The following is a 57,671-nucleotide window of genomic DNA, read 5'->3' as shown; positions in this document are numbered from 1 at the left end:
GTTTGTTCATAAAAGTTTAGTTCATCGTCTAATAATTTTTTTATCTCACTAATCAAATAGGAACAATTTGAAAATTTTTCCATATCTATGCTAAGAATGAAACAATTTATAGCTAGCTGAGTAACGATTCGCTTATTGGTTTTATTTAATGAAGAATAGATGTAATTATGTAGCATTTCTTTTGTTAATAGGAAGTAGGAGTCGTAATTAATTGTTCGCACACAGTTACCTAATAAAATGATTTCATAGTAACCCCAGTTTTCAATTTTAAAGAGATAGTCTGTTAGTTGAAGCAACTCTTCATCTGATGGAACAATGTTACTGTCTAGTGTATGTAGAATGGACTTTACCATAGTTCTCACATACGGATTTAAATTATATTTTGAAGAGTTTGAAAGTAATGAGGCTATATTATCTATATTTTGCGATGAATATTGTTTACGAATATACTGAATTAATTTAGCAAATGATTCTGTGTTGGTATAATCACTATCATGAAGAATAAGAAATTCATCTAGAGAAATGTTTAATTTGTCTAAAATATTGATAAGTCGAACACAAGATATTTCTGACTCTCCACGTTCAAAACGAGATATTTGTGATTTAGAAAGATGCTCATCTGCTAGAGAACATAGACTGATTTGTTTTCCTTGTCTTACTTTTCTCAAAGTTTTTCCAAGATGTAATTTCATCTGATTTCCCACTTTCCCAACAAAAAATTGAACTAGTTTTATTTATTGTACAATAAATAAAAACGGAAAGGAAGTCCAAGTATGAAGAAAATATCAAAACTTATCCCGATTTTGGTATTGATTATGGACATCATTATCATTGTTGGTGGGTAAATCGATTAGGTGTACACCTAATTCTTTAGGCATATGCCTAAAGAATTGTTGCCTATTAGGTAATAAGGAGACGTGTACTTATCTTATCCAATAAATAGTGAGGAGGTGATACAAATGTACAAGTAATAAATGGAGTAGAAAGCTGAAAGAGAATTATAGTAGTAACACTTTAATTTTTCTATATTAAATTAAATAAAGGGCAGTTGTTAGATTATAAATAAAAAATAGTATAATAGGCCCATAGATTATAGGATTTTTTATAGCTCAAGTCTTTATTATTATTATTGCAGGAATATTGCTAGACAGGGTTTAAATAATCTTTAGTTTTATTGTAGAATCTTTTATAGATAATTTACTAAAAAATATTATTTAACAGAAAAAATAGCTTGACAAAATCTATCAAGTATGACGCTATGTATGCGAAAAAATTTAAAGGAGGATTGGCTAATGGTTAAAGTATCGTTGATAAAAAATGACAAATTGTCAAATGTACAAAATATAACAGGTTTTGCACCTGTTATTGGGTATGAGCCATGGGCTTTAAGGACGATAGAGAGTGTTAAGCAATCATTAGTAGATGGACAACCTATTTTAATCCGTATTCATTCTGCACTATCTTATCCTACAGATAGTGATAGAAATACAGCTAAGTTAGATATGGAATCTCATGCGGTATTAATTATTGGATATGATGATTTTAAGCAAGAATTCGATATTCTAGACCCTTGGAGAGTTGATTGGAACGGTTCAAAAGGGGGACTTTCAACCATTAAATACGAAGCACTTCCTATAGTATGTGTTAATGCGACGGCTGAAAAGAGTACTCGTTGTTCACTAATTCAGAAGAAAGTAGCTGTGTATACAGATAAGTTTTATAATACCAGCGTTAGTATTGATTTTGGATTTTATGTCCCCAAAGGATACATAATAGATCAAAAACAATCTAAATTTACTGAGTTTGATGTAACTGCATCTTACACTTTAAACGGATCAGTATTCACTTATCATAATATTATTCGTGGTGAATGGTGGGTAGGGCAGACTGCAAAAATGGAAATTCCGATTGGTAAGGATATTTCTGAGGAAGTAGATGTGCATTTTGCTGTATCATCTAAATTAGTGGGAGAGAGACCATACCACTATGAAGATATTATAAAATTTGAGTTTAATGAAATGGTTGATGTGACTAGTAGCTCTCAGCACAAATATAAGCAGGAATTTGACCTTAATAAGGTTGTAGTTTAAGTAATTAAAGATATCATATTTGTATATGATATCTTTAACTGTATAGAGGTGAAGATATGTTTAGAAAAAAATTAATAGAAGATATTGAAAATACTAATTTGCTATTTTCTAATTTAAAATGGGCTTTACCTATTGATGGATTAGTTAGAACTCCGTTTTTTGATCCTGAAAATCCACAAGATGGATATGTAGTATTTTATTCAGAAGTTAAGCAAGAATATGGTATTATAAAGTTCAATATTTTTACTGGTGAAGTTTTATGGACACAGAGTGTAGTCAACGGAGGATATGGGACACCCTTAGTATATAAAAATTTAGTTATTGTATTGAAGGAATTTGATTCTATTGCAGCATTTTCGAAAGAAGACGGAAAATTTATTTGGGAATATAGAGGGTGTGGGCGAGTACGAAGTTCACTTAATATTATTGATGATAAAATAGTATTTTCTTCAAGCAATATAATTTATTTTATAACCGAAGATGGAAAATTAGATTTTAAAATAGAAAAAGAAAATTCTTTCTTTTTTGGAACAATATCTTTATTTAATGGATATTTATTGACAATGTACACTAAGAATGACGCATTAACGCAAACATCTCATATTGTCATAGGTGGTCTCAATCTTGATGGAGGAGCTCTTTTTGAAGTTGATTTGGGCGAGAGCTATATTATTAGTGCAGACACATCTGGTTTTTTCTTATCGGATGATAGTATATTTGTTTCCTGTGGAGAAATCGTATTCAATATCAATGCTAATTCAGGAAGTATACTTTGGGAACAACGAATATCAGGTATAGCAGGGAGACATTTACCCGTAGTAGATAGTAACAACGTTTATACTACAACTCTGTCAGGGAATATATATTGTATAAATAAAAAATCTGGGGAAATAGATTGGATAATAGAAACAAAAGAAGGTTCAATTGTGGCTCCTCCTAGTATTTTTAGAAAAACTCTTTTGGTTTTAGCTGATTGTTCAATGTACTTTATTGATAAGGTAACAGGTAGAATATATGATCGAAAGGTGATAGGACACTCTCCTTATAGTGCGATTACAATACAAAGTAATTGCATAATTGTGGGCGGTGGCGAACCACCAGCACATGGTTTATTACAAGGATATCAAGTATCTGCAGATTACCCTGATGAATTGCTCATAAATCATTTTGAAATAGGAGATATTGTAGAAAATAATGAGTTACAGGTACTGATAAAGGTAGATAGTGATGATATAGAGAATATCAAGATGTTTCCATCAGTAATATCTCAGAAAGAAATTCTTATAGGTGATAGGATAGGAGAAAGTAAAATATTTTCATTTTTAGTCCCTCTCAAAAATAATAATGTAAAGGGAATGTATTGTGTACCACTTAAGGTTACTTTTAAATCAGGACTAGAGAAAATAGAGCCTATAATTATTGGGTTAAGTTCTAATAATTTATTACCAAGTTCTTTTAAGTTAAATCATTTATATCGGAATATACAGCAATCGGATTATTATAATAGTGGAGCGGCAATTGCTGAATTTTTATTTAGTATTTATGGAAAAGATATGAAACAAGATGAGTTTAGGAAAATCATTGATTATATAAAAGAAAGAAGTAAGTGGAAAGATGCAGATTTTCAAACTTGGAGATTAGTTTTAAAAAGAGCATTGAGTTCGCCAGCAACAACTTTAGAAGAATTTATTATAAATGAAGAGGGGATAGAATGAATAAAAAGCGAACAATAAGTTTTTTTAGACAATTAATTAAAAGTATAGGAATTACTCAAGTTTGTATCTATGTAGGCATCATAGTCATTTTATTCTTATTGATAGGAATCCAGCCTTTTTTAATATCTGAACTTTTTTCATTTACTAAATCAACTATAGATTATACTTATCTATTCTTACTTTTATTATCATTTTTATCTGTATCATTTGTAGCGTTTCCGAAAAATTATATGTTGCAAAAAGTCAGAAAAGTTTCGAAATCTATTGTTTTTAAGGACATATCAGATAAAAGTTATTCTAAGTTCGTTGATATGAATTTAGGAGAAGTTCAAAATTTAGCATCTGAAATTTCATACTCAGCTAGATCGCTACAGTATGAAAGTATTAGTTTTATTTTAAATGTTATATTGATTATCTCTTTGTACGCATTTTCGCTTATAACCTATGATATTTTTATTGGTGGCGTTTATATATTATTTTGTAGTCTTTATCTATGGCTATCTATTGTATTTTCAAAAGATAATGTTCGCCTGATTCAAGATGCGTTGGATTCAACTAGTGAGACCAATTCCTTTTTTGTTGATTATTTTCAAAATGTAGAGGTAATTATTTCTACATTTAGACAATTTTTTGAAACTAAGAAATACGATACAATTTTAAGCAAAGAGCAAAAAACATATTTTAATCTACAAAAAAGGATAGATAGTCATCAGTTATTGTTACAGTTAATTCTATCAGTTATGACTGTTGTCATGATTGTATTAGTATTAAATAAAAGTAGTGATGGTAGTATGGCTTATATCCTAGTCTTAGTTTACTCATCTATTCATATGAACGGATTTGGCAAACAATTTTTATCTGTTTTAGAATCCCTAGATCGATTAGATTTAGCTTTAGATAAAATTGATTTTGGTAGATTAAATAAGGTATCTATATCACATGAGAATACAGATACAGATAGTTTGATTTCTTTAAAAAATGTTCAATTTTCCCATGGTGATAAGAAAATTTTTGATAATTTAACATTCAGCATTCGAAGAGGAAAATTTATTTTAATTAGAGGAAAAAATGGAACGGGAAAGTCAACTTTATTAAAGTTAGTAAAAGGGATGATTACTCCTGATTCTGGAAGCGTTACGCATTATTTATCTTCAGAACAAATAGGGTATTTATCACAAAAGATGACTTTATTTGATCGTACTTTGAAAGAGAACATGATATACCCTTTGGATAAGGTTGATGATGCCTTGTTAATGAACCTAATCGCAGAATTAAAAATGACAACTCTTATTCAAGATGTACATGGATGGTCTGAAAGAAAACCAGGTGATTTTGGGGATAAGTTGTCAGGTGGGGAAAAGCAAAAGATATTGATTGCCAGAGGTATAATCAATCAATATGAAGTTTTATTATTGGATGAAATAGATTCTGCTTTAGATTTAGAAATGCAGACTCAATTAATGACTATTTTAAAAAAATATTACCAAAATAAAACCGTCGTTATGGTAAGTCATAGGAAAATAGAAGAGTCGTTCTTTGATGATATAATTGATATTGAAACGATTAATTGAAATTAGAATAAACATTAGTTGTTCGAGTCAATTTTTTAGTGACTATAAGATTATTCATAGTGGTAATAAAATTATTCGATTGCATTGGTGAAGTTAATTCTCAATACTCACAGGTATGTCCCAAAAGAATAGTTAGATTTTATTGGGGTAGTGATATAGACCACGGAGTAACTTTGGATGAACTAAAAAATTTATTGATAACTAAAGATATTAAGAAATGTCGAAAAAATACACTTTACATTCTTCGGTAGCATTAAAAAGCCTCTCTTAATTTTTGGGGATTATGTTTCATGCTAACTGTGTGGTATAATAAAAGAAATTATACTAGGATTTAAGATGCACACCCTACATGGTTTTTGCACCCCCTTGAAAGGGAAAAGGTTAGATTGTATGATAAAGTTGATTGCAACAGACATGGATGGGACGTTTTTGGACGGAGAAGGGAGCTTTGATCGGCAGCGGTTTGCGGCTATTTTGGCCCAGCTGGCTGAGCGGAAGATTCCCTTTGTCATCGCGAGTGGCAATGGAATTGGGCGATTGCTACAATTATGCCAAGGATTTGAGCAACGACTGATTTTTGTGGCTGATAATGGCGCCCATATCTATCATCAGGGAAAAACACTCGTTCGTCGGGCTATTCAGCAAGAGGAAACCACAGCTATAGTAGATTTTTTTAGAGGACGTTGGGCGGATATATGTTTGATGTTGTCGAATGAAGAAAACATTTATATGCAGGCTGGGGCAGGTATGCCATTTGCAGGGACGGATTTGCCAATAGAACCAGCTCAAATGGCTGCCTTCCAAAATCGTGTGACCTATTTAGACGACCTCAGTGCCTATCCTAATTTAGAGCCTATTTATAAGGTTGGTCTCTGGGTTCCTGAAGCGCGTGTGGAGTCGATAACGGAAGAGTTTAACCAGGCTTTTCAAGGTCAGCTGGTTGCAGTAACTAGTGGCTATGGCTCCATCGATATCTTGCCGCAAGGGATTCATAAGGCGTGGGGCTTGGAACAGGTTTTGACCAGTTTGGATATCGAACCTGAACAGGTAATGGCCTTCGGTGATTCGGATAATGATATTGAGTTATTGTCCTATGTTGGCTATTCCTATGCTATGGAAAATGCGACAGACAAGGTCAAGATGGTTGCCAAATACATGGCTCCAAGCCATTTGGAAGCTGGTGTGCTTCAGGTCATTGAAGAATATATAGTCATTTAGTTTATCTTTGATTACTTCGACGAGCGAGGAAACGTCGTTTCCTTATTTCCAACTTCAAACACTCCACAGGAGTGATTTGAACTCGCTTTGCCGTACTCCAGTACAGCCTGCGACTTTTTGATGCGAACCTTGTTCGCTTTATTTCCAGCCTCCAAAGGTTCCCCGAACCTTTGAAGCTAGTACTAAAAGCAAACTAAATAACTATATTTTATAAGTATATAGAAAAAAGCTAGTGTTCTCAATCCAGAGAATGCTAGCTTTTTTTTAATTTCCAACGCTGGTGAACTTGGTCATACCATGGCGGAAGAGTTTGTAATTGATGGTAAATAAGACCAGGACAACCAGTGGCAGAGCCAGTCCCCACATAGACAGGTCTAAGAAGTAGAGGGCTGGGAAATAGGCTGTAAAAGCATAAGGGAAGACAAAAATCAGTAGGATTTGAATGATTTTTGGATAGATATTGAGTGGGTATTGAGCCATCTGATTGAGGGCGAAAATTCCCATAGTCAAAGGGAATGATTCTACAATCCAAAATGCTAGAGCAGTTGGACCGAGTTGAATGGCTGCATAGAGTAGGCCGATACAAATGGCAATAAAGATTAGTAGAGCTAGTTTTCCAAGACTCCATTCCATACCCAGTTCCTTGGAAGCTTGGGCTAGTGCAAGGGAACCGATGAGGGTTGTTCCGATTCCTTGTGGCTGGATTCGTTCACAGATAAGCTGAAAAAGAGGATTGACAGGCATGAGGAGGAGGCGTTCAAATTCGCCTTGTCGGATGTAGCGACTGCCAAACATCCAGAGATTATCAAAGAAAATCAAGTGAATGGAGCGTCCGACGGTGGCTATTCCATAGATGAAAAGCATTTGACCGTAGTTGAAACCAGCGATTTCCTTAATATTTCCAAAGAGGATGTTGAGGAAAATCAGGTAGACAATTTGTTCAATCAAAGAGGAGAAAAGCCCGATGAAGAAGTCCATCCGAAAGGACATCTGGGCCATCATGTAGACCTTGATGTTATATAGATAGAGGCTGATATATTTCTTCATGTTAACCTCCAAAAATGACAATACGACGCTTGGCTTGGGACCAAAGAGCGGCGATGAAGCAGGCTAGAATGGGTATCCATATAACTTGCAGTCCCAAAGCTCTTAGATCGCTTTCCTGTCCCAATAAAATGGAAACTGGAACGTTAACCGCATAATTATAGGGAAGGAGTTTCAAAAAGTTTTCCACAGCCTGTGGATAGAAGCTGAGTGGCAAAAGTGCCCCAGAGGCTAGATTGAAAAGTCCCATTCTCAGAAGCATGACTCCCCAGGCATTGACTGTAAAAAATGCTAAGAAGCCAAAAGCCATATCCAGTAATTGAACGATAAACATCCCTAAAATCGAACTGACCAGAAAGAGCAAAATGGTCTGGCCGTCAGGCAGGTAGAAATCTTGATGAACAAGTAGAATACCGATAAATACGATGGCAAATTTTATCAGTTCCAAGAGTTTATTTCCAAGGTCTTTGAAAAAGAGGGCTAGGATAAAGGAATAGGGTCTGAGAAATTCTCCCGCAATGCTTCCTTTCAAAATGCTGTAGGATAAATCTTCTCCGAGTGAGAAAGAATTTAAACTGGCTAGTAGATTAGCAAAGATGATGTATGTAGTAAAGGTTTGCAGGGTAAAGCCATTGACTTCTGATTGAGTGAAGAAAATGGTTTTCCAGACATAGAGAGCTACCAAAATTTTCACTGCCAGTGAAACGAAGGTCGCTAGAAAGAAAGCCTTGTACTGCATGGCATTCATCATGGTCAGGCGGGTCATGTAGAGATATTTACGCATGGATACCCTCCTCATAAATTTGGCGGACCATGGTTTCAATTTCCAATTCCTTCATGGTGACATCGTCAATTGAATAATGATTGAAAACTTGCTCAATCACCTGGGCACTGGTCCAGACCTTGCTTTGGTAGTGGATTTCAAAGTGAAAATCATCTTTACGAACAAATTCCAAGCCTTCCAATTGTAAGTCCTGTTCAATTGGTTTTTCTGTGGAGAAGAGAATGGTCTTGACTGTGGAAAAGCGTTCTTTGAGGACGGTCAGAGAACCATCGTAGACCTTCTTACCCTTATCAATGATAAAAATCCGCTCACAGAGGCTCTCGATGTCCTTCATATCATGGGAAGTAATCAAAAAAGTAGTCTGGTATTCTTGATTCATATAGCGGATGAAGGAGCGAATGATCTCCTTGACGCTGGCATCCAAGCCGATGGTTGGTTCGTCCAAAAAAACAACGGCAGGTTGGTGGATAAAGATAGCTGCAAATTCACAGCGAACCCGTTGGCCGAGTGACAGATTACGGATTGGTTGCTTCATAATATCAGCCAAGTCCAACAGATCAATCAAGACAGCTAATCGCTCTTTGAATACCTTATCTGGAACATCATAAATTTTTGCGTGAAGGATAAAAGATTCCTGGACAGGCAAGTTCCAATCCAAGTGAGATTTTTGTCCAAAGAGAACTCCGATTTGTTTATTGACTTCTTTACGGTATTCTTGCGGATTGAGTCCGTTGATACGAACCTGTCCTTGGTCTGGATAGAGGACTCCCGTCAGCATTTTGATGGTGGTGGATTTACCAGAACCGTTGGAGCCGATATAGCCGATGATTTCACCTTTTTCTACCTGCAAGGAAATGTCTTGAACAGCAGGGATTGACTTTTTCTTTGGCTTGAAAAAGGCCTTAATAGAACCTTTTAAACCGACTTCCTTATCAATGATTGAATAGGTTTTTGAAAGATGTTCTGCCTGAATCATATCATAATCTCCTGTTTGAAAACGTTTGCGTAAGATAAGGATATTATAACATATTCCCCAGAAAGTGGCGGTAAAAAGTCACATTTAAGGTAACATTTTTATTAGAAAATCGGTCATATATTGAGGAGATTCTTGCTTACCATTTTTAATCCATACCTGCATGATACCGAAGAAGGCATGTGAAAAATAGATGCTGCTGTATTCTTTTTCCAGTTGTGATAAATTCTCTTTTCCTAAGCGCTCCGCTAAATCATTGGCAACAAGAAGTCGGACTTTATTGATAAGAAAATTTTGGATTTCTTGAGTTCCGTTATGGGTCAGTAGGGCAGAAAGCAATTTTTCACGATAGAGCAACTCGAAAATTTCTAAAAATGATGATTGGCGATTGCCATCATAGCGATCAAATATAGCCTCTAATTTGTGAAAAAGTCCTTGTTGGTAGGAGTCGATTAATTCGTACTTATCCTTATAGTGGGTATAAAAACTGGAACGACTGATACCAGCAGTCTGGGCTAGGTGGGTGGTTGTAATGTCATTAAAACCTTGTGATTCCAGGCAGGTTACCATTGCTTCTAAAATAGCCTGTCGTGTCCGTTCTTTCCGATTATCTGTTCCCATTTTGCTCCTTTTATACATTTTTAGACACATTGTCCAAAAACGATTCTTCTGACTTGATTTTGAAAATGATACTTGTATAATGTATTTTATCAGTTTTTGGACAGTATGTCTAAAGGAGTTGCTTATGTCGGAAAAAGTAAAGAATTTTTTCAAAAAACCAATGACCTTGATCACCATTCTCGGTGTTGCCTGTGTCCCAGCCTTATATAACATTAGTTTCCTAACCTCTATGTGGGACCCTTACGGCCGACTAGACCAGTTGCCTGTAGCAGTTGTCAATCAAGACCAGTCGGCGAGCTTTCAAGATAAAACCCTCACCATTGGTGATGATATGGTGGATAATATGAAAGAGAGCAAGAGTCTGGATTTCCACTTTGTATCAGAAACGGATGCGGAAAAAGGTTTGGAAGAAGGGGACTATTATATGGTCATCACCCTACCAGAAGATTTATCAGAAAAAGCATCCAGTCTCTTGACGGATCAGCCTGAACCACTAACGATTTCTTACCAAACCTCTAAAGGTCACAGCTTTGTCGCTTCTAAGATGGGCGAATCAGCTATGGAGAAATTAAAGGAATCTGTTTCAGAGACGATTACCGAAACATACACAACTGCCGTTTTTGACAGTATGGGAGAGATTCAAAACGGCATGGTTGAGGCAGCAGATGGAAGTCAAAAATTGACAGATGGAGCTAGTCAATTAGAAACCGGAAGTCAGACTCTATCATCAGGCCTATCTACCTTATCTTCATCAGGTCAATCACTGGTGACAGGAGCAAATCAATTGGTCACCGGTCTTGTATCTTATACAGATGGAGTCAATCAGGCTGCGACAGGCAGTCAAACACTGTCCAGCGGCTTAACAACCTACACAAATGGGGTAACGAGTCTTGCTTCAGGTGCGGAGCAATTAAATGCCAATTCCTCTCAGCTCATCGCTGGGGTGGGACGATTGCAATCAGGAGCAAGCCAGGTTGAACAACTGGTAACGGGTGCCAATCAATTGCAGGCAGGCTTGGAGCAACTCGCTAGTTCAACTAGTTTGTCTGCTGAACAGTCTAGTCAGATACAAGCAATCTTGACAGGGCTTCCTCAGTTGCAGGCGGGCATCAATCAATTAAATGATAGCCTATCAAGTATAGGAGGACTTGCAGTAGATACCTCTACTCTATCTAGCCTCTTGACAGAGATGGGGGCTCAAGCTCAAGGATTGTTGACTGCAGCCCAAGCTGATAAAACAGCCAGCATTGCAGCCTTGCAAGCAACGGCTACCTATCAGAACTTGACAGCTGATCAGCAAGCTGAATTGGTTGGCGCCCTCCAAAACTCGCCTTCGACAACAGCGACAGCAGCCCAAACGATTTTGGGTCAATTGTCTCAACTCAGTCAAGCCTTATCTAGTTTACAAAGTCTTTCTGGTCTTGGAACGCAATTAGGTCAATTGCAATCAGCTGTCGGTCAGATCAACACGGCTGCCAATCAAGCATTGCCAGGAGCTACAACAGCCATTGAAAACCTATCAAGTGGCTTGAGTCAGGTCAACACCGCCTTGAACCAGCAAGTTCTACCAGGAACTCAAACCTTGACGAGTGGTGTGAGTCAACTTCAAACGCAATTATCAAATGGAGCGAGTCAACTCATGTCAGGAGTAACAGCCTATACCGCAGGTGTTGCCCAATTAGCAACAGGTGGAGCCCAGTTGGTTGCGAATAATAGTAGCATCCAATCAGGAGGTGGTCAGTTAACATCAGGATTGGCAACCTTGGCATCCAACTCCAGTCAACTTGTCAGCGGTTCAGGACAACTGGCTTCTGGTAGTCAGCAATTAATTGCTGGTGCGGATCAATTAGCTAGTGGCGGTCAAACCTTGACAAGCGGTATCTCCAGTCTTCGTACAGGCAGTGAAACCCTAACAAATTCACTCAGCTCAGCCAGTCAACAACTATCAGTCATCTCTGTAGAAGACAAAAATGCACAAGCAGTTTCTCAACCAGTCACCTTGGAACACAGTGACCAAGATGATGTGAAAACCAACGGTGTCGGAATGGCTCCTTACATGGTATCTGTCGCACTGATGGTTGCAGCCTTATCAGCGAATGTTATTTTTGTCAAACACATTGATAATCGCTCCTACAAGAATCGTTGGGACTGGGCCAAAGGGAAACTAATCCTCAATGGAACAATCGCTAGTCTAGCGGCACTGATTCTGTACGGTGTTCTTCGCTTGATTGGAATCGATCCAGCTCATCCTATGGCAACCTTGGGATTAATCCTCTTAGCTTCATGGACCTTTATGGCCCTCGTTACAGCCTTGGTGGGTTGGAACAATCGTTTCGGCTCCTTCGCAAGTTTAATTCTCTTGTTACTACAGCTTGGATCAAGCGCAGGTACCTATCCAATCGAACTTAGCCCACGCTTTTTCCAAGTCATTCAGCCCTATCTTCCAATGACCTATTCTGTTTCAGGACTTCGTCAAACCATTTCAATGGTTGGAAATAGTAGTCATCAAGTTTGGATGCTGAGCCTCTTCTTAGTAGGCTTTATGGGATTAGGTCTCTTGATTTATAATCAAAAAGATGAATAATAATAAAACCAACTGCGTGGACAGTTGGTTTTTGGTTGGTGTAGTTATTTTGGGGTCCCTAAATTGATTGTCGCATTGGTGGCTTCAATGGTCAGTTTGTTCTTGCTACTTTTGTTTTCTAGGGTTAGGGTCTGTAGATCGTTTTCTGTCTTGACAGGGAATTTGGTGTACTTATCGCTAGTGAAAATACCGACTTCCCCTAGTCGCTCTTTTAAGTAAGGGTCTTGGTTAACCATCTCTCCCAAATCATTTCCATCTTCATAGTAGTAACCTTGGGCTTCTACTAATTTTTTCTTGTCGATCTGGTTGGTGATGAGCAAGTTGCTATCTGCCAGGCTCTTGTCCGTCACATCCAAAAATGTCGTAGAGGAGTAGGTGTCGGATGGAGTGAAACGATTATCACCAAGAAGAGTCGTTTGTCTGCTATCCAGCTGGCTATAGCCCTCGATGGTCACATTTTCCAAACTGGTTTCATACAGGCGGATGCGACTTTCCTGGAGGTTGATGTGCATATCTTTTAGAGTGGATTGTGTCGCTTGGAAGTAGCCTGCTTCAATCTGGCCGCTGTCAATGGTCACCTTGTCAAGAGTGACACCACCAGACAGATTTGCCTCTTTGATACGGATATTCTCAATCGTGAAACCGCCAAAATCATAGAAGTGGAGATTGTGTCCCTCTAATTTATCCAGTGTCTTCCCTTTAGGCACTTCAATGGTGACGGAGAAGACATTGATGCGACGTTGGGCCAAGCTTTCTCCCAGATACTGCATGATTCCCTCAATGGCAAATTCTAGTTCCTGTGCAGAGAGGGTTAAGACGCCGTCTTTCTCACTGAGTTTTAGAGGGGTTTGGATATTGTTGTCGGAGTTGGCATAGGTCACATGATAGTTGCTATCGCTAGACTCCTTGATATAGACGCTGTGGGGGATAAAGTCAATTTTAATGGTATTCAAATCTGTGAAGGTCTTATGGACTTCCGTCGGAGCAGCAACCTCTTCCAAACGGGTTACGCCCCCAGTGAAAAATCCAATGCCAGCTAGAATTAAGCCTGCAATCAGGCTGACAAAGCCGATAATAATGGCAATGGTTAGTTTCTTTTTCATGCTCGTTTACCTCGTTTCAAGATCCATTTGAAGCAAGCCTTGACCAGTCGCCAAGACCAGTAGGCAAAAAATCCAGTCAAGATGTAGATGAGAATAGCTCCGCCAATCAAAGACAAACCTGAGCCAAACCCCATGAGGAAGATATTGAAACCTTCTGACATAAGGCTAAAGGCTTCCCAAATCAGATAGCCACCGCTGGTGAGAAGTGCGACACCCAAAACAAAGGCACCGACAATGAGGGCCAAGATGAGCGCCACCAATCCCAATAGACTAGCTAGGAGAATAAGCAAAAGTGGAATGGCGATAGGCAGGGAAATGACAGCTAGGACAGCCAACCAGAGCGTTCGTTTTGTTTGGCTAAAATTACGGAAGTAGCGACCGAGGAAAAAGGCGCCGAGGATAAGAGTTGCAAACAGAGGAATGACTCCGATAAACTCTCCCATGATAAAGAGTAGGAAGAAAGAGAAGAGACCTGTCATACTTAAGGCTCCCAGACCAACCCAGAGTTTCCAGTTGAGTTGAATAGGTTCTTGTTGATCCTTCTCCTCTTGGATTTGCTTGTTGAGCATGTTGTTAATGAGTTCGCTGGCAGCTTCTTTTGGTGAACCAAGTTCTTCTATAATTTCTGTTTCACGCTCTGGTCCAGCCTCGTCAAAATACTCATTAAAGAAGCTGATGGCTTCAAAGTATTCTTTGTGGGGCAGTTTTTTGAGATATTTTTCTAACTGCTCCATGTATTCAGTTCTTGTCATGGCGGACGCTCCCTTCTATGATGCCGTTTATCGTGTTTGTATAGGTATCCCAGTCATCTTTGAGTCGGACCAATTCTTCGTGACCTAACTGAGTTAGGCTATAATACTTGCGCATACGGCCTTGATATTCTTGGGAATAAGTAGTCAAAAAGTCATTTTGCTCCAATCGCTTTAGGATGGGATAGAGGGCGGACTCCTTGATGTTGGCAATTAATTTAATGGTCTGACAGATTTCATAGCCATAAGAATCATCGGATTCCAAAATAGCCATGATGAGAAATTCTGTCAGCACTGCGGGGACTGGAAAATGCATAGGACGCTCCTTTCCTTTGTTGTTAGTTGGGTTCGGTTTTGATATATAGTGTTCAGTTGTATATATCAAAATTTGTTATATATTAAATATACACCTACAAAAATAAATTGTCAAGTGATTATGTGCAAAATAAATAAAATAGCTTAAGACAAATTTTTAAGGTGTAAACGTTTTATAGCCTTGAAAAATATTTTCAGAGTAGTAAACTTAATAACAGTACTAACATTAAGGGATTTTCTGGACTAAAAGAGAATGACCTCAGATGGATTAGTAGTATTTAAGGTGGTGTAAAGATGAAACTATATGTTCAGTTTATGATTATTCTAGTATTTTCATTTTTAGGGGAAGCTATTTCGACTATTTTTCATCTTCCTATTCCGGGAAGTATTATTGGCTTAATCCTCCTATTTTTAGCCCTAGAGTTCAAATTGATTCGTCTTCGCCACATTCATACGGTTGGAAATTTTTTGCTGGCTAATATGACCATTCTTTTTTTGCCTGCAGCGGTGGGCATTATGGAGAGATTTGATGCAATTAAAGATTATTTACTTCCTATTATTATCGTCATTTTAGGTGCCATTTTTTTAAATATCTTAGTAATTGGTTTTGTTGTTCAATTTGTGAAGCAGAAGTTTGAAGGTGACTATATTGATACGGAGGGAATGCATGACTGAACTTTTTTCAAATCCTATTTTTGGTATTATGTTATCAATTGCAGCATATTTAATTGGAATGCTGATTTATCGGAGATTTCCTCATCCAATCACAACCCCACTGTTGGTAGCTACAGGATTGATTATTGTCTTTTTAAAAATGACAGGTATCTCCTATAAGGAATATTATGCAGGAGGGTCCTATCTAAATATGCTTATTGTGCCTTCAACAGTAGCTCTGGGTATTCCTTTGTATCGTTCTTTCCATCTAATGAAACATCACATTCGAAGTATTCTTTTGGGAATTTTTGTTGCCTGTATTGTCAATACTGTCTTTACTGCCCTAATTGCAAAATGGTTTGGAATGGATTTTTTTCTAGCAATCTCTCTTTTTCCAAAATCAGTCACCACTGCTATGGCTGTTGGTATTACTGATAAAATGCAAGGGATAGCGACAGTTACTCTTGTAGTCGTTGTTGCAACAGGGATTCTGACAAGTGTTCTTGGTCCGGTCTTTTTAAAGCTACTAAAAATTGAAGACCCGGTAGCTGTTGGTCTTGCTTTGGGAGGAACAGGGCATGCCATTGGAACGGGTACAGCGATAAAATATGGGCATACGCAAGGGGCGATGGCTGGCTTAGCTATTGGGATTACAGGCATCATGTATGTGGTGATTAGTCCTATAGTTGCGCAGATTATCTTACAATAAAAAACTACGATTGGAATTCCAACCGTAGTTTTTTTAGTCTACATAAAGTTTGGATTGATTATTCAACCAACTATAAAGAAGTCCGATAAAGAGACCGCCACCCACGTAGTTTCCTAATCCAGAAAAGAGGAAATTGCTTAGTACACTTAATAGAGTCATTCCCTCAACTGGTCCACCATTTGCAAAAAAGGCCAGGGAGAAGAGTGAAAAGTTCGCAATGACGTGCTCATATCCCAAGAAAGCAAAGATAAAGATGATGAAAATAACGGAAATGAGACGTCCAGCATCATCTTTGATGCGTAAGAAGGTAAATACGCCGATATTCACAACAATATTAGCAAAAATTCCTTCAATAAATTGAGTCAAAGGTGTCTTTGAAAGCTTGGCCACCGTTGCTTCAAATAGGTAGCTGTGAGCATCAACGTGATGATAAGGCAGTGTCAATGAAACCAAGTAACAAACAAGGACAGCACCGACAAAGTTGAAAAGGATACAGGTTGCCAACATCTTGAGGGCTGTTTTAGTAGGAATTGTTTTTCGATGAATGGCTACTGTCATATACATCATATTGGATGTTCCAAGTTCGGCATTCATATATAAAATCATGAGTAGCCCCCAACCAAACATCAATCCATAGCTAAATTTACCGAGTCCTTCTGCGACATGGTTGAGTTTGTCTGCTGTATAAAGAGAAATGACAATCCCCAATCCTAAATAAAGACTGGCTAGTATCGATCGTACAGCGTAGGCAGAAAAACTGTGTTCAAACAAATCTGCTTTTTTCTTGATACTCTTTTCAAGTGTATACATTAATGTCTCTTGGTTAGCTCCCATCCTAATCTCCTTACTGAATCTACTACTTTTTCGAGTAAACGTTTTCTTTTTATCGAATGGCTTTACTTTGTTTATTATACTTGATAAAATGGTTGTTGTCCAAAAAAAATTCAACTTTTGAAAGGAAATATAAGAAAAATATGGATGTTACATGGACAGTGAAATATATCACTGAATTTTTAGCGACTGCACTCCTTATTATCATTGGTAATGGTACAGTTGCAAACGTTGATTTAAAAGGCACAAAAGGAAACAACTCTGGTTGGATTCTCATTGCGATTGGCTATGGTTTGGCAGTTATGATGCCAGCATTGATGTTTGGTAACGTTTCTGGTAACCATATCAACCCAGCCTTCACACTTGGTTTGGCTGTTTCAGGTCTCTTCCCTTGGGCTCATGTTGCTCAATACATTGTTGCTCAATTGTTAGGTGCAATGTTTGGTCAGTTAGTGGTTGTAGCAGTTTATAAACCTTACTTCTTGAAAACTGAAAATTCTAACCATATTCTTGGTTCATTCTCAACTATCAGTGCACTTGATAACGGAACGAAAGAAAGCCGTAAAGCTGCGACAACTAATGGTTTCTTGAATGAGTTCGTTGGTTCATTTGTATTGTTCTTCGGTGCCCTTGCTTTGACCAAACATTTCTTTGGTTCAGAGTTAGTTGGTAAATTGATTGAACAAGGCTATGATAAAACAGTCGCTGAGACAATGACTGCTCCATATACTTCAGGTTCAATTGCAGTTGCTCACTTAGGCATTGGTTTCCTAGTTATGGCACTTGTTGCGGCTCTTGGTGGTCCAACAGGTCCTGGTCTTAACCCAGCGCGTGACCTTGGTCCACGTATCGTCCATGCCCTTCTTCCAAAATCTGTTCTTGGTGAAAACAAATCAGATTCTAAATGGTGGTATGCTTGGGTTGGTGTATGTGCTCCAATTATCGCATCAATTGCCGCTGTTGCACTATTCAAATTCTTGTATCTTTAATGGTGAACCCGTTTTCGTCGGGTTTTTCTTTTTCTCTTGGCATATCCAATATAAAGTTGTCTGCTCTGCTATTTTCCTAAAAGTTATGCTACAATAAAGCTAGAAAAAATCGGAAAAGAGGCTAGAATATGTCAGATGTTATTGCTTTTGGCTATGGAAGCAGTCGAGCGGAGATGCAGCTCAAGCGACTCAATCGTCATGGAATCATCGCAGGTGCGACAGGTACAGGGAAGACTGTGACCTTAAAGGTCTTGGCAGAGCAGTTGAGTGATGCGGGAATCCCGGTCTTTCTATCGGACATCAAGGGTGATTTGAATAGTTTGGTTGCGGCCAATACCAAGGAGATTGATCCTAATCGCCTAGAGAAGACTCACTATCTTGACTATAGCCCAGTCGGTTATCCAGTTGAGTTGTGGGATGTCTTGGGGGAAAATGGGACTCCTGTCCGCATGACTATTTCAGAGCTGGGGCCTGTCTTATTGACGCGCTTGCTGGGCTTGAATGATACTCAGGAGTCCATCTTGAATATCGTTTTCAGCGTGGCAGATGAGCGTGGTCTTCTCTTGATTGACCTGATGGACCTGCGTGCCATGCTCAATTTTGTGGCTGAAAATGCAGCAGAGCTGAGCCAATATTATGGAAATATTCCAGCTCGTTCAGTTGGTGCAATCTTGCGTAGCCTGGTTGTTTTGGAGCAACAAGGGGGTAAGATTTTCTTCGGTGAGCCAAGTCTTGACATTGCTGATTTGATGCGTACAGCTGAAGATGGCCGTGGTGTTATTAACGTCCTTCAAGCTACTGAGCTGTTCAATCAACCAACTCTTTATTCGACAGTCCTGCTCAGCCTTTTGTCAGAACTCTATGAAGTGCTGCCTGAGGTGGGTGATTTGGATAAGCCTAAGATGGTCTTCTTCTTTGACGAGGCTCATGTTCTCTTCAAAGATGCTCCAAAAGTTCTTCTTGAAAAGATTGAATTGATTGTTCGTTTGATTCGTTCAAAAGGTGTAGGTGTCTTCTTTGTAACGCAGAATTCGACCGATATTCCTGACAGCGTGGCAGCCCAGCTGGGAAATCGCATCCAACACGGTCTTCGCGTCTTTACACCAAAAGAGCTCAAAACTGTCGCGACTGTTGCTGAAACCTTCCGTCAAGAAGGTGATAAGGATTTAGCTAAGGTCATTCAGGAGTTGCAAGTGGGGGAAGCGGTTGTGTCTACCCTTCAAGCAGACGGCACACCAAGCTTTGCGGATCGGGTCTTGATTTATCCACCGAAGAGTATGCTTGGAACGGTCGAGCCGAGCGCCCTCTTGTCTGTCATCAACAACTCTCCTTTGATGGAAAAATATGCTGACGCGGTCAACCGTGAATCTGCCCACGAGCAGATTTTAGCCATGACAGAGGCCAAAGAAGCCGAACTCATCAAAAAAGCAGAGCAGGCCGAGGCGGAAAAACAGGCAGAAAAAGAAGCTAAGGCAGCCGCAAAAATGGAAGAGAAAGCTCAGAAAGAAGCGGCTAAAGCTGCACAAAAAGCCAGTCAGCCAGCCAGTCGCAAAACAGACTCTATGATGGACCGCTTTACCAAGAACCTGATGAGCCAGGTCGGACGGGAAGTTGGGCGCGTGGTGACTCGTGGCATTATGGGCATGTTAAAAGGAAAATAAGATGAGGAACTGGGAAGGAAACTTCTCAGTTTTTTTATCTAGACAAAGTTCTTGCCAGATGCCACAAAATTCGTTAAAATAAACACAAATCACTAGTTAGTAAGGAGTTGCCATGACTGATCAATTGCAGGCATTATTGAAAGACTATCAGCCCCAGCCCTTGGGTGAAAAACGTTCCTATGCAGTCTTCTTGCCCTTAGTCTGGTCAGACAATCAGTGGCAGGTCTTGTATGAGATTCGGAGCGAGTCCATTTCTCAACCAGGAGAAGTTTCCTTCCCAGGTGGCAGAGTAGAGGTAGGAGAAACGCCACAGCAAGCGGCCGTTCGGGAGGCTATGGAGGAACTAAATATTCAACCTGAACAAATTGATATACTCGGAGAAATTGATTATTTGGTTTTGGAGTGCTCAACCGTTCATTGCTTTGTTGGACGGTTAAATCTTGATTGGACGACTATCCTTCCTAACGAAGAGGTTGCTCGGATATTTACAGTGCCTCTATCAACTCTATTAACAACTCAGCCAGTCTATTATCAGCTGGATTCACAAATAGTACCGGATTGTGACTTTCCCTTTGAACGCTTGAGAGGTGGGGTTGACTATCCCTTCAGTCACCACAAACGCTCCGTTCCCTTTTATGAAAATCTACCAGAAAATATTTGGGGAATGACCGCCCAATTTACCCATCGGTTTACGGAAATAGTGAAAAGTAATCTATCGTGAAATGATAGGTTATTTTTTTGGAGGCAAAACCAGCCTTTGCGATATGTATCAGCGAAAAAAATGGAGACAAAGCTCAATGTGAGCAATATATAGAAAAACATAAAAAAAACAGATGCGTGACAGATAAAAGATAGCTACGGCTGATATACTTGGTACGGTCCATATTTTGAAGTACCATCATCTATCCAGAAATGCAACAATATTCATGCAAATGTATTCAGTGAGTTGTTATCATTTCCAGTAGATGAGTGGGAAAATGTATAAATCTATATTTTAAGAAGGAGCCAATTATGAGCAAGCAGAAAGTTGTGTCCAGTTTATTATTAAGCACAGTCGTATTAGGGGGATTAGCCTTTTATTCAACGACAACGGTTAAGGCAGAATCGCTAGAACCAGATGTTACATCAGTTAATGCAAGCGATGCTACTAATAAACCGGTAGTACCAAATGAAGAGGAAAGCGACTTTTTAGCTGAAGAGAAGCTTGAAGAGAGCGATGCTCCAGTAGAAACTCTAAATGAAGAAATCAAAGATGTCACAGAGCCTGAATCAGTTCTTCGCCCTCGTGCTATGAGAAGTGTCTTGGAGGATTCGGAGATGGAATCTTTCCCAATGGAAGATTCAGAGTCAGAGAGCGGGATGACGATAAAGGGCTTAGATCAAGTTCAAGATACGAATAGATCAGCTCTTTTGGGGAAATCAGGGCAAGAAAATTATAAAAACTCAGTCTCTATAGAACCAACAAGTGTAACGAGCAAGGGTGAAGTTTCATGGAAAGTAACTTTCAATCCACAAAACTGGTCTTTTCATAACAATAAAGGTGGATATTATTTACTTGTTCCTAAAGGATTGACATTAACAAAGATTACGGAAAATAATAGTCGTGATATTACAAGTCAATTTCCAACAAATGTCAATTCTGAAAGTAATAATCAACAAGCATCATTTCGTTTCTTTGGCGGAGAGGAAGCTAGTGGTGAGAGAAGCTTAGGTGAACAATGGAACTGGTCCGTTGGTTTGGTAGGAAATAGTAAATTTAATGAATGGAAAAATCGTTTTTCTAGTATTTATTATATTGACGATCCAAAACATACCAATACGGTGGAGTATGTGCTAACAGCTCAGATGGACAACGTAGAAGCAAGTACCTTCCCACTTATGGCAGTTATCAAGAACTTTGATGAAAAAAATCATAATTTTAGTCAAGTAGTTGCTGTAGCTGGTCGCGAGATTGTTATTGAGAAAACAAAAGTTCAAAAACCAAAAGAGGAAGCCCCAAAAACAAATCCAGAGGCAGAAGTTCCACAACTCCCAGCACCGGAAGCTCCAAAGGACGCTCCAGAAACTCCGGAAGAAAAACCACAAGTACCGGAATCACCAAAACAAGAGACACCAGAAGCTCCACAAGCGCCATCAACTCCTGAAAAACAACCAGACGCACCGGAAGCTCCAAAAGAGGAAACACCGAAGGAAGAAGTTCCGCAAACACCACAAGAGCCAAAAGAGCAACCAAAAGAGACTCCGGAGGTTTCACCAAAACCAGAAGAGCCACAAACACCACCAGCTCCGTCAACTCCGGAAAAACAACCAGAAGTACCAGTACCGGAAGAACCTAAGAAGGAAGAAGAGCCAGGTCAGGAATTACCAAAACCGATGGAACCAAAGGTTGATAAACTAACACCAGAAGTACCACAGGTACCAGACGCTCCAAAAGATGAACCGCAAGTACCATCAATCCCAGAGGAGCAACCAAAAGAGACTCCAAAACCAGAAGTTCCGTCAACTCCTGAAAAGCAACCGGAAGCTCCTAAGGAAGAGCCAAAACAAGACGCTCCACAAACACCACAAGCGCCATCGACTCCGGACAAGCAACCAGAAGCACCTAAGGAAGACACCCCAGCGCCAGAGGTTCCATCAGTACCAGAAGAGCAACCAAAAGAAACTCCAGCGCCAGAAGTTCCGTCAACTCCTGACAAGCAACCGGAAGCTCCTAAGGAAGCACCAAAACAAGACGCTCCACAAACACCACAAGCGCCATCAACTCCGGAAAAACAACCAGACGCACCGGAAGCTCCAAAAGAGGAAGCACCGAAGGAAGAAGTTCCAGCGCCAGAGGTTCCATCAGTACCAGAAGAAAAACCAATGGAAGATTCGAAACCAGAGGCGCCGAAGGAAGACACCCCAGCGTCACCGGCTCCATCAGTACCAGAAGAGCAACCGAAAGAAACTCCAAAACCAGAAGTTCCAAAACAAGAAGATGTCCAACCGGAAGCACCAAAATCTGATAAAGTAGAATCTGATAAACAAATGCCAGAAACTAAGAAACCAGATATGAAGCAACCGAAGACAGACGACATGCCTAAGGAACAAAAACCGAAAGCCGAAGCTCCAAAGGCAGAGCAACCACAAATGGAAGCTCCTAAGAAAGATTCGGAAGCGCCAAAAACTGGTAAAGCAGAATCTGACAAACCAATGCCAGAAACTAAGAAACCAGACATGGAGCAACCGAAGACAGACGACATGCCTAAGGAACAAAAGCCGAAAGCCGAAGCTCCAAAGGCAGAGCAACCACAAATGGACAAACCACAAATGGAAGCTCCTAAGAAAGATTCGGAAGCACCAAAAACTGGTAAAGTAGAAACTGACAAACCAATGCCAGAAACTAAGAAACCAGATATGAAGCAACCGAAGGCAGATAAACCAGAAGCAGAGAAAGCTCAAATGCCACGAACAGAGGGTATGAAGCCTGAATCTAAGGCTTCAATGATGCCAAAAACAGAGGCGCCAAAAGCAACTTTGCCAAATACAGGTGAAGCAAGTAGCGCAATAGGCTGGCTAGGTGGTGCTTTAGCTACTCTTGCCACAGGCTTGTATCTATTCAAAAACAAAAAAGAAGAATAGTCATTATTGAATAAGATATAAGAACTTCCCTCTTCTAAGTTCATAAAAGACTCCAGATCATCGCTGTATAAGCCTTGGTTTGGAGTCTTTTTGTTAAATATTCTTAGAAAATAACAAAATAGATAAATATTAGATAGCCTCTAGAAAAAATTTAGTTTAGGATGTTATACTAACGCTAAAACAATAATATCAATTTTTGAAAATACTAGATTGGAAGAAAAATCTGAACGCCATATTTTAGAACCTGTACTCACAAGTAAAGGGCTTTTATGTAAGAGATAGTTTTTTGCTAGTCAAGTTAATTTTTTGAGGGAATACTGGCTGTATTTTGAAAAAACGAACGATGAGTAGCTTTAAAAAAGCCTTAGATGGGAGTGCTAAACTGTAAATACAGGTTCTTAGTCTATTGGTGAAAAATTGAAGTAAATAGAGTAAAGGAGCACATTATGAGCAAACAAAAAGTTGTGACAAATCTATTGCTTAGTACAGCTGTACTAGGTGGTTTTCTAATATGTCACGTACCATCTGTAAGCGCAGAAACAGGCAATCTTCAAGAAATACCTACTGAATCTGCTACGGTTAGCTCAGAAAATCAAACTGCTGCCGCAGTTGATGGAATTTCACCTACGGATAACCAGTTACCTATGTCAGAAGAGGGTGATAAACAGGCTCCAGAAGAAAAACTAGTTTCTAGCGATTCTACGAGAGAAGAAAGTGCTGCGCAGGTAGCGACGGATCCGGATACACCATCTCAATCATTAAATGTGTCAGAGGCGGAAGTTTCAACGGCAGATTCAAATATTCAACAAGCCGAAGAGAAACTAATTCAAGAATCGAATTATTATAGATTTGACACTCATCAAGGTGAACAGATTAGGAATGCAGTATCTATAGAAAAAATATCGGCAGATAATAACGAAATTAAGTGGAAAGTAACTTTTGATAGAAAAAATTGGGTTTTTAAAGGCGAGGGGAGCGGCTATTACTTTATTCTTCCAAAAGGCTTACAATTAACCAATATTATTGATAGCCAATCTAGAGAAGATATTTTCAATAAGTTCCCTAAGGATGTCAATAGTGAGGCAAATTCTGGAGGGCAGCCGTATCGCTTTTTCAGTAGAGAAAAAAATGCTAATAATGATGAGCGTAGTTTTGAAAGTCAGTGGGGTTGGTCTGTTGGACGTGTAGGAGGAGAGTTAGAAAAATGGAAGGAAGAAAGTTCCAGCATCTATTTTCTACAAGTACAGCGAGATTCCGTTGTTAAAGAAAAAGCGACATATGAACTGACGGCACGGGTGACAAATCGAGAAATGCAGACTTTCCCGGTTTTAGCTGTGGTGAAGAATTTTAAAGAGCGAATATTTTTCTCCAGAGATGAGATTACTTCTGCTGCTGGTTTGAGATTAAAGGTATCGGAAAGTGCTAAGCCGAATAATGAAGGGATTACTATTATCGGATCTGTCCCAAGACCTGATTCATCTCCAGAAAGCGACAGGATTCCTGAACCGCGGGGAGATAGGACTCCGGATATAGATGTACCAAAGGCAGATGTTCCAAAAGTTGAGCAACCAAAACCAAAGGACCCTGAGGTTCAACTGCCTGCTCCTAAGGATCCGGAAACTGTGCCACCAAAAGTAATGCTTCCAGCACCCAAAGTTCCAGAAGTTAAGACGCCCAAAGAGGCGCCTCTGCCACCAAAAACTCCGGAGGTTGAGGTTCCGAAAGTCATGCTTCCGACACCGAAGGTTCCAGAGGTTGCGCCACCGAAAGTCATGCTTCCGACCCCAAAAGTTCCAGAAGCTGAGACACCGAAAGTTGAGCAGCCAAAACCTAAGGTTCCAGAAGTTCACCTTCCTGCTCCTAAGGGTCCGGAAACTGTGCCACCAAAAGTAATGCCTCCAGCACCCAAAGTTCCAGAAGTTAAGACGCCCAAAGAGGCGCCTCTGCCACCAAAAACTCCGGAGGTTGAGGTTCCGAAAGTCATGCTTCCGACACCACAATCCCCAGAAGTTGTACCACCAAAAGTAACTCCCCCAGCACCTAAGGTTCCAGAGGTTAAGACGCCAAAAGTTGAGCAGCCTGATACAGATGCTCCTGAGATTGAGTTACCAAAATCTCCTGAAACTGAACGACCAGAAGTATTACCACCAACCCCAAAAGTTCCAGAGGTTGAGCCACCGAAAGTCATACTTCCGACCCCAAAAGCCCCAGAAGCTGAGACTCCGAAAGTCATGCTTCCGACGCCGAAATCTCCGGAAGTTGCGCACCCAGATGTTGAGAAATCCACCGGAATCCAACCAAAAAAGGGTCAACCTGAGGTTAATAAACCCAATATTATCCATCCGGAGGTGTTTCAATCCGAAGTTAAGAAAACGGAATCTGGATTTTCACCGGCTCCAAAGGTAGGAATACAAAAAGAGACTTTACCAAATACGGGTGAAACGAGTAACACCCTAGTATGGCTAGGTGGTGCTCTAGCTACCCTTGCATCAAGTTTGTATCTTTTCAAACAACACAGGCAAAGAGAAGAGGAATGATTTTACGCTAATACTAAAGTTTCTGGAACGTCAATAAGGCTTATCTATCATGGACTAAGAAAATTTAGAACAGTTGTAAATAGAAAACATTCCAAAATCTGAACTGCACCCCAAAAGTTAGAGGTGAAATCTAATTTTTGAGGTGCTTTTCTTGTAAGGTCAAGACACAAAGACAAGATTGAAATTTATCGCTTGCAATGATATGAAGGAGTTGGTTTTATATTTTGTTTTATCAATACTAGTTTGAATGTTATTCGAGAATTTGTAGGACATTCTGAGGATAGTAAGGAGATAGAGAAAATTTATCTTCATGTAATACAAAAAGGAAAACATAAGATTGAACAGGCTATGCTAGATTTAGCAGAAATAATTATTTGATATATTTTAATCAGTTAAAATTCAGTTATTTTGTCAAAAACAAAAGAAAAAAGCCTTTGAACTGCTGATTTCAAGGTTTTTTCAAGTCTTGTATATTAAAATGGGGTCTACCGAATGTCCAATTCTTATTTTTAAATCGGTTATATAAGTAAGTATTCTGAGGTATAGTAAAGGGTTCATTTGAAATAACGAAGTAATTTGCGGTATTGATGGTTGCTTCATTTAAGTATTTGATATTATCTGGAGTTAACCTGATAAACATTGTTTTAGCGTTATCAATTGAACTATCAATAAATTCAATACAGAAAAATGGACATATAGGTAAAATAATTCGTTTCCATTTATCGGTACCTATTACTGGATTGTCACTGGTTAATAGATTCTCTTCACTAATTGCAATATGAAAATTCATTGTTTCAGGTTTTTCAAAGTTTTTCAAGTAAGTTTCTAAAACTTTTTCTTGTTTAAATAATTTGTTAAACTTCAAAATCTTAACTCTATTAGCTTGTATTTCTTCTAACTCGATAGGTGAGGTTCTAGGATTATAGAAAGGCATATTTTCATACATTGTAACAAAATTGATTCTACCAGCATCAGTTCTTAAGTATTGTAACCACAGGTATAGGTATAAGAATTCCTGTTGTTCCTTTGTAACGATAAAATCTTCTGCATTCATATTTTTTAAGATATAATCAATGATTGCTCCCGTTTTTGATTCATAGGTGCAAAGTTTATTTTCTAAAACATTATCTATAATATCCTCACTTTCATACGAATATTTTGATGAACAGATGCTTTCGTAATTCATTTTTGATAATTTGTGTGCTTGTCGAATATATACATTTACTTTGTTTTGTTCATCAGAAAAATGTTTTAATAGACATCTTGGATAGTAATGTTGTTTCTTTGTTATCAATTTATTTGTCATCTAAACCTAGGCTTCCTTCAATTTAGTCATTTTACAATAATTATATCAAAACTTAACCATATATGGTGTGAGACAATTTTAATCAGTTAAAATTCAGTTATTTTGTCAAAAACAAAAGAAAAAGCCTTTGAAACGTTGATTTCATAGGCTTTCTGTATGTTGTCTTATTTCACCTCAGTGAAAATCACGTGTTTACGCAATTTTGGTGAGTATTTTTTCAATTGAAGACGGTCTGGAGTGTTACGTTTGTTTTTTGAAGTAAGGTACAAACGCTCACCAGATTCTTTGTGTTCAAGTGTAATATTTACGCGCATGGTATCTCCCTTCTATTATTCAGCTGAAGCAGCCTTAGCGATTTTACGTCCTTTGTAGTATCCTTTCAAAGATACACGGTGTGAACGTGAGTAATCTCCAGTAGTTTCATCAAATTTCACAGTTGGAGCTGCTACTTTATAGTGAGTACGACGTTTGTTTTTCTTCGCTTTTGAAGTGCGACGTGCAGGTACTGCCATTTCTTTTTTCCTCCATTAAATGTCAGGGTCAAGCCCTTTTTAAATCTAAAATAGTGCGTATGACTTTCGTCAACTTTAACAGTATAACAAAAGTTTTTTGTAAAGTAAAGTTACTTGACAGATTTTTTGAAAAAATTTGTCAGATTTTTATTTCCTAACTTCTCAAAGTGAGTTTGCTAAAATGTTCAAAAAATGCAAAAAATACTTGACAGCATATATATATATATATATAATGGTTATAGGACGAGTTCCAATTATTTAATAAATATAAGGAGAACTGTATGAAAACAGTTGGGAAGTTTTTCGCGAAAAAGTTGGCTAGCCTTTTGGTCTTGCTACTGGTTGTTGGTCTAGGAGTCTTCTGGTTCAGAAATAGTATCTTTGCTTGGTTCCAGGGAACCCATAAGGTTCAATATGAGTTTGTCATTAAGAAGTTTGAAGCGGAAAGTAAGCTGGTTGTAGCAGGTGCCGAGGTGGATACGACTGCCAACCAGACCTTTGAAAACAATAAATTAAAAGATTGGCCAGACTGGACTGAGCCTATTACCAAGCTCTTTGTTGGACGTGAAATGTCTGTTGATATTCCTGTGCAGACTGAGTTTAAGCTGGTTTTAGAGGGAATTGATCAGTCAGATGTTCAGATTCAAAACAATACCTTAACCTTCAAGAAACCTGTTCTTGTCGAAGTTGATTCTCAGCAACATGGAGCAATCAAAATCAGCAACAATAGCAATGGTCTTATAGATAAGGCAGTGGATGCTTTCACCTCTGGACAAAAGGCACAGGAATTTCTAAATGATAAATCCCAAGAAGCTATTTACAAGACAAGTGAGGAAGTATTGAATGACACAAAACGCCAGGAAAAAGTGGCGGCCTTTGCAGAAACAGCCTTAGAAAACCTCCTCAATCTGAATTCAGAAGAAAAACTTGAGGTTGAGATTGAAGTGGCCGACTTGAATTTCCAAATTGTGGATAAGAAATAGTTCTTTTAAACAAGGTCATGTCAGTAGACATGGCTTTTTATCTGCTCTGCCATTTCCAAAAAAGACCAAAATATGATAAAATAAAGGGCAATATTTAGAGAAATGAGAAAGTCCATGAAACTACAAAAACCAAAGGGAACACAGGATTTACTACCGCAGGATTCTGCCAAATGGCAGTATGTGGAAAACTTTACCCGCAGCATTTTCAAACAGTACAATTACGCTGAGATTCGCACACCGATTTTCGAGCATTATGAGGTGATCAGCCGTTCGGTTGGCGATACGACAGACATTGTGACCAAGGAGATGTACGATTTCTATGATAAGGGAGAGCGTCATATCACCCTCCGTCCAGAAGGGACGGCACCGGTTGTTCGTTCTTATGTAGAAAACAAGCTCTTTGCTCCAGAAGTGCAAAAGCCAGCTAAGTTCTATTACATGGGTCCAATGTTCCGCTATGAGCGTCCGCAGGCAGGTCGTCTCCGTCAGTTCCACCAGATTGGTGTGGAGTGCTTTGGTTCCAATAACCCAGCGACAGACGTAGAAACCATTGCTATGGCCTATCACTTCTTTGAAGAGTTGGGAATCAAGGACATCCGCCTCCACCTCAACAGTCTGGGCAATCCAGAGAGCCGTGCCGCTTATCGCCAGGCCTTGATTGACTATCTGACGCCGCTCAAGGACCAGCTTTCCAAGGATAGCCAGCGCCGTCTAGAAGAAAATCCTTTGCGTGTGTTGGATTCCAAGGAAAAAGAAGACAAGGTCGCAGTGGAAAATGCACCGTCCATCTTGGACTATCTAGATGAAGAAAGTACTGCTCACTTCGAGGCAGTCAAGTCCATGCTGGACAGCTTAGGTATCACTTATGTGATCGACACCAACATGGTGCGTGGTTTGGACTACTATAACCATACTATTTTCGAGTTTATGACCGAGGTAGGTGGCAACGACCTGACCATCTGTGCCGGCGGTCGTTATGATGGTTTGGTGTCCTATTTCGGTGGACCAGAAACACCAGCCTTCGGCTTTGGTATGGGGATTGAACGCCTCATCCTCGTCCTTGAAAAGCAAGGCATTGAACTTCCTCTCGACACCCAGTTAGATGTATACATCGCTGTTTTAGGTCAGGAGGCCAATGGCGGAGCGCTCGAGTTGGTTCAAGCCATCCGCAAGCAAGGTTTCCGTGCAGAACGTGACTATCTGGACCGCAAGCTCAAGGCCCAGTTTAAGTCAGCAGATGTCTTTGGAGCTAAGGCCATTATCACACTTGGTGGCAGCGAAATTGAATCTGGACAGGTTGTGGTGAAAAATAACCAGACAAGAAGTCAAGTTGAAACAAGCTTGGAAGCACTCAAAACAGATTTTACAAGTATTTTAGAAGAATTGGAGAAGCAGTAGTCTAGGCTGCTTCTTTTTTGTGGTTTTAGAAGCCATAAAAAAGAAGCGATTGGATAATCACTTCTTGAAAATAGTGGAGAATGAATTAGTGTGAGTGGCAGAAGTCTAAGACCATACGACCTTGGATAGTGCCAGCAACCATTTCATTGAAGACTGCTTCGGCATCTTCGACAGGACGTTTTTGAACGACTGGAACAACTAGTCCCATAGCACCGAAGTGGAAGGCTTCTTCTAGGTCTTTACGAGTACCAACTAGTGAGCCGACCACTTTGATACCGTCTAGCACAGTCTTCACGATACTGAGGTCCATGTATTCAGATGGAAGTCCTACAGCTACTACATATCCACCAGCACGAACACTGTCAATAGCTTGGTTGAAGGCTACTTTGGAAACAGCTGTTACAACAGTAGAGTGTACGCCGCCACCAGTAATTTCTTTAATATAACCAGAAACATCTTCTACTTCAAGGCCGTTGATCGTCACATCTGCACCAACTTCTTTGGCGAGTTCCAATTTATCATTATTGATGTCTACGGCGATAACATGAGCGTTGAAGACTTTTTTAGCGTATTGTACAGCAAGGTTTCCGAGTCCACCAGCACCATAGATAGCAATCCATTGACCTGGTTCCAAGTGAGCTTCTTTAATCGCTTTGTAGCAAGTAACGCCAGCACAAGTGATAGAACTTGCTTGAGCTGGATCAAGACCTTCTGGAACTTTTACTGCATAGTCCGCTGTTACAATACATTGCTCAGCCATACCACCGTCAACAGAGTAGCCGGCATTTTTTACGGTACGGCAGAGAGTTTCGCGACCGGTTGTACAATATTCACACATGCCACAGCCTTGGAAGAACCAAGCAACGCTGACACGGTCACCGACTTTTAGACTGGTAACACCAGGTGCGATTTCTGTAACAATACCGATTCCTTCGTGACCAAGCACGCGACCAGGAACCTTACCAAAATCACCATTGGCAACGTGGAGGTCAGTGTGACAAACACCACAGTACTCAATTTGGACCAAAGCCTCACCAGCTTCGAGTGGACGAAGTTCCTTATCGACAACGACAACACCAGTAGATTCTGGATTTACAACGACTGCTTTCATAAGCAGACCTCCTGTTTTAATATTTTATGTACATTTTTGGATGTGTTAATATAGTTGTTTTATATTGTTAAGAATATCACAATGTAGACAAAAATGCAAGAGTAGAAAAGAAGGGACAAATGAATGTAAAATTGAAAATTATCACGTAATTACTACAATATTTTCAAAAAAATCTATTTACTTGGAAGCGTTTTCTTGATAAACTAGTATCGTAAATGTTAGAGAAAGAATAAATGATAAAGATTTGTCTTACTTTATGTATTTTTTGACCAAACAAAGCAGAAACAAATCTGAACGTTTTCTGAAAACGAGAAAAAGTAAGCGTTTTCTATAACAAAACAGAAAAAATGTGAAAAAATTAACAATTTCTCTTTACAAATAAAATAAAAAATAGTAGAATAACATTGTGAAAAAGTTAACAAATGGTTAGCGAGTATATTTGGAGGAATACAATGGCTGATAAAAAAGTAGTATCACCAGAAGAAAAGTTGGTAGAAGCGCGCAAGCACGTCGATGAGCTTGTTCAAAAAGGTTTGGTTGCTCTTGATGAGTTCCGTAAACTCGGTCAAGAAGAAGTAGACTATATTGTAGCGAAAGCTTCGGTTGCAGCCCTTGATAAACACGGTGAATTGGCAATGCACGCCTTTGAAGAAACCAAGCGTGGTGTATTCGAAGACAAGGCTACTAAGAACTTGTTTGCCTGTGAGCACGTTGTCAATAACATGCGCCACACGAAAACTGTTGGTGTTATCGAAGAAGATGAAGTGACAGGTTTGACTTTGATTGCTGAGCCGGTTGGTGTTGTTTGTGGTATCACACCAACAACAAACCCAACTTCTACAGCAATCTTTAAATCATTGATTGCCTTGAAGACACGTAATCCAATTGTCTTTGCCTTCCACCCATCTGCACAAGAATCTTCTGCTCATGCAGCTCGTGTTGTCTATGAAGCAGCTGTGGCAGCTGGTGCCCCTGAAAACTGTATCCAGTGGGTAACAAAACCATCTATGGAAGCAACGTCTGAGTTGATGAAACATGATGGTATTGCAACAATCCTTGCAACTGGTGGTAACGCAATGGTGCGTGCAGCTTACTCTTGTGGTAAACCTGCCCTTGGTGTAGGTGCTGGTAACGTTCCAGCCTATGTTGAAAAATCAGCAAACATCCGTCAGGCAGCACATGACATCGTGATGTCTAAGTCATTTGACAACGGTATGGTCTGTGCGTCAGAACAAGCAGTTATCATTGATAAAGAAGTTTACGATGAGTTTGTAGCAGAATTCAAATCTTACAAAACTTACTTCGTTAATAAGAAAGAAAAAGCTCTTCTTGAAGAATACTGCTTCGGTGTGAAAGCTAACAGCAAAAACTGTGCAGAAGGCAAATTGAATGCGGACATCGTTGGTCGCCCAGCTGCATGGATTGCTGAGCAGGCTGGCTTCTCAGTACCAGAAGGAACAAACATCTTGGCAGCTGAGGTTGCTGAAATCGGTGAAAAAGAGCCATTGACTCGTGAGAAATTGTCACCTGTTATTGCCGTCTTGAAAGTTGATGGTCGTGCAGAAGGTCTTGAAGCAGCTCGCCAAATGGTTGAATTCCACGGTCTCGGTCACTCTGCGGCTATTCATACGGAAGACGCAGAATTGGCGAAAGAGTTTGGTACAATCGTACGTGCTATCCGTGTTATTTGGAACTCTCCATCTACTTTCGGTGGTATCGGTGATGTTTACAACGCATTCTTGCCATCATTGACACTTGGTTGTGGTTCTTACGGACGCAACTCAATCAGTGACAACGTAAGTGCTATGAACTTGCTCAATATCAAGAAAGTAGGAAGACGTAGAAATAATATGCAATGGTTTAAAGTTCCTTCTAAAACATACTTCGAACGTGATTCTATCCAATATCTCCAAAAATGTCGTGACGTTGAACGTGTCATGATCGTTACAGACCGTGCCATGGTAGAACTTGGATTCCTAGATCGTATCATCGAACAATTGGACCTTCGTCGTAATAAAGTTGTTTACCAAATCTTCTCAGACGTTGAGCCAGATCCAGATATCACAACAGTTTATAAAGGTACAGAATTGATGCGTACCTTCAAACCAGATACAATCATCGCACTCGGTGGTGGTTCACCAATGGATGCTGCCAAAGTTATGTGGCTCTTCTACGAACAACCAACAGTTGATTTCCATGACCTAGTTCAAAAATTCATGGACATCCGTAAACGTGCCTTCAAGTTCCCAGAACTTGGTAAAAAATCTAAGTTTATCGCGATTCCAACTACATCAGGTACAGGTTCAGAAGTAACACCGTTTGCCGTAATCTCTGATAAAGCAAACAACCGTAAATACCCAATCGCTGACTACTCATTGACACCAACTGTGGCAATCGTTGACCCAGCACTCGTATTGACAGTACCTGCACACGTTACAGCAGATACTGGTATGGACGTATTGACTCACGCTACAGAAGCATACGTTTCAACAGTAGCAAACGACTTTACAGATGGTTTAGCACTTCAAGCTATCAAGCTAGTATTTGAAAACCTTGAAAGCTCAGTGAAGAATGCTGACTTTGTATCACGTGAGAAAATGCACAACGCATCAACTATGGCAGGTATGGCCTTCGCCAACGCATTCCTAGGTATTTCTCACTCAATGGCTCATAAGATTGGTGGACGTTTCCATACTGTTCACGGTCGTACAAACGCTATCTTGCTTCCATACGTTATCCGCTACAACGGTACTCGTCCAGCTAAGACAGCTACATGGCCTAAGTACAACTACTATAAAGCAGATGAAAAATACCAAGACATCGCTCGTCTTCTAGGCTTGCCATGTTCAACACCAGAAGAAGCTGTTGCTGCATACGCACAAGCAGTTTACGACCTCGGTGAACGCATCGGTATCCAAATGAACTTGAAAGCACAAGGTATCGACGAGAAAGAACTCAAAGAACACTCTCGCGAATTGGCTCTTCTTGCCTACGAAGACCAATGTACACCAGCTAACCCACGTCTAGCAATGGTTGACCACATGCAAGAAATCATCGAAGACGCCTACTACGGTTACAAAGAACGTCCAGGTCGTTTGAAATAATCCTATTCCGTCGTCTTTTGTCGTTAGATTTCCTTGGTGAACTTCAGTTCTACCTTCGTCAATCTGCCTAGAAAGACTTAGGACTAGAATTATTTCGGTCGTTCGCCTTGTCTCGTTTAGAAAATCATTCCTTGATGGTTTAGCTTCGCCTTCGCCGCCTATACTCTCTTAGGAAAAACTGATTTCAAAATGCATATGCAAGTGTTTGTTAACAAATCATTTCTTAATAATCCTTGTATAAACAATTGGACTAGCCTCCAAAACTTTCTCAACACCAGCTTACGTGAGTAGGTTGGTGTTTTTGTGCATGAATAGTTGATTAATAAATGTTGATAAGGTAAAGGTCATTGCGAAATCTGACTTTACTAGTCTATATTGGTAATTTATGCGTTTGAAGTTGTGTTGTATGTTGGGGGAGAAAATATCCATAGGGACAGGGTTCTCTAGCAATTGAAAAAATGGTATACTAATACTAGTTTTTAGTAAATTGAGGTAATGATGATGTCAGAGCAAGCACAAAGACAGGAACTTCACCGGAAAATATGGGCGATTGCAGATAAGGTACGAGGAGCAGTAGATGGTTGGGATTTCAAACAGTACGTCTTGGGAATTCTGTTCTACCGTTCTATCAGTGAGAATTTTAAAAATTACATCGAGGGTGGAGATCCAGATGTAGATTATGCTAATTTTCCAGAGGGGCAGATTACAGATGTCATCAAGGATGATGCAGTCAAAACCAAGGGATATTTTATCTATCCGTCGCAGTTATTTTCAAATGTGGTGAAACAGGCTAGAGGTAACGAAAATCTCAACACGGAGTTGAGGAAGATTTTTGATGCCATTGAGGATAGTGCGGTTGGCTATGACAGTGAGCATGATATCAAGGGCCTCTTTGATGATGTTGACACGCGGAGTAACCGTCTGGGCAATTCCGTTGCGGAAAGAAATCAGCGTTTGGTGGATATTTTAGAAGAGATTGCCAATCTTGATTTTGGGGATTTCGAGGACAACAAAATTGACCTATTTGGTGATGCTTATGAGTTCTTGATTTCAAACTATGCCTCGAATGCTGGTAAGTCAGGCGGGGAATTTTTCACCCCTCAAAGCGTGTCCAAGTTACTGGCTAAGATTGTCATGCTGGGGAAAGATGAGAAGAATAAGATTAACAAAATCTACGACCCTGCGTGTGGTTCAGGCTCTCTCTTGCTTCAGGCCAAGAAGCAGTTTACCAAGCACATTATTGAAGATGGGTTTTATGGGCAGGAAATCAATATGACTACCTATAACCTGGCTCGGATGAATATGTTTCTTCACAACATTAACTATGATAAATTTAGCATTGAGCGTGGCAATACCCTGCTGGACCCCAAACACGGTAACGATAAGCCTTTTGATGCCATCGTGTCCAACCCACCGTATTCTATCAAGTGGATTGGTAGCGATGATCCAACTTTAATCAATGATGATCGTTTTGCACCAGCTGGGATTTTGGCTCCAAAGTCCAAGGCTGACTTTGCCTTCATCATGCACAGTCTTTCCTATCTTTCGTCAAAAGGCAGAGCAGCCATCGTGACCTTCCCTGGTATTTTTTATCGCGGAGGTGCGGAGCAAAAAATCCGGAAGTATTTGGTAGACGGAAACTTTGTGGAGGCTGTTATTCAGCTACCAGACAATCTCTTTTTTGGAACCTCTATTGCCACCTGTATTCTTGTTTTGGCTAAAAATAAGAATACGACAGATACACTTTTTATCGATGCCAGTCGGGAATTTAAAAAAGAAACCAATAATAACATCTTAACCGAAGACAATATACAGACTATTTTAGATGGATTTGACAAGGGAGAAGATAAGGAATACTTTGTTTCAGTTGCATCACATGAGAAGATTGTCGAAAATGATTACAACCTGTCTGTTTCAACCTATGTAGAAAAGGAAGATACGCGAGAGAAGATTGACATCGTTCAGTTGAACAAAGATATCGCTGAAACTGTGAAAAATATTGACCGTCTGCGTGCTGAAATTGATAAGATTGTGGAGGAGTTGAGTCATGACCAATGATATCATCATCTACACAACAGATGACGGCAATGCATCAATCGAACTTCATCTGGACAATGGAACAGTCTGGCTGACCCAGTTGGAGTTAGCGGAACTTTTTCAGACTTCCAAGCAGAATATCAGCAAGCATATTAAGGCTATTTTTGAGGACGGAGAACTTGATGAAAAAGTGGTTGTCAACTACCAGTTGACAACCACTCAACACGGGGCAATGGCAGGCAAAACCCAGAGCCGAAAAACTGCTTACTACAATCTGGATATGATACTGGCTATTGGCTACCGAGTACGGTCACCTCGTGGGGTACAATTTCGGAACTACGCTTCAACGGTTTTAAAAGAGTACTTGATCAAAGGCTTTGCTATGGACGACGACCGTTTGAAAAATTTGGGCGGCGGGTCTTATTTCAAGGAACTCCTTGACCGTATTCGAGATATTCGTTCAAGCGAAAAAGTGTTTTATCGTCAGATTTTAGACTTGTTTGCGACCTCAAGTGACTATAATGCAAGAAGTAGTGAAGCCCAGCAATTTTTTGCAACGGTGCAGAATAAGTTGCATTACGCCATTCATCACCATACCGCAAGTGAACTGATTTACACTAGAGTAGATAGTGAGAAGGAATTTATGGGCTTAACAACCTTCAAGGGTGAGTTGCCAACTTTGTCGGAGGCTACAGTTGCCAAAAATTATCTGACCGAGCAAGAGTTGCAAGGTCTCAATCAGTTGGTATCGGGGTATTTAGATTTTGCCGAGAGGCAGGCCCAACGTCAGATTGTCATGACCATGGCAGACTGGATTCAGCACGTAGATCGGATATTACAGGCAACGGGTGAGGACCTCCTGACCCATGCAGGAACCATATCCCGCGAGCAGATGACGGAAAAAGTCAGTCAAGAGTACCGAAAATATAAAGCCAAGACCCTCAGTCAAGTCGAAAAAGATTACCTAGCCCACATCAAACACCTAGAAAAACAGCTCAAGAGGGAGAGAAAAAATGACCAAAATAGAAGAAATGATAGCTGAACTCTGCCCTAATGGGGTGGAGTGGAAAGAGTTGGGGGAAGTGTGTGTTGTTAATAAGGGAAAACAATTAAATAAGACTTTCTTAGTTGATGACGGTCAGTATCCTGCTTATAATGGGGGAAAGACCTATTCTGGTAGAACGGATAGCTATAATGTAACGGAGAACACAATAATTATAAGCCAGGGAGGAGCTTCGGCAGGATTTGTTAACTTTGTGACAACGAATTTTTGGGCAAATGCACATTGCTATTATTTATTGCCAGATATTACACGAGTTAATAATAGATATTTGTACCACTTTTTAAAAATGAAACAATCTTATTTAATGGATTTCCAACATGGTGCAGGTATTCCAGCTTTAAAAAGTGATAAAATCACAAAAATGCCTCTTCCGTTACCTCCCCTAAAAATTCAAGAAAAAATTGTGAAAATACTTGACAAATTCACGGAATATGTTACAGAATTAACCGCAGAATTGGCCGACCGCCAAAAGCAATACTCTTTTTATCGTGATAAACTCCTCTCTTTTGAAGATGAGGTTTATCAAGTTGAGTGGAAGACTTTGGGGGAGGTGGGGCTTCCAACAGAAAATATTTCTTGGAAAAGTCATGGAGAACAATGTTTTTCTTATATTGATCTCTCATCTGTTGATAGGGATAGTAAAAAGATTACGGAAACAACAGAAATTACTAAGTATACTGCACCGAGTCGAGCTCAAAAAATTGTTAAAGAAAATGATATTATTTTTGGGACCACACGACCAACATTGAGGAGATATGCTAAAATCCCTCTCGAATTTGATAATCAAATTTGTAGCACGGGTTTTTATGTATTTAGAGCCTCTGATGAGGTTCTGCCCAATTATATATATCATATTTTGGGCTCTAATGCTTTTAATAACTTTGTTGAAGAAAATCAAAGTGGAGCTAGTTATCCAGCGATTTCAAATAGTTTAGTAGAACAATATAAACTACCAGTGCCAAGTAAGAAAGCTCAATCTCGCATCGTCGAGGTCCTTGACAACTTTGATGCAGTTTGTAACGATCTCAATATCGGACTGCCCAAGGAGATTGAGCTACGCCAAAAACAGTATGAATATTTTAGAGAAAAACTCTTGACATTCACCGCCGAAGGCGTGTATCCTGGACAGTGGACAGTGGACAGTGAGCGGGGAGCGTCCGACCTAATTCGCCTCTTGCAGTGGGTCTTTGGAACTATACGGGTAGAGTTGGGGGCAATCTGCACCTTTACTCGTGGAAATGGCCTTCAGAAGAAAGATTTTACAGAAGAGGGTTACCCCGTTATTCATTACGGTCAGATTTACACTCGCTATGGCTTTTCGACGGATAAGACAATTTCTTTCACCGACCAAAGTGTCTTTGCTAAATTAAAGAAAGCTCAGCCAAGGGATATTGTCATGGCGACAACTTCCGAAAATGTTGAAGATGTTGGCAAGGCAGTTGTTTGGGAAGGGAATGAAGAAGTAGGGATTTCGGGAGATGCTTATATAGCGAAAACTACTCAACACTCAAGATTTTTGAATTACTTCTTTAAGTCCATTCACTTTCAAGGACAAAAAGAGAAAAAAGTCACAGGAACAAAAGTTATTCGTATCAATGCTAAAGATATGGAGAAATTCATTATCAACTTACCCTCTCTCTCAACTCAAAAACGTATCGTTGCTATTCTCGACAAATTCGATGAGTTAACAACTTCGATTTCTCAAGGTTTGCCAAAGGAAATTGAACTGCGTCAGAAGCAATATGAGTATTGGTCGAATAAATTATTTAATTTGATTTCCTAATTACATTTTGTTATAATTATAGATGCCTATAAGAAAGTGCTTATAGTAAAAGAGATTTTATCACGATTTGTGGTATACTATTCTTGTTGAGATACATTCACGCTCGTTCTCAGATTTCATCTGCCGGTGAACAATATGGAAACAAGAATGTTGCAACTGTTTCTCTGAACGTTCAGAGGTTGCAACCTCTTCCAACAAATATCTCGTGGTTCATACATCAAGCATCCACTGCCATAGGAGGAATAATTATGTCACAATACATCTTTGACATTAATATTCAACTAACGTTAACCATAGATTTGAATTTTTTACTCGGTGCTTAAGAAAAGAAGTGTGCAATATGATGTCAGTAACTTAGGAACACCGACCTAAAGACTCATATTGCTCCTTTTGTTTTATAACTATATGCCTAAAACCCGTACATATAATACTAAACAATATAAACATATTGATAGGAAAATCTCTTTTGATAAAGTAAAAAACTATGTCCTGAACCCCTTATGTGTAGCAAGACATAGTTTTTTGCCGTTTATTCATTATGATCTTGTAATAAAAAAATATATAAAACAACTTGCGGATGGAGAAACTAAAGGTATTGTAAAGGAAAAGAAACGTTCTATTTATTATGCTGGACATTTGGATAGTTATATTTATCGTTACTATAGCGATATGTTGAATGAAAAATATGATATCTGGTCGGGAGAAAACAATATCGACGATTTATCCGTCGCTTATAGGATAAATAAGCCATCACAATCAAATATACATTTTGCGGCAAAGGCGATATCAAAAATCGTTGAGTGTGAAGCTAGTCTCATAGTTATTGGGGATTTTGAAAGTTACTTCGATACATTAAATCATTTTTTGCTGAAAAAACGTCTAGCGAGGGTGCTAAAAGTGGATTGCCTTTCTGAAGATTGGTACAATGTTTTTAAGTCAATTACAAAATTTGGTTACTTATCTAAGGAGATATTAGAGCGAGAGACGACTGGGGAGAAGGGAGCCTATTTCCATAATCTTCAAGAGTTTAGAAATTATAGAAAAGTTCATAAAATTCAGTATAATAAAAAATTATTTGGTATCCCTCAAGGTAGTCCCATTAGTGGAGTTTTGGCTAATGTTTATGCAGTTGACTTTGATATAGAGATGAATAGCATAGCAATTCAATACAATGGTTTTTATCAAAGATACTCTGATGATTTTATATTGGTTTTACCATTGAAAATAGATGATAAATCTACAATTAATGATTTTAAAGACACTATTCTAAAAAGAATAGAAATGTTATCTAGTCTCAATGAAATTAGTATCCAGAAAGAAAAGCTAAAGTGTAGACTGTTTCGTCAAAGGGAAGTACAAGATGTTATCCAGTTCAAGGCTAGTCAAATAGATTATTTAGGTTTTACATTTAATGGAATTGATGTCAAAATCAGAGAGAAAAGTATTGGCAAATTTTATCGTGATGCAAAAAAGCTCATACAAAAATCCTATGTGATAAAGCGAAGAAAGTCCCTTAAAAAGCTACCCAATAGACATAAAATATATTCTCTTTATACTGATTTTGGAAAATCAGAACGATATAGAAGTAACTTTATTGATTATGCAAAAAGAGCCCAGAGGGTGTTTGATAAAATATCTCCTAATACTAATAATCTGATGATGGAACAACTTAAGAACAGGAAAAAAATCATTGAAAAAGCCTTAAAATATAAAATACATTCTAAGATATAGTACAAAATATAGAAGTTCTATAGAGATTAGAAATGAACATAGAAGGAGAAAATATGTCCGAATTCATTCAAACAGACCCGATTATCGAATCCAACAATTTCATCGTTTTGGACAAGTATGTGAAGTCAGTACAGCCCAATCATTATCAGACAGAAGCTGATTTGGAGAAGGAGCTGATTGCGGATTTGCAGCAGCAAGGTTATGAGTATCTGAACTACCTGACCACTCCTGAAGCATTGCTAGGGAATCTTCGGACGCAGATGGAAATGCTCAATCGTGTTAGCTTCACGGATGCGGAGTGGCAACGGTTTTTGGATGAGTATTTGAATAAACCAAGCGAGAGTTTGATTGATCGGACGCGTAAGCTTCATGATGATCACGTCTATGACTTTATTTTTGATGACGGGCATATTCAAAATATCTACCTGTGGGATAAGAAAAATATCAGTCGAAATAAATTGCAGGTCATTAACCAGATGAAGCAGACGGGTACGAGTGCCAATCGGTATGATGTGACCCTTTTGGTCAATGGGTTGCCCTTGGTTCAGATTGAGTTGAAAAAACGTGGAGTTGCCATTCGGGAGGCTTTTAACCAGGTTCATCGCTACAGCAAGGAAAGTTTTAACGAAGAAAATTCCCTCTTCAAGTACCTGCAACTCTTTATTATTTCAAATGGGACAGACACCCGCTACTTTGCCAATACGACCAAGCGGAATAAGAATTCCTTTGATTTCACTATGAATTGGGCCTTGAAGAATAATAATCCGATCAAGGATTTGAAGGATTTCACGGCAACTTTCTTAAGCAAGCAGACCTTGTTAAATGTCTTGATTAACTATTCCGTTTTTGATACCAGTGATACCCTGCTAATCATGCGTCCTTATCAGATTGCGGCGACTGAGAGGATTATCTGGAAAATTCGCTCTGCTATTGCTTCAAAAATCAAGAGTGGACCGGAAACAGGTGGCTATATCTGGCATACGACTGGATCTGGAAAGACCTTGACTAGTTTTAAAGCAGCCCGCTTGGCGACAGAGATGGCCGAAGTGGACAAGGTCTTTTTCGTGGTGGACCGCAAGGACTTGGACTATCAGACCATGAAGGAGTACCAGCGGTTCTCTCCAGATTCGGTCAATGGCTCCAACAGTACTGCAGGGCTCAAGCGAAATATTGAAAAAGATGACAATAAAATTGTGGTGACCACCATTCAAAAGCTCAATCATTTCATGACAAAAGAGCAGGAGCACGAAATCTATGACAAGCAAGTGGTTTTCATCTTTGATGAGTGTCACCGCTCGCAGTTTGGAGAGGCCCAAAAACGCCTGAAGCAAAAATTCAAGAAATATTGTCAATTTGGCTTTACAGGGACACCGATTAAGGTGGAGAATGCTTTAGGTGCAGAAACCACTCAATCTGTCTTTGGAAAAGAACTCCATTCTTACGTTATTACTGATGCCATACGGGATCAGAAGGTCTTGAAATTCATGGTGGATTACAATGATGTCCGTCCACAATTCAAGGCCTATGAAACAGAGCAGGATTTGGAAAAGTTGAGTGCTGCTGAGACCAAGAAAGCTCTTTTACACCCAACTCGCATCTCAGAAATTTCCAGCTATATCTTGGAGCATTTCAATCAAAAAACACATCGCCAGTCAGGAAAAGGCTTTAATGCTATGTTTGCCGTTTCTAGTGTTGAAGCTGCCAAAGCCTATTACCAGGAATTGCAGGAGCAGCAAGCAGGACGAGAAAAACCACTAAAAATCGCGACGATTTTCTCTTTTGCAGCTAATGAGACCCAGGCTGCGATTGGAGAAATTGATGATGAGAATTTTACTCCGACTGACTTACCAGACCTCAGCAGTAAGGAATTTTTGAGTCGTTGCGTGCATGATTACAATCAGCTGTTTCAAACCAATTACACAATCAATGGCAATGATTTCCAGAATTATTACCGTGACTTAGCCAAGCGAGTGAAGACGGGTGAGGTCGATTTATTGATTGTAGTGGGAATGTTCTTGACAGGTTTTGATGCCCCTACTTTGAATACCTTATTTGTAGATAAAAATCTCCGCTATCATGGTCTTATCCAAGCTTTTTCACGAACCAATCGGATTTATGATGCGACCAAGTCTTTTGGCAATATCGTAACATTTCGAGATTTGGAGAAGGCGACGACAGATGCTATCAAGCTCTTTGGAAAAACGGAAACAGCAGAGGTCTTGTTGGAACGCTCCTATAAAGATTACTTGGAGGGTTATGTCGATGCTGGTGAACAAGAAGCAGGCTATTTGGCTGTTGCTCAGGAGCTCCTGGAGCGTTTTCCAGATCCAAGAGAGATTGTCAAAGAAAGTGATAAGAAAGCCTTTGTAGATTTGTTTGGGAAGTTTTTGAAGTTGGATAATATTCTCCAAAACTACGATGACTTTGTGCGTTTGCAGGCTGTTCAGATGGTTGATTTTGAAAATCCTGAGGAAGTAGCTGCTTTTCAAGCTAAATACCAGATGGAGATTGAAACGATGGAAGAGCTGGCTCAGCTTCCTATACCGACAGTTCGGGAAATTCAGGACTATCGTTCCGCCTACAATGACATCAGAGATTGGTATGCCCGAGAACGCCAAAACCAACAAGACAGTAAATCAACAGTAGACTGGGATTCGGTGGTCTTTGAGATTGAGTTGTTGAAATCACAAGAGATCAATCTGGATTATATCTTAGAATTGATTTTTGAAACCAATAAAACAGTATCGGACAAGGATGCTTTGGTAGAAGAAATCATACGGACAATTCGTGCCAGTCTTGGTAATCGAGCCAAGGAAGACTTGATTGTGAAGTTTATTCGTCGAAGTGATTTGGATAGTTTTGTGGATAAGACGGACATTATCGAAAAATTTTTCCTCTTTGCTCGGAAGGAACAGAAAAAAGAAGTTGCCGAGCTTATTCAGCAAGAAGGCTTGAATGAAGAGAGTGCCAAGCGGTATATTCAACTTTCTTTGAGGAGGGAATATGCCAGCGAGAATGGGAATGCTCTCAATGAAACCTTGCCAAAGATGAGTCCCCTCAATCCTCAGTATCATACGAAGAAGCAGACAGTTTTCCAAAAAATTAGTGCCTTGGTTGAAAAATTTAAGGGGATTGGTGGCAGTATCGACTAAGAAAACCGGACATCTGTTCGGTTTTCTTGGCTTATCTTTCACAATTTTCTGTCAATTTGTGGTAGAATAGAAAAAATAGATTTTTTATGAGGGATACCATGACACTAGTTTATCAATCAACACGTGATGCTAAAAATACTGTATCGGCAAGTCAGGCGATTTTGCAGGGCTTGGCGACCGACGGTGGTTTGTTTACACCGATTTCGATTCCAACAGTTGACTTGGATTTTTCTGTTCTTAAAGATGCTTCTTATCAAGAAGTTGCTAAGCTCATTTTGTCGGCTTTCTTGGATGATTTTACAGCAGATGAACTGGACTACTGTATCAACAACGCCTACGACAGCAAGTTTGACACGCCAGTTATTGCCCCAGTTGTTAAACTCAACGGTCAGTACAACTTGGAGCTCTTCCGAGGCTCAACCATTGCCTTCAAGGATATGGCTCTGTCCATCCTCCCTTACTTGATGACGACGGCGGCTAAAAAGCACGGTTTGGAAAATGAGATTGTCATCTTGACCGCGACTTCAGGTGACACAGGAAAGGCAGCCATGGCTGGTTTTGCAGACGTTCCTGGCACGCAAATCATCGTCTTCTACCCACGCGACGGGGTGTCTAAGGTCCAAGAATTGCAGATGACCACGCAGACAGGGGCTAATACCCACGTGGTGGCCATTGACGGAAACTTTGACGATGCCCAAACCAACGTCAAGCATATGTTCAATGATGAGGCTCTTCGTGCCAAATTGGCGGCTAAGAAACTTCAGTTTTCATCTGCCAACTCCATGAACATCGGCCGCTTGGTGCCACAGATTGTTTACTATGTCTATGCCTACGCTCAGCTGGTTAAGACTGGTGAGATTGCGGCGGGAGACAAGGTCAACTTCACCGTTCCTACAGGCAACTTCGGCAACATCTTGGCGGCCTACTATGCTAAGCAGATCGGTCTGCCAGTTGGCAAGCTCATCTGTGCGTCCAACGACAACAATGTCTTGACTGACTTCTTCTCGACGGGCGTTTACGACAAGAACCGTACCTTCCGCGTGACCACTAGTCCGTCCATGGACATCTTGGTGTCCTCGAACTTGGAGCGGTTGATTTTCCATCTCTTTGGGAATGACGCTGCAAAAACAGCTGAGCTGATGGAAGCTTTGAACACAACTGGTCAGTATGACATTCAAGGAGCTGACGCGGATATCTTATCTCTCTTTGCTGCTGCCTTTGCGACAGAAGAAGAAACCGCTGCGGAAATCAAGCGTGTCTATGAGGAGTCCGACTACATTGAAGATCCACATACGGCTGTTGCCTCAGCTGTCTATAAACAGTATGTGGAGCAAACAGGTGACCAAACTCCGACTGTGATTGCTTCCACAGCAAGTCCGTACAAGTTCCCAGTGGTTGCGGTTGAAGCTGTGACAGGCCAGTCAGACTTGACTGACTTCGAAGCCCTTGCCAAATTGCATGAGATTTCAGGTGTAGCCCTACCACCAGCTGTGGACGGCTTGGAAACTGCACCAGTCCGCCACAATACCGTTGTTGCAGCTGCAGATATGCAAGCTGAAGTAGAGCGCTATCTGGGTGTCTAATATCAATTTATTTTATGACAAACTGCTTATTTTGAGCAGTTTGTTTTCTTTTTGTAATTTAAATTAAAATTTACAGATAATTCAAAGAATGATATCCTGTATAGGAATACTTGTAGATGAGGTGGCGTATGGCACAAGAACAGGGGAAAATCTCCAGAGAAAAGAAAAAAGCCCTCTTGAAGCGGCTCAAAGAACGCATCAAGCCCAAGATGAAGCTGGTCTATTTGGCAGCCTTTCTATCCTGGGTGCAGTTTTTGATGCGGATTATTTCCTTCTATCTGATTGCTAAGGGCTTTGTGACCTACTATGAGGGTGGGCAGGTTGATTTAGTACAGTTTGTCCTCATCTTGCTGGGGCTCAATGCCTTTGGTTATGGTGTGGCCCTGATTGCCAAGCGTTTGCAGGGTCTGGGCTCCCAGTTTGCTCGGGATTCGCTCAAGCAGTCCTGCTTTGAGGCCCTCTTGGCCAAGGACGGTCAGTTTGAATCAAAAGCGACGGCGGCAGATGTCTTTAACATCGCTTCCCAGGGGATTGACAGCCTGGATACCTACTATTCCTACTACATGGCTTCTTCCTTGCGGACCCAGTTCAACTGTGCGACCGTTCTCTTGCTGGTCTTTCTGATTTTCCCGCTAGGTGTAGTCATTTTCATCCTGGCCCTGCCTCTGATTCCTATTTCCATTATCGCGATGCAGAAGCGGTCCAAGCGGATCATGAATCGCTACTGGGGCTCCTACATGGATGTGGGTAATCTTTTCTTGGACGACCTCAAGGGGCTCAACACCCTCTATTCCTATCAGGCGGACGCAGATTATGAAAAGACCTTCAATGAGCAGGCGGAGGACTTCCGCGATGCGACCATGGAGTTGCTCAGCTTCCAGCTGCAAGCGGTGGGCTACATGGATGCGGTCATGTATCTGGGGATTGGTCTGTCTGGTTTTGTGGCGGTCAATAGCCTAGCGACAGGCAATCTTTCCCTCTTTATTATGCTCTTCTTTGTCCTCATTGCGACGGAGTTTTTTGCACCCATACGGGAGCAGGGCTACGGTATGCACTTGGTCATGATGAATACCAAGATGGCGGATCGCATTTTTGGTTTCTTGGACAGCATGACAGCGGAGCAGGAAATCGATGCTGCTCATCTGCCTGTTTTTGACAGTCTGAAACTGGAAAATCTGGCCTTTGCCTACGGAGAAAAGCCAGTTTTGAACGATGTTTCTATGACCATGACAGCTGGTAAGGTCTATGCCTTGGCCGGTGAGTCAGGTCAGGGGAAAACGACCTTGGCCCAGCTGCTCTTGCGACGCTTGCAGGCGGATAAGGGGGCGATTTACTTGGGTGAGCAGGAGATTTCAGGTGTCAGTCAGTTGTCGCTGAATGAGCAGGTCCTCTATGTGTCGGGCCAGTCAACCTTGCTCAACCAGTCAATCTATGAGAATTTACGTATGGCTTGTGCCTGGTCCAAGGAGGACATCTTGGCTTGGGCAGATCAGCATGGGGTCTTGCAGTTTGTCAAGAATCTGCCAGACAGTCTAGACACGATTGTGGGCGATGACGGTGCTTTTTTGTCGCCTGGTCAACGCCAGCAGGTCATCTGTGCCCGTGCGGTCTTGGCCAAACGCTCGCTCTATATCTTTGACGAGGTGACTTCCAGCGTCGATCAGGACAATGAAGGCTTGATTTACGACTTGATTAACTTGGTGGCCAAGGGTGCCATTGTCATTATGATTACCCATAAGATGAAGCAGGTGGAGCAGGCAGATGATATTCTCTTCTTGTCTGCGGAGGGGGCTGTGACAGGCAACCATACCAAGCTTTATCAGACTAGCTTGGCCTATCGTCAGCTGGTTGATCAACAAAGAGAATTGGAGGAAGCCGTTTATGGATAAGAAAGAAATGCCGACGCGGGTGCTGATTCCGAGACTCTTGGGCTCGATGAAACACCTCTTGCCACGGATTGCGGTGGCGGTCTGCTTTGCGGTCTTGGGACAGGTGGTGACCATTGCTATTCCAGTAACCCTGGTCTACCTGGCTTTTGATGCCCTTGCTGGCAATCCTGCTCCGCTATGGACTTTGGGAACCCTAGTCATTCTGGCTCTTCTACGCGGTGCCTTTCGCTATGGTGAGCACTACTTCGGTCACTATGTGGCCTTTCATACCCTGGCTGCCTACCGCCGTCTGATTTTTGCGAAATTGCGGGCCTTGGCTCCTGGGAAATTGGACCGGCAGGACAGTGGTAGCCTGCTCAAGATGATTGGGGAGGACATCGAGGCCTTGGAGGTTTTCTTTGCCCATACCATTGCCCCGATTTGTACAGGGATTTTGGTGGCTCTTGGCTTGACAGTCTATTTTGGTCTATCCAGCTGGGGCTTGGCCCTTATAGCCTTGGTGACCTATGCCCTTCTGGCTATTGCCATTCCAAATCGATTTGCCCAGCAGCTGCAACTCTTGCTCAAGGAGCAAAATGCCAGTCGCAAGGGCTATGTTTCCTACTTTATTGAAAGTCTTAAAAGCATGAAGGATCTCATGCAATTCCAGCAGACAGATGCTCGCTTTGCCAATCTGACACAGAAAAGTCAGGAGGTCAATGGTCAGGAACGAAAGGTTGCCCAGACCAACTTTATGCAGTATGCTGTTTCCTTTTTGGTGGTGGGCCTGTCTATTATGGGCTTTGCCTGGCTGACTTTCGACTTGGTTGGCAGTCAGAGCTTGGACTTGGCGACTGGTGTGGCCCTCCTGGTGTCCTTTACCAGCTCCTTTGCTCCCTTCTTGGAACTCAGCCGTCTGCCTCTTGGTTTCAAGCGGGCTATGAATGCTGGTCGGAACATCTATGCTCTTTTGGATGAAAAAGAAGCAGAGCGAACAGGCGACTTGGTAGAGGTCAGCGTGACGGATATTGCTATTGAGCAAGTGGACTTCGACTATGATGACCGAGAAACAGGGCTTTATCGCAACCTGTCTGTCCAGTTTGAACAGGGGGGCATCATCGGTCTGGTCGGTGAGTCTGGTGCAGGAAAATCCACCTTGATGAAACTAATCATGCGGTGGTATGACTGGCAGCAAGGTCAAATCAACCTGTCTGGCTTGGATAGTCGGAAGGTGGACAAGGCTCATTTGCAGGGATCCTTTGCCTATGTGCCTCAGGTGCCGCAAATCTTCCGCCAGACCATTCGGGAAAATCTTGTCTTGGGGCGGACGGATGTATCGGATGAAACCATTATGGAGTTGGCAGAAAAATGCCACATGAAAGAACGAATTTTGGCAGCACCGCAGGGTTTGGATACGATTGTAGAAGCCAGTGACTTTTCAGCAGGAGAAGGGCAACGCCTGGAGCTCATGCGGGCCCTGCTCAAAAATGCGGACTGCTATATCTTTGATGAGCCGACCAGTAACTTGGATTCGCTCAACGAAGCCCGTTTTATCCAGCTGGTCAAGGCACACTGTCAGGGCATGGTTTTCTTGATTTCCCATAGAAGCTCGACCATGGCTTGTGCGGATACCATTTTCCGCTTGGAAGATGGACAATTAGTAAAGGAAAAATAAATGAAGAAATTACAAGTAAAAGATCTGATGGTAACAGGGGCTTTTGCTGCCCTCTACTTTGTTTGTGTTGGTCTAGGAACCTTGTTGAGCTTGGTTTTTGATCGTTCGGGTAATATGATGTATGCACCTGCTGGAGCAGCCCTTTTGGCAGGACCTGTTTATATGTTATTGGTAGCCAAGGTTGGTAAATTTGGTTCAATTAGTCTGGTTGGAGCAGTAATGGCCTGTTTCTTTTTCTTATCAGGCTATATGACAGCGGCCTTTCTCCCAAGCTTGACCTTTGGTTTTTTGGCAGAAATGGTAGCGAAGTCAGGTCACTATAAACAAAAATGGACCAATCTTCTTAGCTATATCATTTTCTCTTTTGGAAACCTGGGACCGATTATTCTTATGTGGTTCATGCGTGATGCCTATGAGGCCAATCTTTTGGCCCGTGGAAAATCAGCAGAATACATCGCTCGTGTCATGCTTGATTTCACTCCAGGGAATGTACTCTGGTTGTCAACGACCATTATCTTAACAGCTCTTATCAGTGGTCTGTTTGGTCAATATATGCTTCAGCGCTATTTTAAACAATCAGGTTATCTTTCATGAAATTAGATGCTCGTACAAAAATTATTCTCGTCATCTTCACTAGTTTTACCTATGGGATGCGTCTTACAATACTAGAAAATGCAGTGCTGGTCTTAGGCCTTAGCCTGCTTTTCTGGTTTTCTGGAAAGCGGAAAATGGCTATAATGAGTCCGATAGCCTATTCTATTTTTTGTCTGTTATCCTATATTACATTTTTTCCAGCATGGCTGACGCATTTGTTGCTTGTATTGACCTATCCCTGGCCTCCGCTTTTGGCAGGACATCTATTGCTGATGACGACAAGTGGTTACGAACTCATTCATGGCTTGCGGAAATGGCACTTGCCAGAGGTATTTCTTTTGACGTTGGGAGTAATGTTTCGTTTCCTACCTGCCATTAAACAGGATGCTCGTACGATTTGTGCCTCTTTGAAGGTTAGAGGAATTTTTTTTCGGAAGAGAGATGTGGTTTGTAAGCCACTCCAGTACATGGAGTTTTTCTTGGTTCCCTTGATGATATCTCTCTTGCGAACAGCTCAGGAATTGACAGTAGCCAGTCTGACAAAAGGTTTGGCTGTATCTACAAAATCACCTGCATATATTCGGTCGTCTTGGACCGTGCTAGATTGGAGTCTTTGCTTATGTTGTCTCGTTTTTCTGATTCTCGTCCGGCTGTGACGGTAAAAAATGTAGCATTAACTTATTCAGGGGCAGATAAACCAGCCTTGCAGATAGAGGATTTGACTATCCCAGAAGGCCAGTGTGTTGTTTTATGTGGGCAGAGTGGCTCTGGAAAGTCTAGTTTTCTCAAGGTACTGAATGGTTTGACGCCAGAATATTATCCTGCTCAGCTTTCGGGACAAATTTTCTTAGGGGACTTGGATTTACAAAAATCTAGTCTGGAAGAAACATCTCGGTACATTGCTTCAGTCTTTCAGCATCCGTCTACTCAATTTTTCCATAGTCAGGTCTTGCAGGAATTGGTTTTCCCTTGTGAAAATCAGGGTTTGTCAAGAGAAGAAATCGAGAATCGCCTGGCTTGGGTTATGGAATTATTTGGTTTGGCTTCTCTTAGCCAGCGAACGATTTCCAGTCTATCAGGTGGTCAGCAACAACGTCTAGCCTTGGCCGTTGCAGCCATGCAAGGGACAGATGTCTTGGTTTTAGATGAGCCGACTGCCAACCTAGATCAGGAAGGGATTGCGATTGTACAGGACATCTTGAAAACTTTAAAAAGCCAAGGAAAGACCATCATTATTGCCGAGCATAGACTGTCTTATCTCAGTCAGTTGGCAGATCGCTATTTATATTTTCAAGATGGGCAAGTGGTGACGGATTATCTAGCAGATGAGTTTTTAAGTCGGACAGAAGAATGTCGTCAGGATATGGGACTGCGTTGTTATGACTCGGAGCCTTATGGGCGGGCAATAGCGGAGCTGGCGGACCAGTTTGTTAATGATAAAGAGGGTTTACTTGTTGAAAATTTATCGGTAAGTCAGAAAGAGAATACTCTCTACGAGATTGAAAAACTCTGTTTGGCACCAGGACAGGTAGTGGGTTTGATTGGATCGAATGGTTCTGGAAAAACAAGCCTTGCTCGTTATCTGGTCGGTTTAGCGGAAGATAAGAAGAGTAGGATTTCTTGGTAAGGTCAAACCTTGTCTGGTCGCCAGAGATTGGAAAAAACAGCCTTTGTTATGCAGGATGTTCGACTTCAACTATTTGCGGAAAGTGTTAAGAGAGAACTTACTCTTGGAAGGAAAAATAGAGCTGTCGATGAACATTTGGTAGCTCGTTTTGGTCTATCGGATTTGTTGGAGAGGCATCCGGTCAGTTTATCGGGTGGTGAACAACAGCGCGTGATGATAGTGGCCAGCTTACTGGCAGATAAGGAAATTTTCATTTTTGATGAACCGACGAGCGGCTTGGATTTGAGACGAATGCAACAAGTTGCTTCCGCTTTAGTAGACTTAAAAATGAAGAATAAGTTGGTTTTGTTAATTTCTCACGATGAAGAGCTATTGAATCTTGTTTGTGATAAAATAGTAGATATTAAACAGTTGAAATAGTGATTATGAACAAACAAATCTATAAAGAAATTTTAACCATTGCCTTTCCAGCCATGGGGGAAAACCTTCTCCAGATGTTAATGGGGGTAGTAGACTCTTATCTAGTAGCCAGTATTGGCATCGTAGCTTTGTCTGGAGTTTCCCTTGCTAATAATATTTTAGCCGTCTATCAGGCGGTTTTTATTGCCCTAGCAGCAGCGGTGTCTTCTCGTTTGGCTCAGACTTTGGGTGAAGAGGACTCAGAAGGCATTGGAGGAACTGCTAGTGAAAGTGTCAAGTTTACAGTTTTTATCGGTCTTCTTTTAGAGATTTTTTCAGTTCTGGCAGGTCCAATAGTACTTACTAGCTTGGGGGCAGAGTCAGAAGTGGTACGGGCTGGAGGTCTTTATTTGATATTGGTTGGTGGGGGAGCACTTTTTTTTGGACTTATGACAAGTTTGAGTGCAATCTTACGAACCTTGGGGGAACCACGTTTTCCTATGTATATCAGCCTGCTTTCTAACATTTTAAATGCACTATTTTCAGCATTTGCAGTCTTTGTGCTTCATGCAGGTGTAGCAGGGGTTGCGATTGGAACGGTATTATCGCGATTGATTGGTTGTAGCCTGCTTTGGTCTCGCTTACCAATTTCTTTAAAACCATGGACCTGGTCCTTTGATAAAGAACTGCTTAGACTTGCCCTGCCAGCAACTGGTGAACGGTTGATGATGCGGGTGGGAGATGTGGTAGTCGTAGCTTTGATTACCAGCTTAGGAACAGCGACGGTAGCTGGAAATGCGATTGGAGAAACCCTGACGCAGTTTAATTATATGCCGGCTTTAGGGATTGCTACCGCGACAATCATCCTTACAGCGAAACACAGACAGGATAAGGCTATGGTCCGACATATTTTTCGAACAAGCTTTAGTCTTTCTTTGCTGTTTATGTTTTTGGTAGCTGGTGTGACTTATTTTGCGGGTCCTTTCCTAATCGATCTTTATACTAAGGATATTCAAGCAGCACAAGCTAGTCAAACAGTATTATTTTATGCCATGTTGGGAGTTCCCTTTACAGCTGGTACTCTTATTTTGACAGCTCTGTGGCAAGGTTTAGGAAATGCTAGATTACCCTTTTATGCCACAACTATCGGTATGTGGCTAGTGCGGATTGGCATAGCTTATTTACTTGTAACATTTTTTAAAATCGGTTTGTCAGCCATTTGGATTGCAACGATTTTAGATAATGCCTTCCGAGCAGGGGTGCTATTTTTTCAGTATAGGTATTCAAAACAAGAATCAATTTAAGATAAGGCTAAGAAAACTTTCAGTTTCTTTTAAGTTAGTAGCTACATACTATATTCAAGCTAGAAATAGCGAATTTCTTTTTCATATAATCTCCTAGAGAACAGTCGGCTGCGGTCGGCTGTTTTCGTGTTTGGGTAGGCTTTGAAAGTTTTTCTTTTCACCTAAAGGTGTCCCTATCTCTAAGTCGCACGCGACAAAGAGCTAGGTATCATATAATCTCCTAGAGAACAGTCGGCCGCGGTCGGCTGTTTTCGTGTGTTCTATTCTTATGTAAAAATGGTATAATAGTAGTGATTGTATAAGGAGAAAAGTATGTCGGTAGTAGGAAAAGCAAATGGGAAAATCATTTTGATGGGAGAGCATGCGGTGGTCTATGGCCAGCCTGCAATTGCTATGCCTTTTTCTGCTGTTGAAATTATTGCTCAGGTAACTGCTCAAGGGGAAGCGCTGACTGTTGCTTGTGACTTCTATAAAGGCTTAGTTCACAAGATGCCAAAAATCTGGGAAAGCCTCAAGCATGCCATCCGTTTCTCGCTCTATCGTATCGGGGCACCGACAGACCCAGCGATTCATATCGAGATTAGTTCCACCATTCCTGCTGAGCGAGGTATGGGTTCCAGTGCAGCCGTGGCAGTTGCAGTGGCACGCGCCCTCTTTGCCTACTATGAAAAAGAACTGACTGACAGCGAACTCTGGGACATCGTCCAATCTTCGGAAAAAATTGCTCACGGGAATCCATCAGGCATAGATGCGGCGACCACCAGCGGCAAGTCCCCCGTCTTCTTTATCAAGCACCAGCCCATCGAACCCTTGGAGCTGAAACTCCGTGCCCACTTGGTAGTGGCTGATACAGGCGTGACGGGAAACACCTTAGAAGCCATTTCAGACGTGGCGGATTTGCTGGAGAAAAAGCCAGAGGCTATCAAGCTAGTAGAAGAACTGGGCAACTTGACCCGACAGGCCAAGGAAGATTTAGCCACAGACCAGGCAGAGCTTCTAGGAAGCAGAATGAACCAAGCTCATACCCTCCTGCAAAAATTAGGCGTGTCTGATCCTAGCCTGGATAAGCTAGTCAGCCTTGCCCAAGAAAATGGAGCCCTCGGAGCCAAATTAACTGGTGGCGGCCGAGGTGGCTGCATGATTACCCTGGCCAGAACAGTCCAGGAAGCCCAAAATCTTGCACACATCCTTGACCAAGCAGGTGCCCGCCAAACCTGGATACAGTACTTAGGAGAAACCAATGACTAAACAAACAGGCATAGCTCGTGCCCATACCAATATTGCCTTGATTAAATACTGGGGAAAACGAGATAAGGAATTATTCCTACCCATGAATTCCAGTCTATCCCTGACCCTTGACGCATTTTATACTGATACCAAGGTCGTTTTTGACCCGGAATTAACTGCGGATGAGTTCTATCTCAACGGAATCTTACAAAAAGAAAAAGAAATTTTAAAAATTTCTCAATTTTTGGATTTGTTTTGCGAATATATAGGTGAAAGGGCATTTGCCCGAGTGGAAAGTCTAAATTTTGTTCCGACTGCGGCTGGTTTGGCCAGCTCAGCATCAGCCTTCGCAGCACTTGCACTTGCAACTGCAACTGCCTTGGATTTAGATTTGTCACCAGCCACCCTATCAACTCTTGCTCGCAGGGGTTCTGGCTCTAGCACCCGTAGCCTATTCGGCGGCTTTGTCGAGTGGGATATGGGAACGGGTTCGGAAGATTCTATGGCTCATCCCATTGACGATGCTGATTGGGATATTGCCATGGTCGTCTTAGCTGTCAATACTGGACCGAAAAAGATTGCTAGTCGAGAGGGAATGGACCACACGATTGCCACCTCCCCATTTTACGCAGCCTGGGTAGAAACAGCCAAACAAGACTTGGTGGACATCAAGGCAGCTATTGCCAGCCGTGATTTTGAAAAACTTGGTCAAATCACAGAGCACAATGGCATGAAAATGCATGCAACGACTCTTTCTGCCAATCCGCCATTTACCTACTGGTCAGCCGATAGCCTAGTGGCCCAAGAGGCAGTTCGTCAGGTTCGTGAGGAAAGTGGCTTATCAGCCTACATGACCATGGATGCAGGACCGAATGTCAAGGTCCTCTGCCGAGCAAGTCAAATGGATGAGCTAGTAGCTGAATTGACAAAAGTCTTCCCAAGAGAGAAAATCATTACCAGCAAGCCTGGTCCTGCTGCCTACGTCCTCAGTGAAGACGAGTGGAGGGCCTCACAAGCAACGTTTGAAAAGGGCTTGTAGCATGAAAGTACAAGTAAAGATACCTGGAAAACTCTTTCTAGCAGGGGAATACGCAGTTGTAGAGGCAGGCTATCCCGCAGTGATTGCGGCCCTTGACCAATACCTGACTGTCACCATTGAAAAAAGTGACCACGGCCTTCTTCATTCCAGCCAGCAAGCAGACCTCTATCTGACTTGGGAGCGTAAGGAAGGTGCCGTTTATATCCAAGGTGACCATCCCTATGCTCTGATTGAAACAGCCATGCAGGTGACAGAAGCCTATCTGACAGCCAAAGGTCAGTCCTGTCAAGCAACCTACAGCCTAGCGGTCCAGTCTGACCTGGATGACCAGACTTCAGGTGCTAAGTACGGCTTGGGGTCGTCAGGGGCAGTGACGGTTGCAACGGTCAAGGCCCTGCTGATCTACTACGGTCACCGACCAGATGCCCTCCTGACCTATAAGCTGGCAGCTTTGGCCCAGACCAAGCTAGGTATGACGGGTTCCTTCGGAGATTTGGCGACTTCCAGTTTTGGTGGCTTGATTGCCTATCATTCCCTGGACCGTTCTTGGCTTTTAGGGAAAATGGCAGAGCTGTCCCTGCTTAATCTGGTGGAAAGTGATTGGCAAGGTTTGTCCATCAGCCCTATCCAGCTACCAGAAGGCTTAGACCTCTTGGTTGGTTGGACAGGGTCGGCGGCTTCGACAGATCGATTGGTTTCCCAGATGGAAAGTCAAAAAAGTCAGGCAGAAAAAGAGCACGTTCATAGCCAGTTTCTAGCCGACTCCAAGACCTGTGTAGAGCAGCTGATAGTAGCTTGTCAGACAAATGACTCAGCGTCAGTAAGACAGGCCATTTCTCAGAACCGCAAGCTCTTACAAGACTTTGCGAGAGGAATGGGTTTGGTCATTGAAACGCCTCGACTGAGCCAACTCTGTGACCTGGCCCAGACTTATGGAGCGGTGGCCAAATCATCTGGTGCAGGCGGTGGTGACTGCGGCATTTGCTTGGTAGACAGTAAGGAACAAAAAGTAGCGATTGAGAAGGCTTGGCAACAAGCCGGCATTCTTCCACTCCAACTAAAGATCACAAGTAGAGAATAAGGAGAACCCTATGTTTTATCTAGGAGAATTTGGTTTAGACCGCAAGGATCAACACGTTGGCTTGGCCAACCAGCAATATAGTGCCACACCGGCCAAGGATTTTACGGAGACCTTGTTTGTCCATCATTCCCTGCCTCAAACCAAGGTGGATGAAGTGGATATTTCGACCAGTGTAGCTGGTTTGGACTTTGCCTTTCCTTTCTTCATCAATGCCATGACCGGTGGAAGCAAGAAGACGCGGGAAATCAATCGCCTCTTGGGAATTATGGGGCATTTTGGGAAGATTGCTCTGGCTTCAGGCTCGGTTAGTGCGGCGATCAAGGATCCGTCTGTTGCGGAAACCTTCTCCGTAATGCGTCGGGAAAATCCTTATGGCATTATTTTTGCCAATCTAGGTGCCCACCACAGTGTTGAGAATGCCAAGCGGGCGGTGGATTTGTTGGAGGCCAATGCCATCCAAATCCATGTCAATGCACCCCAGGAGATTGTTATGCCTGAGGGAGACCGTGATTTTACCATGTGGTTGAAGAATATTGAAACCTTGGTGCGGGAGATGGAAGTACCTGTCATCGTCAAGGAAGTTGGTTTTGGCATGAGCCGTGAAACAGTGGCCCAGCTGGCATCTGTCGGTGTCAAGACCATTGATGTGTCTGGTACTGGGGGGACGGATTTCGCCAAGATTGAAAATGCCCGTCGAACCTTCAATGATTATACCTACTTAGAGGGTTGGGGTCAGTCAACTGTGACATCCTTGGTAGAAGCCATGTCTGTTCCTGAAGAAGTTCGTCCAAGTTTGATTGCATCTGGTGGTATTAAGACACCACTAGATATTGTCAAATCATTGGCCCTCGGTGCAGACCTTGTTGGGATGTCCAATCATTTCCTTCAGTATGTCAAGGATGGTAAGGGGCATCGTTTTGATGACGGCCTGCAGGCTATTAAAACCTTCCAATGGCAGATGGCAGAAATCATGACCATGCTGGGTGCTAAGAATATTGAGGAACTCCGTCAGAAAGATTTGGTCTTGGCTCCAAATGTACAAAACTGGTGCGAAGCGCGTGGGATTGACTGGAAAGCCTATGCCCGTCGGTCACGAGGGTTGAAATAAACTGGATAGGCATGATCGTGATTGACTATAAGAAAGAACAGGGATTGCAATAGGAAGGAGTCTTCAATCAACAGAGACTCTGAAAATGTAAGTCATAACCACCCGTGAAAACGGGTGGCTTGTACACCGGCTATAAGCCGTTTCTCTCCAGCGACGTCTAAAGACGTTCGCTGAACTTCGTTCAGGTTAGTGCTATAATTACTTGACTAATGCCCGT

The 57,671-nt window shown here is 41.2% G+C and carries 44 protein-coding genes and 1 pseudogene (1 of these 45 running past the window's edge); 32 read left to right on the top strand and 13 right to left on the bottom strand.

From position 1 onward, the window contains the following. On the bottom strand, positions 1–692 hold the 5' portion of the coding sequence (locus tag ODU39_RS06010; protein ID WP_398580070.1) for a helix-turn-helix domain-containing protein. The gene continues 157 nt to the left of window position 1, outside the view; the window shows 692 of its 849 coding nt (coding positions 1–692); it begins with the start codon at positions 690–692; its stop codon lies off the left edge, out of view. A gap of 81 nt (positions 693–773) precedes the next feature. Between ODU39_RS06010 and ODU39_RS06005 the strand changes: the two genes are divergently transcribed. The 5 genes from ODU39_RS06005 to ODU39_RS05985 all read left to right on the top strand — a co-directional run bounded on the left by ODU39_RS06005 (position 774) and on the right by ODU39_RS05985 (position 6,594). Next, a complete protein-coding gene (locus ODU39_RS06005; protein WP_133057281.1) occupies positions 774–845 on the top strand; it encodes an SHP2/SHP3 family peptide pheromone in 72 nt (23 codons plus the stop codon). A 447-nt stretch (positions 846–1,292) separates the two neighbouring features. Then, a complete protein-coding gene (locus tag ODU39_RS06000) occupies positions 1,293–2,090 on the top strand; it encodes a C39 family peptidase (RefSeq protein ID WP_029175000.1) in 798 nt (265 codons plus the stop codon). A 56-nt stretch (positions 2,091–2,146) separates the two neighbouring features. Then, positions 2,147–3,805 carry a PQQ-binding-like beta-propeller repeat protein gene (locus ODU39_RS05995; RefSeq protein ID WP_398580071.1) on the top strand — a complete coding sequence of 553 codons (1,659 nt, stop codon included), beginning with the start codon at positions 2,147–2,149 and terminating at the stop codon, positions 3,803–3,805. After that, a complete protein-coding gene (locus ODU39_RS05990) occupies positions 3,802–5,376 on the top strand; it encodes an ABC transporter ATP-binding protein (RefSeq protein WP_029943135.1) in 1,575 nt (524 codons plus the stop codon). Before ODU39_RS05995 ends, ODU39_RS05990 begins: the two co-directional genes overlap by 4 nt. Before the next feature lie 390 nt (positions 5,377–5,766). After that, positions 5,767–6,594, top strand: a complete 828-nt coding sequence (locus tag ODU39_RS05985; protein WP_398580072.1) for a Cof-type HAD-IIB family hydrolase — start codon at positions 5,767–5,769, stop codon at positions 6,592–6,594. A gap of 264 nt (positions 6,595–6,858) precedes the next feature. Here the strand turns inward: ODU39_RS05985 and ODU39_RS05980 are convergent, their stop codons facing one another. From ODU39_RS05980 to ODU39_RS05965, 4 genes are all read right to left on the bottom strand, one after another. Continuing rightward, positions 6,859–7,641 carry an ABC transporter permease gene (locus ODU39_RS05980; RefSeq protein ID WP_398580073.1) on the bottom strand — a complete coding sequence of 261 codons (783 nt, stop codon included), beginning with the start codon at positions 7,639–7,641 and terminating at the stop codon, positions 6,859–6,861. A gap of 1 nt (position 7,642) precedes the next feature. Then, positions 7,643–8,422, bottom strand: coding sequence for an ABC-2 family transporter protein (locus ODU39_RS05975; RefSeq protein ID WP_024410263.1), 780 nt, complete (start codon positions 8,420–8,422; stop codon positions 7,643–7,645). Further along, a complete protein-coding gene (locus ODU39_RS05970) occupies positions 8,415–9,398 on the bottom strand; it encodes an ATP-binding cassette domain-containing protein (protein WP_398580074.1) in 984 nt (327 codons plus the stop codon). Before ODU39_RS05970 ends, ODU39_RS05975 begins: the two co-directional genes overlap by 8 nt. Before the next feature lie 84 nt (positions 9,399–9,482). Continuing rightward, positions 9,483–10,016 (bottom strand): TetR/AcrR family transcriptional regulator, encoded by a 534-nt coding sequence (locus tag ODU39_RS05965; RefSeq protein ID WP_015646379.1) that lies wholly within the window; start codon positions 10,014–10,016, stop codon positions 9,483–9,485. A gap of 124 nt (positions 10,017–10,140) precedes the next feature. Between ODU39_RS05965 and ODU39_RS05960 the strand changes: the two genes are divergently transcribed. After that, complete coding sequence (locus tag ODU39_RS05960; RefSeq protein ID WP_398580075.1) at positions 10,141–12,600, top strand: YhgE/Pip family protein; 2,460 nt, start codon at positions 10,141–10,143, stop codon at positions 12,598–12,600. Between the two features lie 44 nt (positions 12,601–12,644). Here the strand turns inward: ODU39_RS05960 and ODU39_RS05955 are convergent, their stop codons facing one another. From ODU39_RS05955 to ODU39_RS05945, 3 genes are read right to left on the bottom strand one after another with little or no spacing between them, the layout of a single operon-like run. Beyond that, a complete protein-coding gene (locus ODU39_RS05955) occupies positions 12,645–13,703 on the bottom strand; it encodes a DUF4097 family beta strand repeat-containing protein (protein WP_398580076.1) in 1,059 nt (352 codons plus the stop codon). Beyond that, the gene (locus ODU39_RS05950) at positions 13,700–14,455 is read right to left on the bottom strand and encodes a DUF1700 domain-containing protein (RefSeq protein ID WP_398580077.1); all 756 of its coding nucleotides are present in this window, start codon (positions 14,453–14,455) and stop codon (positions 13,700–13,702) included. Before ODU39_RS05950 ends, ODU39_RS05955 begins: the two co-directional genes overlap by 4 nt. After that, positions 14,442–14,768, bottom strand: a complete 327-nt coding sequence (locus ODU39_RS05945; protein ID WP_002937550.1) for a PadR family transcriptional regulator — start codon at positions 14,766–14,768, stop codon at positions 14,442–14,444. Before ODU39_RS05945 ends, ODU39_RS05950 begins: the two co-directional genes overlap by 14 nt. 293 nt (positions 14,769–15,061) lie before the next feature. On the opposite strand from ODU39_RS05945, the gene ODU39_RS05940 reads away from it, so the two are divergent. Both ODU39_RS05940 and ODU39_RS05935 read left to right on the top strand, forming a co-directional pair. Further along, a complete protein-coding gene (locus tag ODU39_RS05940) occupies positions 15,062–15,442 on the top strand; it encodes a CidA/LrgA family protein (protein WP_099875870.1) in 381 nt (126 codons plus the stop codon). Continuing rightward, the gene (locus ODU39_RS05935) at positions 15,435–16,130 is read left to right on the top strand and encodes an LrgB family protein (RefSeq protein WP_002937552.1); all 696 of its coding nucleotides are present in this window, start codon (positions 15,435–15,437) and stop codon (positions 16,128–16,130) included. The genes ODU39_RS05940 and ODU39_RS05935 overlap by 8 nt, the downstream gene beginning before the upstream one ends. Positions 16,131–16,163: 33 nt before the next feature. Here ODU39_RS05935 and ODU39_RS05930 read toward each other — a convergent pair whose 3' ends face one another. Further along, the gene (locus ODU39_RS05930; protein ID WP_044759271.1) at positions 16,164–16,964 is read right to left on the bottom strand and encodes a formate/nitrite transporter family protein; all 801 of its coding nucleotides are present in this window, start codon (positions 16,962–16,964) and stop codon (positions 16,164–16,166) included. Between the two features lie 140 nt (positions 16,965–17,104). Here ODU39_RS05930 and gla point away from each other — a divergent pair, with 140 nt between their 5' ends. From gla to ODU39_RS05905, 5 genes are all read left to right on the top strand, one after another. Further along, complete coding sequence (gene gla / locus ODU39_RS05925; RefSeq protein ID WP_222759701.1) at positions 17,105–17,950, top strand: aquaglyceroporin Gla; 846 nt, start codon at positions 17,105–17,107, stop codon at positions 17,948–17,950. A 128-nt stretch (positions 17,951–18,078) separates the two neighbouring features. Then, positions 18,079–19,611 (top strand): helicase HerA-like domain-containing protein, encoded by a 1,533-nt coding sequence (locus ODU39_RS05920; RefSeq protein WP_398580078.1) that lies wholly within the window; start codon positions 18,079–18,081, stop codon positions 19,609–19,611. Between the two features lie 112 nt (positions 19,612–19,723). After that, on the top strand, positions 19,724–20,332 hold the full coding sequence (locus ODU39_RS05915) for a CoA pyrophosphatase (RefSeq protein WP_208561139.1): 609 nt from the start codon (positions 19,724–19,726) through the stop codon (positions 20,330–20,332). A 290-nt stretch (positions 20,333–20,622) separates the two neighbouring features. After that, a complete protein-coding gene (locus ODU39_RS05910; RefSeq protein ID WP_398580079.1) occupies positions 20,623–23,232 on the top strand; it encodes an LPXTG cell wall anchor domain-containing protein in 2,610 nt (869 codons plus the stop codon). A gap of 446 nt (positions 23,233–23,678) precedes the next feature. Further along, positions 23,679–25,769, top strand: a complete 2,091-nt coding sequence (locus tag ODU39_RS05905) for an LPXTG cell wall anchor domain-containing protein (protein ID WP_398580080.1) — start codon at positions 23,679–23,681, stop codon at positions 25,767–25,769. Positions 25,770–26,217: 448 nt separating this feature from the next. On the opposite strand, the gene ODU39_RS05900 is transcribed toward ODU39_RS05905, so the two are convergent. The 3 genes from ODU39_RS05900 to rpmF form a co-directional block, all read right to left on the bottom strand. After that, positions 26,218–27,075 carry a DUF4238 domain-containing protein gene (locus ODU39_RS05900; RefSeq protein ID WP_398580081.1) on the bottom strand — a complete coding sequence of 286 codons (858 nt, stop codon included), beginning with the start codon at positions 27,073–27,075 and terminating at the stop codon, positions 26,218–26,220. A gap of 164 nt (positions 27,076–27,239) precedes the next feature. Beyond that, positions 27,240–27,389, bottom strand: coding sequence for a 50S ribosomal protein L33 (rpmG, locus tag ODU39_RS05895; protein ID WP_002262412.1), 150 nt, complete (start codon positions 27,387–27,389; stop codon positions 27,240–27,242). 15 nt (positions 27,390–27,404) lie between these two features. Further along, positions 27,405–27,587 (bottom strand): 50S ribosomal protein L32, encoded by a 183-nt coding sequence (rpmF, locus tag ODU39_RS05890; protein ID WP_002937589.1) that lies wholly within the window; start codon positions 27,585–27,587, stop codon positions 27,405–27,407. 281 nt (positions 27,588–27,868) lie between these two features. On the opposite strand from rpmF, the gene ODU39_RS05885 reads away from it, so the two are divergent. Together ODU39_RS05885 and hisS are read left to right on the top strand one after the other, a co-directional pair. Beyond that, positions 27,869–28,570 carry a hypothetical protein gene (locus ODU39_RS05885; protein WP_105257116.1) on the top strand — a complete coding sequence of 234 codons (702 nt, stop codon included), beginning with the start codon at positions 27,869–27,871 and terminating at the stop codon, positions 28,568–28,570. Positions 28,571–28,684: 114 nt separating this feature from the next. Beyond that, positions 28,685–29,968 (top strand): histidine--tRNA ligase, encoded by a 1,284-nt coding sequence (gene hisS, locus ODU39_RS05880; protein ID WP_105257117.1) that lies wholly within the window; start codon positions 28,685–28,687, stop codon positions 29,966–29,968. An 85-nt stretch (positions 29,969–30,053) separates the two neighbouring features. Here the strand turns inward: hisS and adhP are convergent, their stop codons facing one another. Beyond that, positions 30,054–31,079: an alcohol dehydrogenase AdhP gene (gene adhP, locus ODU39_RS05875; protein ID WP_398580082.1), complete on the bottom strand. Its 1,026-nt coding sequence runs from the start codon at positions 31,077–31,079 to the stop codon at positions 30,054–30,056. A gap of 452 nt (positions 31,080–31,531) precedes the next feature. Here adhP and adhE point away from each other — a divergent pair, with 452 nt between their 5' ends. From adhE to fni, 17 genes and pseudogenes are all read left to right on the top strand, one after another. Beyond that, complete coding sequence (adhE, locus tag ODU39_RS05870; RefSeq protein ID WP_015646397.1) at positions 31,532–34,183, top strand: bifunctional acetaldehyde-CoA/alcohol dehydrogenase; 2,652 nt, start codon at positions 31,532–31,534, stop codon at positions 34,181–34,183. Positions 34,184–34,684: 501 nt separating this feature from the next. Further along, positions 34,685–36,241: a type I restriction-modification system subunit M gene (locus ODU39_RS05865; protein ID WP_398580083.1), complete on the top strand. Its 1,557-nt coding sequence runs from the start codon at positions 34,685–34,687 to the stop codon at positions 36,239–36,241. Then, on the top strand, positions 36,231–37,262 hold the full coding sequence (locus ODU39_RS05860) for a virulence RhuM family protein (RefSeq protein ID WP_398580084.1): 1,032 nt from the start codon (positions 36,231–36,233) through the stop codon (positions 37,260–37,262). The genes ODU39_RS05865 and ODU39_RS05860 overlap by 11 nt, the downstream gene beginning before the upstream one ends. After that, positions 37,234–39,066 (top strand): restriction endonuclease subunit S, encoded by a 1,833-nt coding sequence (locus ODU39_RS05855; RefSeq protein WP_398580085.1) that lies wholly within the window; start codon positions 37,234–37,236, stop codon positions 39,064–39,066. The genes ODU39_RS05860 and ODU39_RS05855 overlap by 29 nt, the downstream gene beginning before the upstream one ends. 405 nt (positions 39,067–39,471) lie before the next feature. Continuing rightward, positions 39,472–40,797: a reverse transcriptase domain-containing protein gene (locus tag ODU39_RS05850; protein ID WP_136670757.1), complete on the top strand. Its 1,326-nt coding sequence runs from the start codon at positions 39,472–39,474 to the stop codon at positions 40,795–40,797. Between the two features lie 53 nt (positions 40,798–40,850). Next, positions 40,851–43,949 carry a type I restriction endonuclease subunit R gene (locus ODU39_RS05845; protein WP_398580086.1) on the top strand — a complete coding sequence of 1,033 codons (3,099 nt, stop codon included), beginning with the start codon at positions 40,851–40,853 and terminating at the stop codon, positions 43,947–43,949. 98 nt (positions 43,950–44,047) lie between these two features. Next, positions 44,048–45,532, top strand: coding sequence for a threonine synthase (gene thrC / locus ODU39_RS05840; protein WP_398580087.1), 1,485 nt, complete (start codon positions 44,048–44,050; stop codon positions 45,530–45,532). Positions 45,533–45,660: 128 nt separating this feature from the next. Then, complete coding sequence (locus ODU39_RS05835; RefSeq protein ID WP_398580088.1) at positions 45,661–47,421, top strand: ABC transporter ATP-binding protein/permease; 1,761 nt, start codon at positions 45,661–45,663, stop codon at positions 47,419–47,421. Next, positions 47,414–49,075, top strand: a complete 1,662-nt coding sequence (locus ODU39_RS05830; protein WP_398580089.1) for an ABC transporter ATP-binding protein — start codon at positions 47,414–47,416, stop codon at positions 49,073–49,075. The genes ODU39_RS05835 and ODU39_RS05830 overlap by 8 nt, the downstream gene beginning before the upstream one ends. Then, positions 49,076–49,669: an MptD family putative ECF transporter S component gene (locus tag ODU39_RS05825; protein WP_105121566.1), complete on the top strand. Its 594-nt coding sequence runs from the start codon at positions 49,076–49,078 to the stop codon at positions 49,667–49,669. Next, complete coding sequence (locus tag ODU39_RS05820) at positions 49,666–50,325, top strand: energy-coupling factor transporter transmembrane component T (protein WP_398580090.1); 660 nt, start codon at positions 49,666–49,668, stop codon at positions 50,323–50,325. The genes ODU39_RS05825 and ODU39_RS05820 overlap by 4 nt, the downstream gene beginning before the upstream one ends. Then, positions 50,289–51,716, top strand: a pseudogene (locus ODU39_RS05815) (ABC transporter ATP-binding protein). The gene ODU39_RS05820 and the pseudogene ODU39_RS05815 overlap by 37 nt, the downstream one beginning before the upstream one ends. A 5-nt stretch (positions 51,717–51,721) precedes the next feature. Further along, a complete protein-coding gene (locus ODU39_RS05810) occupies positions 51,722–52,999 on the top strand; it encodes an MATE family efflux transporter (protein ID WP_398580091.1) in 1,278 nt (425 codons plus the stop codon). A gap of 312 nt (positions 53,000–53,311) precedes the next feature. Next, entirely contained in the window at positions 53,312–54,247 is a 936-nt protein-coding gene (mvk, locus tag ODU39_RS05805; protein WP_398580092.1) for a mevalonate kinase, read from the top strand. Further along, the gene (gene mvaD, locus ODU39_RS05800; RefSeq protein WP_398580093.1) at positions 54,240–55,265 is read left to right on the top strand and encodes a diphosphomevalonate decarboxylase; all 1,026 of its coding nucleotides are present in this window, start codon (positions 54,240–54,242) and stop codon (positions 55,263–55,265) included. Before mvk ends, mvaD begins: the two co-directional genes overlap by 8 nt. A 1-nt stretch (position 55,266) precedes the next feature. Continuing rightward, positions 55,267–56,346, top strand: a complete 1,080-nt coding sequence (locus ODU39_RS05795) for a phosphomevalonate kinase (RefSeq protein ID WP_398580094.1) — start codon at positions 55,267–55,269, stop codon at positions 56,344–56,346. Positions 56,347–56,356: 10 nt separating this feature from the next. Continuing rightward, positions 56,357–57,454: a type 2 isopentenyl-diphosphate Delta-isomerase gene (gene fni, locus ODU39_RS05790; protein ID WP_105257130.1), complete on the top strand. Its 1,098-nt coding sequence runs from the start codon at positions 56,357–56,359 to the stop codon at positions 57,452–57,454. Positions 57,455–57,671: the final 217 nt, after the last annotated feature.

Origin of the sequence: Streptococcus sp. 2021WUSS126 (assembly GCF_044427255.1) — a bacterium.
GTDB lineage: Bacteria > Bacillota > Bacilli > Lactobacillales > Streptococcaceae > Streptococcus > Streptococcus hashimotonensis.
The sequence above is the reverse complement of the archived record's forward strand: the minus strand, read 5'-3'. Positions and strand labels throughout refer to the sequence as shown.

Excerpts from the sequence above, each read along its gene's own strand:
- ODU39_RS06000 (WP_029175000.1), top strand. The coding sequence starts at position 1,293 with ATGGTTAAAGTATCGTTGATAAAAAATGACAAATTGTCAAATGTACAA.
- ODU39_RS05995 (WP_398580071.1), top strand. The coding sequence starts at position 2,147 with ATGTTTAGAAAAAAATTAATAGAAGATATTGAAAATACTAATTTGCTA.
- ODU39_RS05990 (WP_029943135.1), top strand. The coding sequence starts at position 3,802 with ATGAATAAAAAGCGAACAATAAGTTTTTTTAGACAATTAATTAAAAGT.
- ODU39_RS05985 (WP_398580072.1), top strand. The coding sequence starts at position 5,767 with ATGATAAAGTTGATTGCAACAGACATGGATGGGACGTTTTTGGACGGA.
- ODU39_RS05980 (WP_398580073.1), bottom strand. The coding sequence starts at position 7,641 with ATGAAGAAATATATCAGCCTCTATCTATATAACATCAAGGTCTACATG.
- ODU39_RS05975 (WP_024410263.1), bottom strand. The coding sequence starts at position 8,422 with ATGCGTAAATATCTCTACATGACCCGCCTGACCATGATGAATGCCATG.
- ODU39_RS05970 (WP_398580074.1), bottom strand. The coding sequence starts at position 9,398 with ATGATTCAGGCAGAACATCTTTCAAAAACCTATTCAATCATTGATAAG.
- ODU39_RS05965 (WP_015646379.1), bottom strand. The coding sequence starts at position 10,016 with ATGGGAACAGATAATCGGAAAGAACGGACACGACAGGCTATTTTAGAA.
- ODU39_RS05960 (WP_398580075.1), top strand. The coding sequence starts at position 10,141 with ATGTCGGAAAAAGTAAAGAATTTTTTCAAAAAACCAATGACCTTGATC.
- ODU39_RS05955 (WP_398580076.1), bottom strand. The coding sequence starts at position 13,703 with ATGAAAAAGAAACTAACCATTGCCATTATTATCGGCTTTGTCAGCCTG.
- ODU39_RS05950 (WP_398580077.1), bottom strand. The coding sequence starts at position 14,455 with ATGACAAGAACTGAATACATGGAGCAGTTAGAAAAATATCTCAAAAAA.
- ODU39_RS05945 (WP_002937550.1), bottom strand. The coding sequence starts at position 14,768 with ATGCATTTTCCAGTCCCCGCAGTGCTGACAGAATTTCTCATCATGGCT.
- ODU39_RS05940 (WP_099875870.1), top strand. The coding sequence starts at position 15,062 with ATGAAACTATATGTTCAGTTTATGATTATTCTAGTATTTTCATTTTTA.
- ODU39_RS05935 (WP_002937552.1), top strand. The coding sequence starts at position 15,435 with ATGACTGAACTTTTTTCAAATCCTATTTTTGGTATTATGTTATCAATT.
- ODU39_RS05930 (WP_044759271.1), bottom strand. The coding sequence starts at position 16,964 with ATGGGAGCTAACCAAGAGACATTAATGTATACACTTGAAAAGAGTATC.
- gla (WP_222759701.1), top strand. The coding sequence starts at position 17,105 with ATGGATGTTACATGGACAGTGAAATATATCACTGAATTTTTAGCGACT.
- ODU39_RS05920 (WP_398580078.1), top strand. The coding sequence starts at position 18,079 with ATGTCAGATGTTATTGCTTTTGGCTATGGAAGCAGTCGAGCGGAGATG.
- ODU39_RS05915 (WP_208561139.1), top strand. The coding sequence starts at position 19,724 with ATGACTGATCAATTGCAGGCATTATTGAAAGACTATCAGCCCCAGCCC.
- ODU39_RS05910 (WP_398580079.1), top strand. The coding sequence starts at position 20,623 with ATGAGCAAGCAGAAAGTTGTGTCCAGTTTATTATTAAGCACAGTCGTA.
- ODU39_RS05905 (WP_398580080.1), top strand. The coding sequence starts at position 23,679 with ATGAGCAAACAAAAAGTTGTGACAAATCTATTGCTTAGTACAGCTGTA.
- ODU39_RS05900 (WP_398580081.1), bottom strand. The coding sequence starts at position 27,075 with ATGACAAATAAATTGATAACAAAGAAACAACATTACTATCCAAGATGT.
- rpmG (WP_002262412.1), bottom strand. The coding sequence starts at position 27,389 with ATGCGCGTAAATATTACACTTGAACACAAAGAATCTGGTGAGCGTTTG.
- rpmF (WP_002937589.1), bottom strand. The coding sequence starts at position 27,587 with ATGGCAGTACCTGCACGTCGCACTTCAAAAGCGAAGAAAAACAAACGT.
- ODU39_RS05885 (WP_105257116.1), top strand. The coding sequence starts at position 27,869 with ATGAAAACAGTTGGGAAGTTTTTCGCGAAAAAGTTGGCTAGCCTTTTG.
- hisS (WP_105257117.1), top strand. The coding sequence starts at position 28,685 with ATGAAACTACAAAAACCAAAGGGAACACAGGATTTACTACCGCAGGAT.
- adhP (WP_398580082.1), bottom strand. The coding sequence starts at position 31,079 with ATGAAAGCAGTCGTTGTAAATCCAGAATCTACTGGTGTTGTCGTTGTC.
- adhE (WP_015646397.1), top strand. The coding sequence starts at position 31,532 with ATGGCTGATAAAAAAGTAGTATCACCAGAAGAAAAGTTGGTAGAAGCG.
- ODU39_RS05865 (WP_398580083.1), top strand. The coding sequence starts at position 34,685 with ATGTCAGAGCAAGCACAAAGACAGGAACTTCACCGGAAAATATGGGCG.
- ODU39_RS05860 (WP_398580084.1), top strand. The coding sequence starts at position 36,231 with ATGACCAATGATATCATCATCTACACAACAGATGACGGCAATGCATCA.
- ODU39_RS05855 (WP_398580085.1), top strand. The coding sequence starts at position 37,234 with ATGACCAAAATAGAAGAAATGATAGCTGAACTCTGCCCTAATGGGGTG.
- ODU39_RS05850 (WP_136670757.1), top strand. The coding sequence starts at position 39,472 with ATGCCTAAAACCCGTACATATAATACTAAACAATATAAACATATTGAT.
- ODU39_RS05845 (WP_398580086.1), top strand. The coding sequence starts at position 40,851 with ATGTCCGAATTCATTCAAACAGACCCGATTATCGAATCCAACAATTTC.
- thrC (WP_398580087.1), top strand. The coding sequence starts at position 44,048 with ATGACACTAGTTTATCAATCAACACGTGATGCTAAAAATACTGTATCG.
- ODU39_RS05835 (WP_398580088.1), top strand. The coding sequence starts at position 45,661 with ATGGCACAAGAACAGGGGAAAATCTCCAGAGAAAAGAAAAAAGCCCTC.
- ODU39_RS05830 (WP_398580089.1), top strand. The coding sequence starts at position 47,414 with ATGGATAAGAAAGAAATGCCGACGCGGGTGCTGATTCCGAGACTCTTG.
- ODU39_RS05825 (WP_105121566.1), top strand. The coding sequence starts at position 49,076 with ATGAAGAAATTACAAGTAAAAGATCTGATGGTAACAGGGGCTTTTGCT.
- ODU39_RS05820 (WP_398580090.1), top strand. The coding sequence starts at position 49,666 with ATGAAATTAGATGCTCGTACAAAAATTATTCTCGTCATCTTCACTAGT.
- ODU39_RS05810 (WP_398580091.1), top strand. The coding sequence starts at position 51,722 with ATGAACAAACAAATCTATAAAGAAATTTTAACCATTGCCTTTCCAGCC.
- mvk (WP_398580092.1), top strand. The coding sequence starts at position 53,312 with ATGTCGGTAGTAGGAAAAGCAAATGGGAAAATCATTTTGATGGGAGAG.
- mvaD (WP_398580093.1), top strand. The coding sequence starts at position 54,240 with ATGACTAAACAAACAGGCATAGCTCGTGCCCATACCAATATTGCCTTG.
- ODU39_RS05795 (WP_398580094.1), top strand. The coding sequence starts at position 55,267 with ATGAAAGTACAAGTAAAGATACCTGGAAAACTCTTTCTAGCAGGGGAA.
- fni (WP_105257130.1), top strand. The coding sequence starts at position 56,357 with ATGTTTTATCTAGGAGAATTTGGTTTAGACCGCAAGGATCAACACGTT.